Here is a 57671-nt window from a genome sequence, read left to right on the forward strand (position 1 = left end):
CAGGTCGCGACCCTCGTTGAGCACGGACAGGCTCATGACGTGCCAGCGGACGTCGAGGTCGCGGTGCGCGGCCACCTCGTCGATCCAGCGGGACGTCATCCAGGCCCACGGGCAGGCGGGGTCGAACCAGAAGTCGACGACAGGCGTGTCGCTCACAGGGTCTCCGTTCAGGGCAGGACGCTCGCGCGCGGTCGCCCTGCTCGTCGTGCAGCAGCGCGGGTCGACCGGCAGCGCTCGTGGACCGGCGGCACCGGTCGTCAGCCACAATCTCGCACGCCTCGCCGACATTCCCACCCGAGCCCGGGTGCCAGCCGGTCCACGCGGTCGCGTGCGGTGCGCGTGGGATGATCGAGAACGGCCCGACCCGGGCCGTGCCCAGCAGTGCACCCGAGCGAAGGAGCACCAGTGCCCGCCGAGAACCTCACGCGAGCCGAGGCGCGCGACCGCGCCGCGACCGTCACGACGCAGTCCTACGACGTGACGCTCGACCTGACGACCGGCCCGACGACGTTCTCGTCACGCACGGTCCTGCGGTTCACGGCGATCCCCGGCTCCAGCACGTTCGTCGACCTCATCGCGCCGGCGGTGCACGAGATCACGCTCAACGGGCAGTCGCTCGACCCGGCGCACGTGTTCGCGGACTCGCGGATCACGCTCGAGGGCCTCGCGGCGGACAACGAGCTCGTCGTCGTCGCCGACTGCGCGTACATGAACACGGGCGAGGGGCTGCACCGCTTCGTCGACCCGGTCGACGACGAGGTCTACCTGTACTCGCAGTTCGAGGTCGCCGACTCGCGCCGCGTCTTCGCGGTGTTCGAGCAGCCGGACCTCAAGGCGACGTTCACGTTCACCGTGACCGCACCTGCGCACTGGGTCGTCGTGTCGAACTACCCGCAGGTGGGCGAGCCCGTCCCGGTCGACGGCGGCGTGAACCGCAACGGCGGGCGCGACGAGGGCACCGCGACCTGGACGTTCGAGACCACCCCGCGCCTGTCGTCGTACGTGACGGCCGTCATCGCCGGTCCGTACCACCACGAGCACGGCTCGCTCACGAGCTCCGACGGCCGCGAGATCCCGCTCGGCGTGTACTGCCGCGGGTCGCTCGCGCAGTACCTCGACACCGACGAGATCCTCGACGTCACGCGCCGCGGGTTCGCGTTCTACGAGGAGAAGTTCGCCGCGCCGTACCCGTTCGCGAAGTACGACCAGCTCTTCGTCCCGGAGTTCAACGCGGGCGCGATGGAGAACGCCGGCGCCGTGACGTTCCTCGAGGGCTACGTGTTCCGCTCGAAGGTTCCCGAGGCGACCATCGAGCGCCGTGCGGTGACGATCCTGCACGAGCTCGCGCACATGTGGTTCGGCGACCTCGTGACGATGCGCTGGTGGGACGACCTGTGGCTCAACGAGTCGTTCGCCGAGTACGCCTCGACGCTCGCGACCGCCGAGGCGACGCGGTGGACGAACGCGTGGACCACGTTCTCGTCGCTCGAGAAGTCGTGGGCCTACCGCCAGGATCAGCTCCCGTCGACGCACCCGATCGTCGCGGACATGCGCGACCTCGAGGACGTCGAGGTCAACTTCGACGGCATCACGTACGCCAAGGGTGCGAGCGTGCTCAAGCAGCTCGTCGCGTGGGTGGGTCAGGACCAGTTCTTCGCGGGCGTGCAGGCGTACTTCGCCAAGCACGCGTGGGGCAACACCGAGCTGCGTGACCTGCTCACCGAGCTCGAGGCGACCTCGGGCCGCGACCTGTCGCCGTGGTCGGGCCTGTGGCTCGAGAAGGCGGGTGTCACGCTCCTGCGTCCGGAGGTCGAGGTCGACGCGCACGGCGTGGTCACCTCGTTCGCGGTCCTGCAGGAGGTGCCCGACGAGCACCCGGTGCAGCGCCCGCACCGCCTCGCGGTCGGCGGCTACGACCTGGTCGACGGCCGCCTGGTGCGCACGCAGCACGCCGAGCTCGACATCGACGGGCCGCGCACCGACGTCGCGGACTTCCTGGGGCGGCAGCGGCCGCTGCTGATCCTCGTGAACGACGACGACCTCGCGTACGCCAAGATCCGGCTCGACGAGCTGTCGCTGTCCGCCGCGATCGAGCACCTCTCGGCGTTCGACGACTCGCTGCCCCGCACGCTGATCTGGGCCGCGGCGTGGGACGCGACGCGCGACGGCGAGACGCCCGGCCGCGACTACGTCGACCTGATCCTGGGCAACATCGCGCACGAGACCGACTCGACCGTCGTGCTCGTGCTGCTGCGCCAGCTCACGACGACGCTCGACCTGTACGTCGCCCCCGAGCACCGCGACCAGACCGCACGAGCGGCGGCCGACCGGCTGCTCGAGCTCGCGCGCGGCGCGGCGGCCGGCTCCGACCTGCAGCTGCAGCTCGTCAAGGGCTTCGCCGCACGCGCGACGACGGCGGAGCAGCTCGACGCGGTGGCGGACCTGCTCGACGGCCGCGCGTCGCTCGAGGGGCTGACGATCGACACCGACCTGCGCTGGGAGCTGCTGACCGCCCTGGTCGCGGGCGGCCGGGCCGACGAGACGGCGATCGCCGCGCAGCTCGCCGAGGACGCGACCGCCACCGGCGAGCGCGCCGCGGCGACCGCGCGCGCCGCGATCCCGACGCCCGCCGCGAAGTCCGCGGCGTGGGCCGCGGCGGTCGAGGGCGAGCTGCCGAACGCCATCCAGGTCGCCACGATCGCGGGCCTGACCCGCGTGCACGACCGTGGCCTGCTGCTCCCGTTCGTCGGCCCGTACTTCGACGGGCTCGAGAAGGTCTGGGCGGACAAGACGAACGAGATCGCGCAGAACGTCGTCACGGGCCTGTACCCGACGACGCTGGCCGACGACGAGCGCGCCGACGTGCTCGCCGCGACCGACGCGTGGCTCGGGTCGCACACCGACGCCGCGCCCGCGCTGCGTCGCCTCGTGATCGAGGCCCGTGACGGCGTGCGCCGCGCGCTCGCCGCGCAGGAGGCCGACCGCCGCCGAGCCTGACCCGTGACCGGCGGGTCCCAGGCGTCAGGCCCGGGGACCCGCCGGTCGCGCGAGGGTCACCGCTGCGCGTCCAGGACCGCGGCGAGGCTGCGCAGGCGCGCGTTGGCGAACAGGTCGTCGACGAGCACGACCTGACCGACGGAGTCCGCGAGCGGGACCTTCCAGTTCGGGTACTCCTGGTCGGTGCCCGGCTGGTTCTGCGCGCGCCGCTCCCCCACCGCGTCCGCCAGCGCGACGCCGATCAGCACCGACGGCGTCGCCATGACGTACCGGTGCAGCGCCTCGACGACCTCGCGCTCGGACGGGTCCGCGCCGAGGAGACCGCGTGAGCGCAGCGCGGCGAGCATGCGGTCGCGCTCGGCGTCGGCCTGCGCGCGCACGACAGCGACGGGGTCGGTCAGCAGGCCGAGCCGCTCGCGGATCGCGACGTGCTCACCGGCGAGGTACCCGGCCGACGGCGGCAGGTCGTGCGTCGTGACCGTCGCGAGCACGAGCCGCCGGTAGTGCTCGGGCGGCAGCGGGTTGCCGTCGTCGCCGCTCTCGAACCACAGCACCGAGGTCCCGAGGATCCCGCGCTCCGACAGGTAGTCGCGCACCCACGGCTCGACCGTGCCCAGGTCCTCACCGATGACGATCGCACCGGCGCGGTGCGCCTCGAGCGCGAGGATGCCGACGAGCGCCTCGTGGTCGTAGCGCACGTAGGCGCCGTCCTTCGCGCTGTTGCCCTCGGGGACCCACCACAGCCGGAACAGGCCGATCACGTGGTCGATGCGGATCGCGCCCGCGTGCCGCAGCACGGTGCGCAGCATGTCGCGGTAGGGCGCGTAGCCCGCGCGGGCGAGCTCGTCGGGCCGCCACGGGGGCTGCGACCAGTCCTGGCCCTGCTGGTTGTACATGTCCGGCGGGGCGCCCACGGTCGCGCCGCGCGCGAGCACGTCGCCGAGCGACCACACGTCGGCACCGGCGGGGTGCACGCCGACCGCGAGGTCGTGCATGATCCCGATGCTCATCCCGCCCTCGCGCGCCGCGCGCTGCGCTGCCGCGAGCTGCTCGTCGGCGACCCACTGCAGCCAGACGAAGAAGTCGACGCGGTCCGCCAGCGCCTGCGCCTCGGCCGCGACCGCGGGCGAGGACGGGTCGGCGAGCTCGTCGGGGATGGTCTCGGCGCCGTACTTCTCGGCGAGCGCGCACCACAGCGCGAACGTGCGCAGGCCCGGCCCCTGCTCCTCGACGAACGCCGCGAGCTGCGCCTCGCGCGGCTGCGAACGCGGGTGCGCGTGGATCACGTCGAGCGCGGTGCGCTTCGCGGTCCAGGCCGCGTCGCGGTCGATCGGACCGGGCTCGAGGTCGAGCGGCAGCACCGACTCGGCGGCCCACTCGACGAGCGAGCGGTCGGCGGCGCTCAGGTACGCGGCCTCGGCGATCGCCTCGGGCCGGACGTAGATCGGGTTGACGAAACGACGCGTGCTCGGCAGGTACGGCGAGGGCGTGAGCGGCGCGACCGGCTCGGCCGCGTGCAGCGGGTTGATGAGCAGGAAGTCCGCGCCCGTCTCGTGCGCGGCGAGCCACCCGAGGTCGGCGAGGTCCGCGAGGTCCCCGACGCCCCACGAGCGCCGCGAGCGCACCGAGTAGAGCTGCGCCATGTACCCCCACGCGCGGCCCTCGGCCAGCTCTGCGGGCAGCTCGAGGCGGTCGGGCGTCACGACGACCACGCCGCGCGCCGCCGCGCTCGGGCCGGACGCGTGGATCGAGTGCCAGCCGAGCGGCAGGTCACCCGGGACGACGAAGGTCGCCCGACCGACGAGCCGACCGTCGACCGTGCGGGGCTCGACGTAGACGTCGGCCTGCGTCAGGTCGCGCCGCCCGCCGCCCGACTCGACGTCGAGCTCGAGCCATACGTGCACCGGGTCCCCGTGCGTGACGTGCACCGGGACGAGCTGCTCGCGCCCCGAGCGCACGACCGTCGTCGGCGGGACGACGCGCCGCCACGGCATGTCGTCGACGTGCGCGAGGGCGAGCTCGATCCGCTCGGGTGAGCTCGCGTCGACCCCGAGGGCTGCCAGGACGGCGCACAGCGTGTCCGCCGACGCGCGGCGCAGGTCGCCGTGGAACCCCCAGTGGTCGGGCACCACCCCGTGCGCGGCGGCGAGCCGCAGGAGCGCGTCGGAGGGTGCCGGGGAGTCGTCGACCACAGGACGATCCTGCCAGAGCACCCGGGCCACGGCGCGGGCCGATGGGCACGCACCCATGAGCCGGACCTGCATCGGCGTGCACGGCTGGTCGTCGTAACCTTGCGGACCATGACGCCTCCCGCGACGTACCCGGCCGCGCACCGCGACGAGCAGGCCGACGAGCTGCACGGCCGGACGGTGGCCGATCCCTACCGGTGGCTCGAGGACGCCGACGCCCCGGCGACCCACGACTGGTCCCGGGCGCAGGACGACCTGTACGCGGCGTACCGCGCGACGCAGGTGGCCCCCGGCTCGCCGTTCGCGACGCCGACCCTGACCGCACGGCTGCGCGACCTGCTGGGGGCCGGGTTCGTCGGCGCACCCGCGTGGCGCGGCGAGCGGCGCTTCTTCTCGCGGCGCGCGGGCGACCAGGAGCACGCGGTGGTCGTGGTCGTCGAGCCGACCCCGGCCGACGAGGCGGGCCCGCGGGCCGGCGGGGTGGCCGAGGTCGAGCGCGTGCTCGTCGACCCGATGGTCCTCGACCCGGCGGGCACGACGACGCTCGACGCGTGGCAGCCGTCGAAGGAGGGCACGCTGCTGGCGTACCAGACCTCGACGGGCGGCACCGAGGAGTCGGTGCTGCGCGTGCTCGACGTCGCGACGGGTGAGGTGGTCGACGGGCCGATCGACCGCGCGCGCTACTCCCCCGTCGCGTGGCTGCCGGGCGGCGAGGCGTTCTTCTACGTGCGCCGGCTCGCGCCCGAGCTGCTGCCCGACGACGAGCGCCAGTACCACCGCCGCGTGTGGCTGCACCGCGTCGGTACGCCCGCCGAGCAGGATGTCGAGGTGTTCGGCGCGGGTCTGGACCTCACGAACTACTACGGCGTCTCGGTCTCGCGCGACGGCCGGTGGCTCGTCGTCTCGGCGTCGGCGGGCACCGCCCCGCGCAACGACGTGTGGATCGCGGACCTGAGCGCCTCGCCGGTCGACGCGCCCGCGTTCGTCCAGGTCGCGGTCGGGCTCGACGCGCAGTCGGGGGTCTGGGTGGGCCGCGACGGCCGCCTGTACGTGCACACCGACCTGGACGCACCGCGCGGCCGGCTCGCCGTGACCGACCCGACGACGCCGGGCGTGGAGCACTGGCGCACGCTCGTCGCGCAGGACGAGACCGCGGTGCTCGAGGACGTCGCGTTCACCGATGCCGGCGGCGACGAGACGACGCCGCAGCTGCTGCTCGCGTCCTGGCGACGGCACGCCGTCTCCGAGATCACGGTGCACGACCCCGCGTCGGGTGAGCGGCTCGCGGGCGAGGCCGGGCGCGTGCCGCTGCCCGGTCTGGGCTCGGTCTCGGGGCTCGTGACGCGCCCCGACGGCGGGCCCGACGTGTGGTTCTCCTACACCGACCACACGACCGTGCCGGCCGTGCACCGGTTCGACGCGACGACGCGCGAGGTGACGCTGTGGGCCGCGGCACCCGGTGCCGTCGCCGACCTGCCCGACGTGCGCGTCCGCCAGGTCGCCACCACGTCCCCCGACGGCACGGTCGTGCGCGCGTTCGTCGTCGCCCGTGCCGACCTGCTGGACGACGAGGGTCGGCCGACGAGCCCGCGTCCGACGATCCTGTACGGCTACGGCGGGTTCCAGATCTCGCTCGACCCCGCGTACTCGGCGAGCACGCTCGCGTGGGTCGAGGCCGGGGGCGTGTACGTCGTGGCGAACCTGCGCGGCGGCGGCGAGGAGGGCGAGGACTGGCACCGCGCGGGCATGCGCGAGCACAAGCAGAACGTGTTCGACGACTTCCACGCGGTCGCCGACGCGCTCGTCGCCGAGGGCTGGACCACGCCCGCGCAGCTCGCGTGCTGGGGCGGCTCGAACGGCGGGCTGCTCGTCGGCGCGGCGCTCACGCAGCGTCCCGAGCTGTTCGCGGCGGTCGTCTGCTCGGCGCCCCTGCTCGACATGGTGCGCTACCAGCGGTTCGGTCTGGGCGTGACGTGGACCGAGGAGTACGGCGACGCCGACGACCCCGTCGAGCTCGGCTGGCTGCTGGGCTACTCGCCGTACCACCGCGTCGTCGAGGGCACCGCGTACCCCGCGACGCTGTTCACGGTGTTCGAGGGCGACACGCGCGTCGACCCGCTGCACGCGCGCAAGCTCGCCGCCGCGCTGCAGCACGCGACGACCGCGCCCGTCGAGGGCGCGCCCGTCCTGCTGCGGCGCGAGACGGGCGTCGGCCACGGCGGGCGTGCGCTGTCGCGCACGATCGCCCTCAGCGTCGAGCAGCTGCAGTTCGTCGCCCGGCAGACCGGCCTGGTCGCGGCCGACGAGCTCGTGCCCGACGCGCTCGTCGGGGCGGAGGCCCGATGACCCCCGCACACCTGCCGGACGTCGCGGCCCGCGCCGCCGGCCCCGCGCCGACCCCGGGCGAGACCACCGACCCGGTCGCACCGCCCGCCGAGCTCGCCCCCGGCGCGTGGTGGGACTGGCTCACCGGCGTCCCGCTGACGATCCTGCTGATCGTCGTCATCAGCTCGATCGTGCTCGTCGTGCTCCGCACGGTGATCGGGCGCGTCACCGAGCACATCGCCGAGGGCACGCCCGTCACGCAGCGGGGTGTGCTCAAGCCGCTCGGCGAGGTCGGTGTGGCGCAGACGCTGCTCAAGGTCGACCCCGTCGCGACGGCCCGGCGCGCGCAGCGCGCCCGCACGCTCGGATCGGTGCTGCGCTCGTCGGCCGCGGTGCTCGTCGGCGTGATCGCCGTCTTCCTCATCCTCGACACGCTCGGCGTCAACATCGCGCCGTTCGTCGCCTCGGCAGGCATCGTCGGCCTCGCGCTCGGCTTCGGTGCGCAGAGCCTGGTCAAGGACTTCCTCACGGGCATGTTCATGCTGCTCGAGGACCAGTACGGCGTGGGCGACGTGGTGGACGTGGGCCCGGCGACCGGGACGGTCGAGGCCGTCACGCTGCGCGTCACGAAGGTCCGCGACTCCGACGGCACGCTCTGGTACGTCCCCAACGGCACGATGGTCCGCGTCGGGAACAAGACCCAGGGCTGGTCGACCGCCGTCGTCGAGATCGACGTCGACTACTTCGCCGACCTCGACCACGTGCAGCGGCTGCTCGAGCAGGCCGCGCAGCAGGTCATGGCCGACCCCGAGGTGGGTCCGGCGGTGCAGGGCACCCCGACGATCACGGGCATCGAGCGGCTCACGTCCGAGGCCATCACGTTGCGCATGCGCCTGCGCACGACGCCCGCACGTCAGTGGGAGGTCGCGCGTGCGGTGCGCGTCGCGGCGCGCCAGGTGCTCGAGGAGGCCGACGTCCCGCTCGCGGGCCAGCGCGAGGCGCTCGCGAGCTACCACGCGGCGCGGACCGCCACACCCGCGCCGGGGACGGCGGACCGGGCCGCCGACGACGCACCGACGGACTCGACGGACTCGACGGACGACGAGCCCACGCCCGACGCGACGGCTGCCGACGACACGGCTGCCGACCAGACGGCGGCGCGACAGCCGGCGGCGGACGGGCCGGCACCGGTCGAGGACCCGCGCGACACGCCCGTGGACGACGCGCTGCGACCGCCGCGCCAGGACCCGCCCGCGCGCTGACCGCCCGCCGCTCGACGTCGGTGTGCCCGCGGTCGCTCGTCGTCAGTCGCTCAGGTGGCGCTCGCGGCCGACCATGGCCGTCGCCCGGTCACTGCCAGGTGAGCAGCGGGTCGCCCGCGCGCACGCGGTCGCCCGCGGACGCCTCGAGGCGGATCGCGGCGGGGTCGGCCTGCAGGGCGACCACCGGGCACATCGTCGACATGCCCGAGGCGGCGACGTCGACGGGCGAGAACGTGAGCATGCGCTGGCCCGCCGTCACGGCCTGACCGCGCTCGACGAGCAGCTGGAACCCGAGCCCGGCGAGGCTCACGGTGTCGATGCCCAGGTGCACGAGCACCGAGCGGTCACCGGCGACCTCGAGCGCGAACGCGTGCGGGTGCAGCGCACCGACGACGCCGTCGCACGGCGCGAGCACGTCGAGCCGTGCGACGTGGTCGGGCAGGATCGCGATGCCCGGGCCGACGATCTGCTCGGCGAACACCGGGTCGGGCACCTGCCCGATCGCGTGCACGACACCGGGCACGGGCGCGAGGATGCGCAGCTCGCTCATCGGCCGTGGTGGGCGGGGTCTCGTGGCGGGCCTGGGGCGGCTGCGGGGCGCGTCAGCGCAGCGAGTCGAGCTCGGCGGCGAGGTTGTCGGCCTCCGGGCCGACGATCACCTGCACGATGCGACCCGACCGCACGACCCCGAACGCACCCGACGCCTTGAGCGCCTGCTCGTCGACGAGCTGGGCGTCGCTGACCTCGACCCGCAGGCGCGTGATGCACGGCTCGAGGTCGACGACGTTCGCGTCGCCACCCAGTGCCGCGAGGATCTGCTCTGCCTTGCTCAAGTGCGACTCCCGCTCTGCTCTGCTCCCGGCTGCGCTCCCGACTCTCCGCCGGGGCTGCCGTGCGCGACCTGGCCGTCGCTGCGTGACCAGCCTAACGCGCAGCCGCCGCGACACCCCCGCGTGTCCGGGTAGCGGCAGCCGACGGCGGCGGTCCAGACTGCGAGGAACCGACACGGAGGTCGCCGCACGTGAGTTCCACCCCGCCCCCCACGGTGGTGCACGGACTGGGGGTGAGTCCCGGTCGAGTCGTCGCGCCCGCGGTGCTGATGCCCTCGCCCGTCACCGAGCCGCCCTCCGGCCGACGCCTGGCGCCGAACGCCGACCACGCCGCAGCGGCCGAGCGCATCTCGCAGGCGTCCGAGCGCGTGCGCGCCGCGCTCGACGAGGCCGCGGACTCCGCGACGGGCGACGCCGCCGACGTCCTGCACGCGACCGCCGCGATCGCCGCCGACCCGACGCTGGTCGCCGACGCGGTGCACCGCGTCATGGACGACCACCTGGTGCCCGAGCGCGCGGTCTGGGAGGCGGCCGAGGAGGTCGCCGCGCAGTTCGCGGCCCTCGGCGGGCTGTTCGCCGAGCGCACGCGCGACATCCACGACGTGCGCGACCGCCTCGTCGCCGACCTCACGGGCCGGCCCGCGCCCGGCGTCCCGCAGCGCGACGAGCCGTTCGTGCTCGTCGCGGTCGACCTCGCACCCGCGGTCGTCGCGACGCTCGACACCGACCGCGTGCTCGCGATCGCCACGTCCGCGGGCGGCCCGACCGCGCACACCGCGATCCTCGCCCGCGCACGCGGCATCCCCGCGGTCGTCGCGGCGCGCGGCCTCGACCAGCAGGTCACCGACGGAGACCTGCTGGTCGTCGACGGCGGTGCGGGCACCGTCACGCTGCACCCCGACGACGAGCAGGTCGCACGCGCCAAGGCGCTCGCGGCGGTCGAGCGCACGTTCGACGGCGACGGGCGGACCGCCGACGGCCGCCGCGTCGAGCTGCTCGCCAACGTGGGCGCGCCCGCCGACGCCGAGGCGGCCGCGGCCGCCCGCGCGCAGGGCGTGGGGCTGTTCCGGACCGAGTTCGAGTTCCTCGACCGCGACGAGGCGCCCGGCATCGACGAGCAGGTGAGCGCCTACCGGCAGGTGTTCGCGGCGTTCGCGGGCCGCAAGGTCGTCATCCGCACGCTCGACGCGGGCGCCGACAAGCCCATGCCGTTCCTCACGTCGGACGACGAGGCGAACCCCGCGCTCGGCGTGCGCGGCCTGCGGACCGCCACCGCGCACCCCGACGTGCTCGAGGACCAGCTCACGGCGATCGCACGCGCCGCCGAGGCGGAGACCGCCGACGTGTGGGTCATGGCGCCTATGGTCTCGACCGTCGCCGAGGCGGGGGACTTCGTCGCGCGCTGCGCGCGGCACGGCCTGTCGACCGCGGGTGTCATGGTCGAGGTGCCGAGCGCCGCGCTCGTCGCCGACCGGATCCTGGCGCACGCGGCCTTCGCGAGCATCGGCACCAACGACCTCACGCAGTACGCGATGGCCGCCGACCGTCTGCTCGGCGCGGTCGCGCACCTGTCGGACGCGTGGCACCCCGCGGTGCTGCGCCTCGTCGCCGAGACGTGCCGCGGGGGCGCCGCGCAGGGCCGACCCGTCGGCGTGTGCGGCGAGGCCGCCGCGGTGCCCGCGCTCGCCGTCGTGCTCGTCGGCCTCGGCGTCTCGTCGCTGTCGATGACACCGCGCGCGCTCGCCGACGTGGCGGCCGTGCTGCAGGCGACGACGTCGCAGGAGTGCGCGCGCCTGGCCGGGCTCGCCCTGGCGGCCGAGTCCGCCGAGGACGCCCGCGAGACCGTGCGCGCCGCGCTGCCCGTGCTCGCCGAGCTCGGCCTGTGAGCCGACCGGGTCGTCGGGCACACGCGGAGCACGTGTGAGGATGGTCCGGTGAGAACGGACTCCTTCTACGAGGCCGTGGGTGGCCACGAGACGTTCGCCGCGCTCGTCGCGAGGTTCTACGAGGGTGTGGCGACCGACCCGCTGCTCAAGCCGATGTACCCCGAGGAGGACCTGGGGCCCGCGCAGCAGCGCCTGACCGCGTTCCTCGAGCAGTACTGGGGCGGGCCCACGACGTACTCGCAGGAGCGCGGCCACCCGCGGCTGCGGATGCGGCACGCGCCCTACAAGGTCAACCCCGCCGCACGCGACCGGTGGCTCGCACACATGCGCGCCGCCGTCGACTCGCTCGACCTCGCGCCGCTGCACCGCGCCGAGCTGTGGGACTACCTCGAGCGGGCCGCGCACTCGCTGATCAACACGTTCGATGAGTGACCCGCGTGAGAGTCTGCGGGGCATGACCACGCACGACCTCGCCGCACCCGAGCCTGCCGAGCCTGCACCGGCCGAGTCCGTCCCTGCCGGCCCCGAGCCGGCCGTCGCCGGCCCCACCGGTGTGGTGCTCGCGGCCCTGCGCCTGCAGCCGGACCCGGGCGACCCGGACCAGTTCACCGGGACGAGCCTGCCGCAGCCGCACGGGCGCGTGTTCGGCGGCCAGGTGCTCGCGCAGGCGCTGCTCGCGGCGGGCGCCACGGTCGACGACGGCCGTCTCCCCCACTCGCTGCACGGGTACTTCCTGCGGGCGGGCGTGATCGACGAGCCGATCACGTTCGCGGTCGAGCGCCTGCGCGACGGCCGGTCGTTCACCGCCCGCCGCACGCACGCGCTGCAGCAGGGCGTGCCGATCCTGTCGATGATCGCCTCGTTCCAGGTCGAGCAGGAGGGCGTCGAGTACGCCGAGGAGATGCCCCGGGGCGTCCCCGACCCGGAGGACGTGCGCTCGGTGTTCGACGTGCTCGGGCCCATCGACCACCCGGTCGCGCGGTTCTGGTCGCACGAGTCCGCGTTCGACGTGCGGCACGTGGAGGGCGCGCTCTACCTCGGCCCAGCGCCCGAGCGCACGGGCCGGCAGATGGCCTGGATCCGCGCGCGCTCGCCGCTGCCCGACGACCAGCTCCTGCACCGCGCGCTGCTCGCGTTCGCGTGCGACCAGGTGATGCTCGAGCCCGTGCTGCGCCGCGCCGGCCGCTCGTGGGTCACGCCCGGCATGGCCATCGCGAGCCTCGACCACGCGATGTGGTGGCACCGCGATGTACGAGTGGACGACTGGCTCCTGTACGTCCAGTCGACGCCGAGCGCCCAGGGCGGGCGCGGGCTGGGCGCCGCACGGGTGTTCACGCGCGACGGCACCCTCGTCGCGTCGATCGCCCAGGAGGGCATGGTCCGGCTGCCCTGACGGCTACCTGACGGGTGCCCCGACAACCGCCATGACGAGGTGCCCCCGGAGCACCCGCCCGGACAGCGCCGGTGCAGGTGAGGGTGACGTTCCGGACGTCCCGTGCGTTCGGCGAGCGCGGCGCGCGCGCATGCCGCATGCTGCCGTCCATGCCCTCGCTGCGACCATCCGTGACCCGCGCCCTGCTGATCCTCGTGGCGCTCGTCGCCTGGCTCGCGATCGGGTCATTGGGCGGGGTCGCGCAGGGCAAGCTCTCGCAGGTCCAGACCAACGACGCCGCGGCGTTCCTGCCGTCGTCGGCCGAGTCGACGCTCGCGGCCGAGGCGAGCCGCGAGTTCGTCGAGACCCCGGCGCTGCCCGCGCTCGTCGTGCTGACCCCGCAGGACGGCGGTCAGGTGACCGACGAGCAGGTGGCGGCCGTGACCGAGGTCGCGCAGGCGTTCCCGCAGGAGCCTGTCCCCGGGACCGACGCGACGTGGTCGTCGTACCTCACGGCCGACCCCGTCGTCACGCCGTCTCAGGACGGCGAGGCGCTCCTGGTCATCTACTCGCTCGACGCGGACAGCGCCGAGGAGCTCGTCGGTGACGAGGAGTCGGTGACGAACGCCTTCGTGACCGACCTGCGCGCGACCCTGCTGGAGGACCTCGGTGCGAGCGCCGACTCCGCGGGCGAGCTCGGCCTGAACGCCTGGGTCACGGGTCCGGCGGGCTTCGTGGCCGACCTGGTCACCGCGTTCGGCGGGATCGACGGCGTGCTGCTGCTCGTCGCGCTCGCCGCGGTGCTGCTCATCCTCGTCGTCGTGTACCGCTCCCCGCTGCTGCCGCTCGTCGTGATCCTCACCGCGGTGTTCGGGCTGTGCCTCGCGGGGTACGTCGTCTACGAGCTCGCCGACGCGGGCACGATCGTGCTGAACGGCCAGGCGCAGGGCATCCTGTCGATCCTCGTCGTCGGGGCGAGCGTGGACTACGCGTTGCTGCTCGTCGCTCGCTACCGCGAGGAGCTGCGCCACGCGGAGCACCCGGCCGACGCGATGCGTCGCGCGTGGCGGGCGTGCCTCGAGCCGATCGCGGCGTCCGCCGGGACGGTCGTCGCCGGCGTGCTCTGCCTGCTGCTGTCCGACCTCGGCTCGAACCGGTCGCTCGGCCCGGTCGCGGCGATCGGCATCGCGTCCGCGCTGCTCGCGGCTCTCACGCTGCTGCCCGCGATCCTGCTCGTCGCCGGCAAGCGCTCGCGCGTCTTCTTCTGGCCGCGCATCCCGCGGGCGACGCCCGAGGCGCAGGCCGAGCCCGACGCCACGGTCGAGGGCGTCGGCGGGCTGTGGGGCCGTCTGGCCCGCTGGGTCGCGCGCCGCGCGCGTGTCGTGTGGGTGGTGACCGCGGCCGTGCTGGTCGGCTTCGCCGCGTTCCTGCCGACGTTCGACGCGTCCGGCACGAGCGAGTCCGACGTGTTCCGCACCGAGGTCGACGCCGTCACCGGTGAGGAGGTGCTCGCCGAGCACTTCCCCGCGGGCGCGGTCCAGCCCATCACCGTGATCGTCCCGCAGGACGACGCGCAGGAGGTCGCCCAGGCCGTCGCGGACGTCGACGGCGTCGACGCGGTGACGCCCTACACGGGCATGCCGGCGGGCGCTCCCGGCAGCGGGGACGCCGAGCCGGTCGTCGTCGACGGCACGGTCCGGCTCGACGTCACGACGACCGCGCCGTCGGACACCGTCGAGGCGACCGAGGCGGTGCGCGACGTGCGGACGGTGGTGCACGAGCTGTCGCCCGACGCGCTCGTCGGCGGCGCCGCGGCCGAGAAGGTCGACACGATCGACGCCGCGCAGCGCGACCTGCGGGTGATCGTGCCGGTCGTCCTGACCGTCATCATGCTCATCCTCATGCTGCTGCTGCGCTCGGTCGTGGCCGCGCTCGTCCTGCTCGTCGCGAACGTGCTCTCGTTCGCCGCGACCCTCGGCGTCGGAGCCATCCTGTTCGAGCACGTCTTCGACTTCCCGGGCGCCGACCCGACCGTCCCGCTCTTCGCGTTCGTGTTCCTGGTGGCGCTCGGCGTCGACTACTCGATCTTCCTCATGACGCGCGTGCGCGAGGAGTCGGTGCGGCACGGCACGCGCGTGGGCGTCGTGCGCGGGCTGGCCGTGACGGGTGGCGTCATCACGTCGGCCGGGGTCGTGCTCGCGACGACGTTCGCCGCGCTCGCCGTGATCCCGCTGCTCTTCCTCGTGCAGCTCGCGTTCCTGGTCGCGTTCGGCGTCCTGCTCGACACGTTCGTCGTGCGCTCGCTGCTCGTCCCCGCGCTCGTGCACGACCTCGACGACCGCACGTGGTGGCCCGCGCGGATCGGCGCGCGTCGCCGCGGCGCCCACCCGGCGGGCGGTTCACCGGCGGTCGCCGCTGCCGCGGGCGCCCCGACGCGCACCGACCCCACGGCCGGGTGAGGCGGCCCGCATGGTGCGACTGCGCCGCGTCCGGATCGACGCGCCCGGCTGGACGCGTCGGCGCGCCGGGTCGGGGTTTGTCTACCTCGACACGGACCGCGTGCGGATCACCGACGAGGAGCACCTGACGCGCATCGTCGCGCTCGCGATCCCGCCCGCGTGGCAGGACGTGTGGATCTGCCCGCTGCCCCACGGCCACATCCAGGCCGCGGGGCTGGACGACGCGCGTCGGCGGCAGTACCTGTACCACGCGCAGTGGCGTGCCCGGCGGGACCGCCTCAAGCACGACCACGTCCTCGAGGTCGCGGCACGTCTGCCGGCCGCGCGCCGACGCGTGCGCCGCGACCTGCAGCTCGACGGCTTCCCCCGCGACAAGGCGCTGGCGCTCGCGTTCCGGCTGCTCGACCTCGCGTACCTGCGCGTCGGCGGCGAGGGGTACGCCGCGCGGCACGGGTCGTACGGGCTCGCGACCCTGCGCAAGGACCACGTGCGCGTGCTCCCCCCGGCGTCCGAGGACGACCCGGGCCGCGTGCACCTGCACTTCCCCGCCAAGTCCGGGCAGATCCGCGACACCGTCGTCGAGGACGACGACGTGGCGAGCCTGGTGCGCACGCTCGTGCGGCGCCGCGACGAGAGCGACGAGCTGCTCGCGTGGCACGACGACGCCGGCTGGCACGACGTGACGAGCGCCGACGTCGCCTCGTACGTCAAGGACCGGCTCGGCCAGGACGCGACGCCCAAGGACTTCCGCACGTGGCACGCCACGGTCCTGGCCGCGCGCGGCCTCGCGGCCGCGGGTGCACCCCCGTCGTCGGACCGGGCGCGGCGCCGCGTGGTGACGCAGGTGGTCAAGGACGTCGCCGAGGAGCTCGGCAACACCCCGGCCGTGTGCCGGGCGTCGTACATCGACCCGCGCGTCGTCGACCTGTGGGAACGGGGCACGACGATCCGCCCGACCCGCTCGCAGGCCGTCGCCGAGCGCGAGACCCTCGCCCTGCTGACCTGACGCGCCCGGGTGCGCCACGGACGCCGGGTCCGGTGGTCACGGTGCGGGTGCCCAGGGTCTCCGGGTGCGGCGCACGCGGCGCACCCGCACACTGCGACGATGACCACACCGCTGCCCGACCTCACGCCGCAGCCCGTCGCGGACACGCTCGTCGGCCTGGTCCCGGGGACCGACGACGCGGGGCGTCCGCGGCCCGACGCCCCCCTGGCCGTCGTGACCGGTGTGACGGGCTACGTGGGCGGGCGGCTCGTGCCCGAGCTGCTCGCCGCGGGCTACCGCGTGCGAGCGCTCGCACGCAGCCCCGAGCGGCTGCGTGGCCGGCCGTGGTACGCCGACGTCGAGGTGGTCCGCGCCGACGCGTCCGTCCCCGAGGAGATCGAGCCGGCGCTGCGCGGCGCCGACGTCGCGTACTACCTCGTGCACGCGCTCGGCACGGGCCGGGAGTTCGCGCAGCGCGACCGCGCCACGGCGAGCACGTTCGCGCACGCAGCCCGGGCGGCGGGCGTCGGGCGGCTCGTGTACCTGGGTGGGCTCACGCCGGACGACGAGGAGTTGTCGGCACACCTCGCGTCGCGGACCGAGGTCGGCGAGATCCTCCTCGCGAGCGGTGTCCCGACGACCGTGCTGCGCGCCGCGGTGATCCTCGGCTCGGGGTCGGCGTCGTTCGAGATGATGCGGTACCTGACCGAGCGGCTGCCCGCGATGACCGTGCCACGCTGGGTCGACAACCGGATCCAGCCGATCGCGATCCGCGACGTGCTGCGCTACCTCGTCGGCGCCGCGGCGATGCCCCCGGACGTCAGCCGCGCGTTCGACATCGGCGGGCCCGACGTGCTCACCTACCGCGACATGATGCAGCGCTACGCGCGCGTCGCCGGGCTGCGTCAGCGGGTCATCGTCGGCGTCGGGGTGCTCACGCCCCGCCTGTCGAGCCTGTGGGTCTCGCTCGTCACGCCCGTGCCCGGCGGGCTCGCCCGGCCGCTCGTCGACTCGCTCGTGCACGAGGTCGTGTGCCAGGAGCACGACATCGCCGCGTACGTGCCCGACCCGCCCGGCGGGCTGATCGGGTTCGAGCGCGCGGTGCGGCTCGCGCTGTCGCGCGTGCAGGAGGCGGCGGTCGCGACCCGCTGGTCGTCGGCGTCCGTGCCCGGCGCGCCGTCGGACCCGCTGCCCAGCGACCCCGACTGGGCGGGCGGCTCGCTGTACGTCGACGAGCGGCGCGTGCAGGTCGACGCGTCACCGGCCGCCCTGTGGCGGGTCATCGAGGCCGTCGGCGGCGAGCGCGGCTGGTACTCCTGGCCGCTTGCGTGGCGCGTGCGCGGGCTGCTCGACCGGCTCGCGGGCGGGCCGGGGCTGCGGCGCGGTCGACGCGACCCCGGGCACCTGCTGGTCGACGACGCCGTCGACTGGTGGCGGGTCGAGGCGCTCGAGCCCGGCCGGCTCCTGCGGCTGCGGGCCGAGATGCGCGTGCCGGGTCTCGCGTGGCTCGAGCTGCGGGTCGAGCCCGTCTCCGACGACGAGCGTGCGTCCGACGACGAGCGCGTGCCCGACGACGAGCGCGTGTCCGACGACGAGCGCGTGTCCGACGACAGGGCCGGCTCCGGCGTCGCATCCGAGGCCTGGACGCGAGCGCCCGTGACGTTCTCGCAGCGCGCGCTGTTCCACCCGACCGGCCTCGGCGGTCAGCTCTACTGGTGGGCGGTCGCGCCGTTCCACGGCATCGTGTTCGGCGGCATGCAACGCAACATCGCGGCGGCCGCGGAGCGCGCGCACCGCGCCATGCGGCGCAGCGACGAGCGCACCGACGAACCTCGCGTCGCGAGCGAACCCGTCAGCGGCGGCGACGCCACCACCGACGATCGCGCTGGTGGGGCTCGAGCGTCGTGACGATCCGCTCGACGGCCGCGCGCCCCTCGTCGTCGCCCGCGGCCGCCGCCGCGAGCACCACGTCGTGCCCGCTGCTGAGCGCCGCGGCCACCCGCCAGCTCGCGCCGTCCGCCCACCGCGCACCGGCACGCAGCGCGGTCGGCCGCTCGTCGCCGTGCAGCGGGAGCAGCGGCACGTCGTCGGGCGCGCCGCACGAGCGTGCGTACGCGCGGACGGTCTCGCGCGCGTCCGGCGCGGCCGCCTCGCCGTGGTGCACCGAGACGTCGACCGACGCGTCGAGGCCAGCGCTGCGCAGCCGGTACCGGTGACCCTCGAGACCGGTCGCCGTCCAGTCCTGCGGCACCCGGAGCCGGAACACGCCCTCGCGGACGAGCACCTGGCCGGTGACGGGGACCTCGTCGCTCATCGCGCCCCTCGACGCCGGATCGCGACGGGCTCCTCGACGTACGGCGCCCACGCCGCGCGCTCGTCGGGCCCGATGCGCGTGGGCGAGCCGGTCGCCGAGTCGACGAGCACGAGCGTCGTGACGGCGCGCGCGTACACGACCGACGCGGGGTCGGCCGCGGGCAGGTCGCGCACCTGGTAGCAGACGTCGAGGCTCGCCCCGCCCAGGTGGCCGATCCAGAGCTCGACGACCACGGGTGAGCGCCGGTAGCCGAGCGGCTTGACGTACTGGATCTCCTGGTGCGCGATGAACGTCGAGACGTGCGCGCCGGGGCCGGCGTCGATCACCGCCGTCGGCCGCGTCTCGGGCCGCTCGCCGTCCGGGCCCACGGGGTGCTGCCAGAACACCTCGATGCGCGCCTCCTCCAGGAGCCGGAGCATCTCGACGTTGTTGACGTGCGCGTACGCGTCCATGTCCGACCAGCGCAGCTGCACCGGGATCTCGAGCCTGGCCATCCACGTCCTTCCTCACCGCGGCGGGCACTCACCTCGCCACCCGGCATCCTCCCGCGAGGACCGCGACGACGACCAACCGATGGTCCTGACAGCCGGCGCCGACCCGCTGCGCCCTCGTCCCGCCGTCACCGCGCCGGGCCGTCACCGCGCCGCGGCCCGTGCGGCCTCGCGTCGACAGCGTTCGAGCGCGTCGCTCTGCACGGCGAGCGGGTCGACGACGAGCCGTCGGGCGACGTCGCGCACCGCCGCGCGCAGCCGTCGTCCGGCGGCCCGCGCACGCCGACGCGCCCCCAGCCGCCCCGCGAGCGCTCCCAGGCCCGCGAGCAGCACGCCGGCGAGCACCCCACCGACCAGCAGCACCGTGGGTGCGGGCGCCGGGCCCCAGACCGGCGTGCCGGGCCCGTCGAGCTGCAGGTACGCGGCCAGCGCGAGCCCCCCGAGCCACAGCGCGCCCACGAGCGCCGCGGCGAGCAGCACCCACTGCAGCGCCGCGAGCACGCGCCACCACCAGACCGGCCGTTCCGGGAGCAGGGGCGTCCCCGCGACGGCCCGGTCGAGCGCCTCGGGCAGCGCGGCCAGGTCGAGCTGGTCGCGCGCGGCGAGCACCCACGCGTCCGGCGCGCCCGCGAGCGCACCGCGCACGTGCTCGCGCACCGCGGTGGCGACGCGGGCCCGCTGCCCGGGACCGGCCTGCGGCAGGGACGTGCGCGTCAGCTCGGCCTGCCGTGCGTCGCGCGGGGCGAGCTCGCGCGACGCGAGGTGCAACCGGCGCAGCGGGTCGGGACGCAGGCGCGCGAGCCACCGGACGGGTGGCCAGCCCGTGCGCGCCCGGGCGCGGCGGGCGGCCGAGCGCCGGACGGCCTCGACGACCGTCGGCACGCCCGCGGCGTCCTCGAGCGCGTCGACCAGCTCGTCGGCGGCCGCGCGCACCCGTCCGGGCGCGGGCCGGCCGCACGCGCGGACCACCTCGTCGGCCACCGCGCGCAGGTCCGCGCCGAACCGCTGCGTGGTGGCCTCGCGCCGCTCGACCGCGAGCGCGACGAGCCCCCGCAGCTCGGCGATCCCCTCCCCCGTGCGGGCCGAGACGGCGAGCGTCCGCGCGCGGGACAGCCCGTCGAGCGCGGCCAGCCGGCGCAGGTCGGCGAGCACCGCGTCGGTCTCGGCCGGGCTCAGGCGGTCGGCCTGGTTGAGCGCGAGCACCACGACGTCGTCGTGCCCGACGAGCGTGCGCAGGTAGCGCTCGTGCAGGGCCGCGTCTGCGTACTTCTGCGGGTCGACGACCCACACGAGCAGGTCGGCGCGCTCGACGAGCCGCTCGGCGCGGACCCGGTGCTCGACGACGACCGAGTCGTGGTCCGGCAGGTCGAGCAGCACGAGGTCCGGCGGCACGAGGTCGGCGTGGACCGCGTGCGCGCGTCGGCCCGGACGGCGCCGGGGCCTCACGGCGGCCTCGTCGCTCGCGACGAGCGTGTGGCGACGGCCGACCTCGAGCCAGTCGAGCAGGAGCGCGGCCCCGCCGTCCGGCGCGTCGTGCCGCACGTCGCGCCGTCCGTCGACGCGCGTGCCCGGCCGCCCGGGCTGCTCGTCGTGCGGCCCGCCCGCTGCGCGCCCGGCGCCGCCGGTCGTCGCCGCGGAGCCGGGGTCGGTCGGGGACGTGACGACCACCGCGAGCGCGTGGGCCGTCGTCGGCCGCTGCACGCCGGTCTCGGCGAGGTCCGCTCCGACGAGCGCGTTGAGCACCGAGGACTTGCCCGAGCCCGTCGCCCCCGCGAGCGCCACGACGGTGTGCCGCGACGACAGCCCGACCCGCTCCCGCACGCGGACCACGAGCTCACGTGCGTGCTCCACGAGCTCGGGCGGCAGACGGCCGTCGCCTGCGTCGAGCGCGGCCTCGAGCGCGGCCGAGCGTTCCTCGAGGAGAAGGCTCACGCGCGCTCCTCGCCGTGGCGCCCGAACAGGCGCCGCCACAGCCCCACCCGGACCTCGTCGGGCGTGTCAGTGGGCTCGTCGTCGGTCGTCCCCGCACCGCGCAGCAGCCGCCCGCCGCCCGCGGGGACGGGTGCGGCCGCCTGCGCCGGGCGGGTCGCCCGCTCGGCCCGGGACGCGCGCGTCACGTCGCGGGCGGCCTCGCGCAGCGCGTCGCCACGGGCGTCCGCCGCGCCGAGCGCGTCGAGCTGGGCGGTGAAGCGCGCGGCCTCCCGCTCGAGCAGCCCCTCGACGCGGGAGTCGAGCAGCTCACGGGCCTGGCCGGTCAGCCGGCGGACCGCGTCGTCCCCGAACACCGCCTCGAGCAGGCGCTGCGCGACGATCGCCGTGCCTCCCGCGATCCCGACCTCGACGCCGGTCACGCCGCCCGTCGAGGCGAACGCCGCGATCATGAGGCTGACCCCGAGCGCGTTGACGCCGAGCGACAGCCCGCGCGCGGTCCCGCGCCGCGCCGCGCCCTGGTCCGTGACGAGCGCGAGCACGTCCTGCTGCCAGCCGCGGATCTGCGCGTCGACCTCGCCGCGCAGGCCCAGCGACCCGCGCGCGAGGTCCAGCCCCGTGAGCAGCGCGGCACCAGCGGGGTCGGCGCGCCACGCCGCGTGCGCGCGCTCGGCGGCCTCGTCGGCGGCGTCGAGCACGACGGCTGCGAGGCCGACGGCGATCGCCTGCTCGACGGGCGGCACCGGCGTGGGACGCCCGCGGAAGAACCGCCCGAGCGCGTCACGCAGCCGCCCGACGCCCTCCTCGACCGACCGCAGCAGGTCGCCGGTCCCGACGAGGTCCTGCCAGCGCGCGAGCACCTCGCCACGCAGCATCGCGCCGTCCGACGTCGCCTCGCGCACGCGCTCGGACGCCTCCGCGTAGGCCGCCTCGACCGCGCCGCGCAGGCGCGCGTCAGCCTCGACCTGGACGTCGCCCGCGGCCGCGATGGTCTCCGCGCGCCGGACCAGGTCGTCGACCACCCCGTCGCGCGTGGCGCGCGCGACGGCCTCGCGCGCGGGCGCGTCGGCACCGAGCGCGGTCAGCCAGGTCGCGACGTCGTGCACGGCCGGCGCAGGCAGCAGTCCGTCGACGAGCGTGGTCTCCCCCACCACGAACAGCGGCGCCTGCGTCAGCCCGTTCTCGTCCATCATGCGGCGTAGGTCGTCACCTGCGGCCCGCGCGCCGGCATCGACCCGGTCGACGACCAGCGCGACCTGCGCGTGCCGGTCGACCGCGCGGTGCAGGAGCTCCCACGGGACCGCGTCGGCGTACCGAGCGGCCGTCGTGACGAACAGCCACAGGTCCGCTGCGTCCAGGAGCTGGACCGCGAGCCGGCGGTTGGCGACCTCGACGGAGTCGACGTCCGGCGCGTCGAGCAGCGCGAGCCCGGGTGGGAGCGCGTCGGAGGCGACGAGCCGCAGCGCCCGCGCGTCGTCGCCCGGGGTGCGGTCCGGGCCCGACGGTGGCCCCGACGGGTCGCCCGCCGGGCGTCCGGACGACGTCACGCGCGCCAGGCCGGGCAGGATGCGGGCGGTCGAGAACCAGCGCTCGTCGAGCGGGTGGTGCACGAGAACCGGCGCGCGCGTCGTCGGGCGCAGGACGCCGGGCGCGGAGACCTGCTCGCCGAGCAGCGAGTTCACCAGCGTGGACTTGCCCGCACCCGTCGAGCCGCCCACGACGACCAGCAGCGGCGCCGCGTGCGCGCGCAGGCGCGGCAGCAGGTAGTCGTCGAGCTGGTCGAGCGCGGCCGCCCGGTCGGAGCGCGCCCGCCGGACGTCGGTCACGTCGAGCGGCAGCTCGAGCGCGACGAGGCGGCTGCGCAGCCGTTCGAGCGCGTCGACGAGCGCGACCACACCGTCGGTGGGGTCGAGCGAGCCCGCGACCAGCCGTTCCGGCACGTGGCCAGTCTGCCCGAGCACGGGTGCCCCGGCCCGAGGAGCGGACCGGGGCACCCGGACGTGCGCGCGGGGCGGACCCGACGACGACCACGTCGTCGGGTCCGCGATGGCGTCAGTCGCGACGCAGCTTGCGGTACGTCACGCGGTGCGGACGCGCGGCGTCGGCACCCAGTCGCGCGACCTTGTTCTCCTCGTAGGAGGCGAAGTTGCCCTCGAACCAGTACCAGTTCGCGGGGTCCTCCTCGGTGCCCTCGTAGGCCAGGATGTGCGTCGCGACCCGGTCGAGGAACCACCGGTCGTGCGAGACGACCACGGCGCAGCCGGGGAACTCGAGCAGCGCGTTCTCGAGCGAGCCGAGCGTCTCGACGTCCAGGTCGTTGGTCGGCTCGTCGAGCAGGAGCAGGTTGCCGCCCTGCTTGAGCGTGAGCGCGAGGTTGAGGCGGTTGCGCTCACCACCCGACAGGACGCCCGCGGGCTTCTGCTGGTCCGGACCCTTGAACCCGAACGACGCGACGTACGCACGCGACGGGATCTCGACGTTGCCGACCTTGAGGAAGTCGAGGCCGTCGGACACGACCTCCCACAGCGTCTTCTTGGGGTCGATGCCGCCGCGTGACTGGTCGACGTACGAGATCGAGACCGTCTCACCGATCTTGAGCTCGCCGCCGTCGAGCGGCTCGAGGCCGACGATCGTCTTGAACAGCGTCGTCTTGCCGACGCCGTTCGGCCCGATCACGCCGACGATGCCGTTGCGCGGCAGCGTGAAGCTGAGGCCGTCGATGAGCTGACGCCCGTCGAAGCCCTTCTGCAGGTCGGTCGCCTCGAGGACGACGTTGCCCAGGCGCGGGCCCGGCGGGATCTGGATCTCCTCGAAGTCGAGCTTGCGCGTCCGCTCGGCCTCGGCCGCCATCTCCTCGTACCGCGCGAGACGCGACTTCGACTTGGTCTGCCGGCCCTTGGCGTTGGACCGCACCCACTCGAGCTCGTCCTTGAGGCGCTTGGCGAGCTTGGCGTCCTTCTTGCCCTGGACCTGGAGGCGCTCCTGCTTCTTCTCCAGGTACGTCGAGTAGTTGCCCTCGTACGGGTAGAGGCGACCGCGGTCGACCTCGCAGATCCACTCGGCGATGTTGTCGAGGAAGTACCGGTCGTGCGTGACGGCCAGGATGGCGCCCGCGTACGACTTGAGGTGCTGCTCGAGCCACTGCACCGACTCGGCGTCGAGGTGGTTGGTGGGCTCGTCGAGGAGCAGCAGGTCGGGCTTCTCGAGCAGGAGCTTGCACAGCGCGACGCGGCGCCGCTCACCACCCGAGAGCACCTTCACGTCCGCGTCGGCCGGCGGGCAGCGCAGCGCGTCCATCGCCTGCTCGAGCTGGGCGTCGAGGTCCCACGCGTCCGCCGCGTCGATGGCCTCCTGGAGCTGGCCCATCTCGGCGAGCAGCGCGTCGAAGTCCGCGTCGGGCTCGGCCATGAGCGCCGAGATCTCGTTGTAGCGGTCGAGCTTGCCCTTGATCTCGGCGACGCCCTCCTCGACGTTGCCCAGGACGGTCTTCTCGTCGTTCAGGGGCGGCTCCTGCTGCAGGATGCCGACCGTGAAGCCGGGGCTCAGCCGCGCCTCGCCGTTGGAGGGCTGGTCGAGCCCCGCCATGATCTTGAGGATCGTGGACTTGCCCGCGCCGTTCGGGCCGACGACGCCGATCTTGGCGCCCGGAAGGAAGTTCAGCGAGACGTCGTCGAGGATGACCTTGTCTCCGTGCGCCTTGCGCGCCTTGTACATGCTGTAGATGAACTCAGCCACTGGCTCGGTTCTCCGCCTCGGTGCTCGGGATGCTGGGGATCGCGCCCTCGCGGGGCGATCGGCGACCACCCGCCGACGCCGGCCCCCGCACGTGCGCACACGTGTGGGCCGGTCGTCGTCGGGATCGCGGTGCCCCAGCCTAGACGCTCACCGCCCGGCGAGCCCTCCTGCCGCGAGAGCGGCGTCGATCGCGGCGCGCTCGTCCTCGTCGTCCCCGTCGTCGTAGGCGGCGTCGAGGTCGCGCTCGTCGAGGTCGTGCCCGTCGAGGTCCTGCTCGTCGAGGTCCTGCAGGACGTCGCTCTCGTCGACGAGCCGCTCGTCGCGCGCGGCGGAGTCCGCCGACGCGTCCGACCCGGGCCCCGACGCCGGTGGCGAGCCAGCGTCCCCGCGACCGCCCGACGCGTCGTCGACCACCTCGACGAACCGCGTGAGGTCCACGGGGCGCTCGGCGCGGACCTCGTCGGGCGACTGCACGGCAGGACCGGACAGCGTCCGCTGGAACGGACCGACCGTGCCGAAGCTGAGGTCGACCCCGATCGCCGTCGCCTCGAGGACGAGCGACGTGCGCAGCGCGCCGCCGGCGTCCTGCCACTCGCGCGTGGACAGCCGCCCCTGCACGACGACGGGCACACCCTTGCGCAGCGACAGCCCGGTGTTGACCGCGAGCGCGCGCCAGGCCTTGACCTGGAACCACTCCGTCTGCGAGTCCTGCCACTGCCCGGTCTGCCGGTTCCACCAGCGTCGCGTGCTGCCGAGGCGGAACGTCGTGTACGCCGCCCGACCGTCCTGCGCGGGCAGCGTCGTGATCTCGCTGCCCACCCACCCCGTGACCGTGAGGTCGAGGGTCCCGTTGCTCATGCTGCCTCCCTGCGCGGTGGCTCCGTGGGATCGGAGCGCGTGCCCGCAGCCTCGCGGCGGGGCGCGCCATCGGGAGGGTGGCAGAGACGATCTGGGGACGGATCCGGCGATGACGAGGGCTGGGGTCGGGTCGCGGGTCAGCCGCGCGCGGCCTCGAGCAGCCCGCGCACCTTACGGTGCTCGCCCACGACCTCGGCCGCGGGCTGCACGAGGTCGCGGCGCGCGACCGCCTCGATCGCCGCGCGGCCCTCGTCCCGCACCCGCTGGCTGCTGCGCTGCGCCGCCCGGTTGCGCACGACGCGCGACACGACGAAGCACACGGCCGCCACGATCGCGCAGCCGATCCCGACCTCGAGCGCGACGCCCACTCCCCTGCCGCCCACGAGCTCGCCCATGCCGATACCGCCGACGACGAGCGCCGCGAGTCCGAGCACGCCCGCGACGACGCCCAGCACCGCGGCTGCGCGCGAGCGCCGCACGGTCACCGTGACGTCGCCGAGCGCCTCGCCCAGGTGACGCCCCAGGTCCTGGGCGCCCGCCACCCGCTCGCGCACCGCGCCGGCCCACCGCGCCGGCAGGTCCGCGGTCGCTCCCGCGAGCCACGAGTCGCGCGCGAGCCGCACGGCGTCGGGGTGCACCGGCACGATCTGCGGGACCCGCACACCACGTCCGCGCACGGCCGCCGCGACCGCGTCGGTGACGGCGTCCATGCCCGAGGCCTCGGCGAGCGAGGCGACGATCGGGCCGGTCGCGAGGGCGGCCGGGGCGGGCTCGCGAGGGGCGACGCCCTCGGTGAGCCGCCGTGCGGTCGCGGTGACCTCCTGCTCGGCGCGCCGTGCCGCGAGCGACCGCTCCGCGACCACGGCCGCGAGACCCGCGCGCAGCTCGCGGATGCCCTCGTCGGTCACCGCGGAGGCCGCGACCACCGGCACGTCGGGCAGTCCGTCGTCGGCGAGCAGACGCGCCACGTCCGCCAGCAGGGGCTCGCGCTCCTGCGGCCGCACGGTGTCGACCTGGTTGAGCACGACGAGCATCGAGGTGTCCTGGCCCGCGAGCGCACGCAGGTAGCCCGCGTGCAGGGCCTCGTCGGCGTACTTCTGCGGGTCGACCACCCACACCAGGAGGTCCGCCTGCGGCAGCAGCCGGTCGACGACCGCACGGTGCGCCGGCTCGACCGAGTCGTGGTCGGGCAGGTCCAGCAGCACGAGCCCGCGCAGCGGCGCCTCGGTCTCGCCGTCCAGCAGGCTCTCGCGCTGGATGCGCAGGTCGGGGTGCACGCCGAGCCAGTCGAGCACGTCGGCACCGCCCGGCCCCCAGACGCACGCGGTGACCTGCGAGCTCGTCGGACGACGCACCCCGACCTCGGCGAACTGCAGCCCGGACACGCGGTTGAACAGGCTGGACTTGCCCGAGCCCGTGCCGCCGGCGAGCGCCACGACCGTGTGGTCGACGCCGAGCGCGAGCCGCTCGCGCAGCCGCGCGATCGCCGCGCGGGCCTCGTCGGCGCCGTCCGGGTCGAGCCGCGTCCCGCCCAGCTCGAGCGCGTCCTCGAGCGCGCTCACGCGCGCCTGCAGCGCACGCGTCTCCTCACCGACCGTCACGCTCGTCGTCGACGCGCTCATGTGAGCCCCTTGATCACGGCCAGCCGCAGGCGCAGGCGCGACGCGGCGTCGGACGCGAGGTCCGGATCGGCGAGCGGCGCGGCGGCGTCGTCCCGCACGAGAGTCACGCGCGCACGCGCACGCCGCTCCAGGTCGTCGCGCAGGTCGTCCACCACGCCCGGCGCTGCGGGTCCGACGAGCGTGCCGAGAGTCGCGCTCGCATCGTCCAGGCCGGCGGCGGCGGCCAGCGCGACGGTCGCGAGCGACTCCTCGCCGAGCGCCTTGACGGCCTTGTCGCGCCGCTTGCGGGTCGCGGCGTCCACCGCGTCGTCCGCGAGCGCGGCGCGCACCGCCCGGATGCCCTGCCCGACCCACGCGCGCGCGGCCTGCTCGGACGCACCGTCGGGCCCGGTCGGGCGCGCGGCCCACCGCTCGAGCACGGCGACCGCCCCGGGCGGCCCGTCCGCGAGCGCCGCCCGCAGGTCACGGTCGGCGTCCTGCGCGGACGCCGTCAGGACGGCGGTCGCTGCGTGCGTCACCTCGGTGCGCAGCGCGCCGACCGCGCTCTCGCGCTCGGCGCGTCCGCGACCCGAGCCGCGCACCTTCCCGCCGCGCACGACGGACCCGAGCGCACCGCGCGGGGACGTCAGCTCGGCCCAGCGCACGCCCACGGCACCGCGGGCCACGTCGCCGCGCGCCACCGCCGCGCTCGCGCGCTCGAGCGGCTCGGCGACCGCGGCGTCGAGCAGCGCACCGACCTGCGCGGCGGCGTCCGCCTGGTCCTGCACGGCCTCGGCCAGCTCGTCGACCCACGCCCGCAGGGCCGTCAGCGACCCACGCAGCGTGCGTCCGATCACGGTCCGCGCGCGGTCCGGGCCCGCGAGCATGAGCAGCCAGCGCCGCACGGGCGCGACGACACGCGGCTCGAGCGGACCCTCGTGCGGTCCCTGGTCGGGCACGACGAACAACGCGGATCCCGCCAGGCCGTGCTCACGGAGCCGCGCGAGCAGGTCGCCGCGCACCGCGGGCAGCGACGACGACGGGACGCGGTTGAGCACCATCGCGATCGACGCGCCGCGCGAGACCGCGTCCTGCAGCACACGCCACGGCAGCGCGTCGCCGTAGCGTGCGGCCGTCGTGACGAACAGCCACAGGTCGGCCGCCTCGAGCAGCCGGTGGGCCGCGTCGCGGTTGGCGTCGAGCACGGAGTCGAGGTCGGGCGCGTCGAGCAGCGCGATGCCGCGGGGCACGGCCTCGTCGGCGATCGCCCGCGCCGTCCCGACGAGCGGGTGCGCGGCGAGCAGGTCGGCGTCGCCCGGGTGGTGCACGAGCACGGGTTCGCGCGTCGTCGGGCGCAGCACGCCCGCGGTCGTCACCTCGCGGCCGACGAGCGAGTTCACGAGCGTGGACTTGCCCGCACCCGTCGACCCGGCGACGACGACCACCGCGGGCGCCGACAGCTCGGTCAGGCGCGGCACGAGGTGCTCGCGGAGCTGGTCGACCAGCCGTGCACGCGACGCGCGCGCCGCGGCGGTGCCCGGCAGGTCGAGCGGGAACGTCGTCTCCTCGACGTCCCGGCGCAGGTCACGCACCGCGTCCAGCAGCGAGCCCGCGGCCAGCGGGCGGGCGAGGATCTCGCGCGGGTCGTCGGCGGTGTGGCGGCCGGCGTGCCGCTCGGCCTCGTCGACCTCGGGAAGCGCGTGGCGCGCACCCCCGCCGACGGGACCGCCCCCAGGCTCTCCCGTCGACCCGCCCGCCGGGCCGTCCGTCAGCAGGCTCGCGGCCGCGCCCGCCGGGGCGTCTCCCGCGGGCTCTGCTGCCGTGGTGCCGGGCTGGACGCTCACGGCGCCCATTCTCGCGGCCAGGGATGACCTGCACAAACGCGCCACGCGGTCGACCGGGTTCCGATTCGTCCGGAACCGGACGAGCAGCCCGACGCGCGTCGACGACCTGGCGGCCGTACGGGTGCAGCGTGACGGCCGCGCGGACCCGGCCCGGGAACCGCAACCACACCGGCGGTGGGCGCCCAGACGGTGGGCGCCCCCGGCAGGACTCGAACCTGCGACCGACCGCTTAGAAGGCGGCTGCTCTGTCCACTGAGCTACGGGGGCCTAGGTGCCGCAGGTTACCGGGCCTGGTGCGTGCCGTTCTCCCACGGTCGGCGCGGGACGCCGCCCTGCGGCCCCTGACCGGACCGCGCCCCACGTGCGCGCCCCACGTGCGCCCCACGCAGGTCCGCGCAGAAATGAGCGTGACCCACGTATCTGGCTCGTGGTCCAGTGGTCCTGCTCAGTCGTCGCACCGGGGCCCCACGGGACCTCGGCGGACGGCTCGTCCGCGGCTCGACCGCAACCCCACCCCACCCCGTCAGGAGTTCCTCATGCATGCCTTCTTGTCCTTCGACCTCTTCCAGGTCCAGCAGCGTGAGCTGCAGGCCCGGTCCGAGCTGGCTCGCCGCCGGGCTCGGCAACACGAGAAGCACGCCTCGAGTCATCCACCGGAACGCCGTGCGGCACACCGTGCCGCGCACGCCGCGCCGCGACCCGTGCGTGCCAGCGCCGCCTTCTGATCATGGCGACGCGCAACCAGCCCCAGGAACGGGCGTGGTCCTCCTTCGGGCCACGCCCGTTCTCGCGTTCCGGGGCAGGTCCGTCCCCCGCCTGAGGGCGTGTCGCGCGCCTGGCGGGTCGGGTCGCGCCGCACGTGCCACGATGGCGCCATGCACGCAGGTCAGGCCCGCTTCGACGGCCCGCGAGGCCGGGCCCGCTGATGGGTCGCCACGCCGGGTCCGCACCACCGGTCGACCCCCGCTCGCGGGTCACGGTGTGGCTCGAGCGCCTGCTCGTCGGCATCCTGGCGGGCGGTGTCATCGCCGTCGTCCTGCGGTGGGCGGGCACCGCCTCGAGCACGTCCGTGACGGTCGGGCTGGGCGTGCTGCTGCTCGTCCCGGTGGCGGCCTGGGTGGCCTCGACGGTCCCCTCTCCCCCTCCCGACGACGGGTCCGACGACCGGTCGTCCCAGCCGTCCGACGAGCCGCACGACGGCCGCCGCGGCTGACCACCGAGCCGCTGCGCCGCGTGCGCCGGAGGACCCGACGGGCGTCGCCGAGCCCCGCGGCCGGAGAGCCGGTGACGGCGTGACGACGCCGCTCGCCCTAGGCTGGGCCGCGTGACGAGCACGACGAGCCAGCAGACCAACGGCCACGAGAGCGCCGACCGCATCGTGTGGATCGACTGCGAGATGACGGGGCTCGACCTGAGCGCCGACGCGTTGGTGGAGGTCGCGGTCGTCGTCACCGACTCCGAGCTCAACGTGCTCGGCGAGGGCGTCGACGTGCTGATCGCACCGCCGCCGGAGGCGCTCGAGCAGATGGGCGACTTCGTCCGCACCATGCACACCACCTCGGGCCTGCTCGACGCGCTGCCCACGGGCACGACGCTCGAGGACGCACAGCGCCAGGTGCTGGACTACGTCCGCACGTGGGTGCCCGACGCGGGCAGGGCCCCGCTGGCCGGCAACTCGGTCGGCACCGACAAGGCGTTCCTCGAGCGCGACATGCCGGAGCTCGTCGCGCACCTGCACTACCGGATCGTCGACGTGTCCTCGATCAAGGAGCTCGCGCGCCGCTGGTACCCGCGCGTGTACTTCGCGTCGCCGCCCAAGAACGGCGGGCACCGCGCGCTGGCCGACATCCTCGAGAGCATCGACGAGCTGCGCTACTACCGCGCCGCGCTCTTCCCGGCTGCCCCCGGCCCGGACTCGAACGCCGCGCGCCGCATCGCCGCGCAGATCGTCGCGACGTCGGTCGCCAAGCCCTGACGACGTCGCGAACAGCCGGGACGACGAAGGGCGCCGACGATGTGTCGGCGCCCTTCGTCGTGCTGGGGTGGCTAACGGGACTTGAACCCGCGACCCCCTGGACCACAACCAGGTGCTCTACCTGCTGAGCTATAGCCACCATGCCTCGGCGGAACCGAGCCGTGGACGAGTGTAACGGCTCCGCACCGCCACTTCGCACACGGATACGCCGGTCACGCTGTGACGCGCGCGACCACCGCGTCGACGAACCGGTCCAGCGCACCGTCGGCGTGCTGGAAGAACAGGCTCGGCTCCGTGAGCTCGAGCTCGAGCAGGACCGGGTTGCCCTCGTCGTCGGGGATCAGGTCGACGCGTGCGTACAGCAGCGGCTCGGACGCCCCCAGGACGTCGGGCAGCACGCCGACGACCCTGCGCGCCAGCTCGAGCTCGGCCTCGCTCGGCTCGGCGGGCGACATGGTCTCCTCGTGGTACAGGTGGCCCTCGTCTGAGCCCTCCTTGTACGGGCCCTGCAGCAGAGCGCCCTTGCGCACCGCGTGCGAGAACTCGCCGTCGAAGAAGACCAGCGCGGTCTCGCCGACGGTGTCGACCTGCCGCAGGTACCGCTGGATCATCACCCAGCGGCCGACGCCGAGCAGGTTCTTGGCGTGCATGATCGCCTGCGACCGCTGCGGGGTCTCGTCGGCGCGGTACCGGCCGGTGTCGCGCGAGCCGGCGCTCACGGTGGGCTTCACGACGAAGTCGCCGAACGCGGGGAACCGCGTGTGGATCGCGCGCGAGTCGAAGTTGCGCGCGGGGTCCAGCCAGATCGTCGGCACGGTCGGGACGTCACGCGCCTCGAGGTCGCGCAGGTACGTCTTGTCGACGTTCCACTGCACGACGGCCGCGGGGTTGAGCAGCGTGCTCGACGCCTCGACGCGGCGCGTCCAGTCGACGAACTGCACGGGACGCTGCGTGTAGTCCCACGTGGAGCGGATCAGCACGTGGTGGTACGTCCCCCAGTCGACCGTCGGGTCGTCCCAGACGACGACGTCGGTGGCGACGCCGCGCGCCTCGAGGGCCTCGCGCAACGGGACGTCGTCGGGATCCAGCTCCGGCAGCTCGGCACAGGTCGCCAGGGCCAGTCGGGCGGGCTGCGTACGCGATGGCGTGGTCACGCTCGAAGAGTACCCAGCGGCGCAGGCGGCGGACGCGCGTGATGCTCGTCACTCGCGCCGGCGCGGGGCGACGGCAGGCGCCCGACATGCCAGAAGGCCCCCGACGCGTGGACGTCGAGGGCCTTCCGAGTTGGTACGGCACCAGGGACTCGAACCCTGAACCCGCTGATTAAGAGTCAGCTGCTCTGCCAGTTGAGCTAGTGCCGCGCGGGAAAGAACGTTAGCAGGCACCGGGCCTCGGGAGCGAACCGGTGGGCCTGCCCGTGACGAGGGTCACGAGCCCGAGCCGGCCGCGCCGCGCATCCGGACCGGCGCCTGCTCGCACGTACCGGCTCACAGGTACAGGCCGGTCCCCTGGCCCGTCGAGCGCGGCGCGGCCACGGCGTGCACGTCCTTCTCACGCAGCAGCAGGTACGTCTGGCCCTCGAGCTCGACCTCCGCGCGCTCGTCGGGGTCGAACAGGACGCGGTCGCCCACCTCGACCTGCCGCACGTGCTGCCCGACCGCCCGTACGTGCGCCCACGCGAGCCGCTTGCCCACCGTGGCCGTCGCGGGGATGACGATGCCCGCCGCCGAACGACGCTCGGCGCCGGCCGAGTCGAGCTCGACCAGGAGGCGGTCGTTGAGCATGCGGATCGGCAGCGCGCCCGCCTCGGACGCCCGGGCTGCCGGGCTCGTCGACGTGGGGTGCTCGGCACGAGGATCGGGTGTGGCGCTCACGCGAGGACGGTACCTCGCGCACCTGGCCCCACCCGCCTCGGACCGCGTGGGCACCCTAGGCTGACGCCGACCGCACCCGTCCTCGAAGGAGCCCTCCATGCCCCGCCTCGCCGTCGGCGACACCGCACCCGACTTCACGCTCCCGACGGCTGACGGCGGCACGCTGACGCTCTCCGACCTGCGCGGCTCGCGCGTGATCGTGTACTTCTACCCGGCGGCTGGCACGCCGGGGTGCACCAAGCAGGCGTGCGACTTCCGGGACTCGCTCGCGGCGCTGCAGGGCGCCGGGTTCGCGGTCGTCGGCGTCTCCCCCGACCCGGTGGCCAGGCTCGCGACGTTCGCGCAGGCCGAGGGCCTCACGTTCCCGCTCGTGTCCGACGAGTCGCGGGGCGTCCTGGAGGCGTGGGGCGCGTACGGCGAGAAGCAGCTCTACGGCCGGACGGTCACGGGCGTCATCCGCTCGACGGTCGTGCTCGACGCCGAGGGCACCGTCGAGCTCGCCCAGTACAACGTGCGGGCCACGGGCCACGTCGCCAAGCTCCGGCGCGACCTCGGCCTCGACTGACGTCCCGTCCCGCCGAGGTCCCGGCGGCCGAGGACCCGGCCGACCAGGTGCGGGCCGTGCTCGCGGCCGCTGTGGGAGGATCGGCGGGCCGGCGGGAGTGGTGAAACGGCAGCCACGCCAGGTTTAGGTCCTGGTGCCCTCACGGGCGTGCGGGTTCAAGTCCCGCCTCCCGCACCCGGAGTGCGACGACCAGTGCGACGACGAGGGCTCCCGCGCGCCCCTGAACGCCTGACCTTCACCCGACCGGGTGAAGCGATTGAGTGCTTCCCGCCCGACCGCCGCCGGGAGCACCCTGCGTCGAGGGCACACGGCCCGCGTCGCCGCGTGCTCGCCGACGCCGGGCCCCGACGAGGGGACGCATCACCATGCACCGTAGGACGAGACGCTGGCGCACGGCTCTGGCGGCGGCCGCGACCGCTGCCGCGGTCGTCGGGACGACGCTCGCGGGGGTCGTCGTCGGCGGCGCGGCGCACGCGGCGGGGAGCTGTCAGGTGGCCTGGAGCACGAGCTCGTGGCCGGGCGGCTTCACCGCGGACGTGCGCGTGACGCCGGGTGAGGCCACCCACGGGTGGCGGCTGACGTGGACGTGGCCGTCCGGTCAGCAGGTCACGCAGGCGTGGAGCTCGACGGTCACGCAGTCGGGCTCGCGGGTCACGGTGACCAACGCGCCGTGGAACGGCGAGCTGCGTGCGAACGAGACCGCGTCGTTCGGCTTCCAGGGCACGTGGAGCGGCACGAACACCGCGCCGACGGACTTCGTGCTCGACGGCGTCGCGTGCAACGGCGGCACGACCCCGACCCAGGCGCCGACGCAGGAGCCGACCGAGGAACCGACTCAGGAGCCCACTGTCGAGCCCACGCAGGAACCGACCGAGGAACCGACCCAGGAGCCCACCGACGAGCCGACCCAGGAGCCGACCGAGCAGCCGACCGGGGACTGCAGCACCGCGGTGTTCTGCGACGGCCTGGAGACGCAGACATCCGCGACGCCGTCGGGCGCATGGACCGTGACGTACCCCGACTGCTCCGGCTCGGGCCGGGCGGTCGTCGACAGCGCCGTCGCGCGCACGGGCTCGCGGTCGCTGCGCGTGGACGGCGCCGTGGGGTACTGCAACCACGTGTTCGTCCAGGCCACCACGCCGCTCACGAGCCTGACGAGCAGCACGTACGTGAGGTTCTGGGTGCGGCACAGCACCGCGCTGCCCGTCTCGCACACGACGTTCCTCGCGATGAAGGACGCCGCCGACGGCAACCGTGACCTGCGCATGGGCGGGCAGAACGCCGCTCTCCAGTGGAACCGCTCGTCTGACGACGCGACCCTGCCCGAGCAGAGCCCCGCGGGCGTCGCGCTCAGCAGGCCGCTGCCCACGGGGTCGTGGCACTGCGTCGAGGCGCTCGTGCAGAGCGCCGGTCGGGTGACGACGTGGCTCGACGGCGAGGTCGTCACCGGGCTCGTCGCCGACGGCACGCCGACGCACGACATCGACGGGCAGTGGCTCAACAAGGCCTGGTCACCGCGGCTCACCGACCTGCGGCTCGGCTGGGAGTCCTACGGCGACGGTGCCGACACGCTCTGGTTCGACGACGTCGTCGTCGCCGGGACCCGCACGGGCTGCTGACGGCCTCGACGACCGCTCAGCCGGCCGGTGCTCTCCCCGGCGCGCGCTCGTCGGGGAGGTGAGACGCGACGGAGCCCACCTCGCGGGGAGGTGGGCTCCGTCGTGCTGCGTGCTGGGTGCTGGGTGCCGGCGCGTCAGGCCTGGCCGTCGGAGGCCGCGGCGATCTTCGCGCGGACCTCGTCCATGTCCAGGTCCTTGACGGCCTGGACGACCTGCTCGAGCGCCGGGCCGGGCAGCGCGCCGGCCTGGTTGAAGACGAGGATCCCGTCGCGGAACGCCATGAGCGTGGGGATCGAGAAGATCTGCAGCTCCGCGGCGAGCTGCTGCTCGGCCTCGGTGTCGACCTTCGCGTGCACCACGTCGGGGTGCGTGTCCGACGAGGCCTCGAAGACGGGTCCGAACCGCTTGCACGGCCCGCACCACTCGGCCCAGAAGTCGACGAGCACGATCTCGTTCTCGCTGATGGTCTGACCGATCGTCTCGGCGGTCAGTGTCGTGGTGGCCATCCGGCCCTCCTTGAGTCGTGGGGTCCGCCTCCTGCAAGCGTGTGCGCCCCCGCACTATTCCCGCCACTCGAGCCCGGCGGCTGCCGCGGGCACCCGAGCCCACCGCGCCTGACCGACGCGCCCGACGAACGGGACCGACGAACGAGCCCGACGACGAGGCGCCGCGCGACGGGTGTGCCTCAGGTCATCCCCTCCTCCCCTGCGCGCCTGTGGCGGCCTGGCGCCGCCGGGCGGTAGAACGGCACGGTGACCGAGACGGCCGACTACCCCCCGACCCCCGAGCGCCCCTCCGGATGGCTCCCGTCCGAGGAGATCGCCCGCATCCGCGCACTGATGCCGTTGGTGTACGTCGACGCGGTGCCCGTGCGGGTCGACGACTCGGGTGACGTGGTCGCCGTCGGGCTGCTGCTGCGCGTGACGCGTGAGGGCGTCATGTCGCGTGCGCTCGTCTCGGGCCGCGTGATGTTCCACGAGCGCGTGCGGGACGCGCTGGTCCGGCACATCGAGAAGGACCTGGGCCCGGTCGCGCTCCCCCAGATCCCCGCCGCGCCGCAGCCGTTCACGGTCGCGGAGTACTTCCCGACGCCCGGCATCACCTCCTACCACGACCCGCGTCAGCACGCGGTGTCGCTCGCGTACGTCGTGCCGGTGCTCGGCGACTGCCGACCGCAGCAGGACGCGATCGACCTCGCGTGGCTCACGCCCGAGGAGGCGTGCGCCGAGCAGGTCCAGGTCGAGATGAACGGCGGCCAGGGTGTGCTGCTGCGCCAGGCGATGGCGCACGTCGGCCGCCTGCCCTGACGCGCTCCGCCCGTCGCCCCGGCCCGCTGATCGGCTCGGCCCGCTCGTCGGCTCGGCCAGGTCGTCGGCTCGGCCAGGTCGTCGGCTCCGCCAGGTCGTCACCCCGGGCGAGCTGTCACGACAGGTCGAGCACCGGCCAGTCCGCGAGGTCGGCGCGCATGCGCCGGTCGTGCGTCGCGACGACGACCGCGGCGGACGTCGTGCGCAGCGCCGCGGTGAGCTCGTCGACGAGCCCGACCGACAGGTGGTTGGTCGGCTCGTCGAGGACGAGCACGTGCGGGGCGGCGAGCAGTGCGCACGCGAGGTCGAACCGCCGGCGCTGACCGACCGAGAGCTCGCGCACGGGTCGCTCGAGGTCCTCCTCGGTGAGCAGCCCGAGCGCCGCGACGGGCACGAGCTGGTCCGGGTCGAGCAGCCCGCCCTCGAGCAGGTCGAGCGCGTGCCGCGCGTACGCCTCGAACGCCGTCGGCCCGACCCCGGGAGCGCCCTCGACGTCGGCGTGCTCGGTCGGCCCCTCCTGCGCGAGGACGCCGAGCCGGACCCCGGGAGCGAGCGTCCGTGCGCCGCGGTCGAGCCCGACGCGTCCGGCGAGGACCCCGAGCAGGGTCGACTTGCCGGAGCCGTTGGGCCCGACGACGAGCAGGCGCGACGCGGGCAGCACCTCGAGACGCCGGCCCGGCAGGTCGAGCCGAGGACCGTGCGATCCGACGACGCGCGGCGCGCGGAGCTCGAGCAGCGGCCCCTCGTGCGCCGCGGCGCGGTCGGCGTCGGGGTCGAGCGGCCGGTCCGGGTCGGCGCCCGTCGACGCGCGTCGCGGCAGGCTCGGCAGGTCGGGGAACACCAGCGACGGCGGCGGGACGGGCACGGCGACGGCCTGCGCCTCGAGCCGCTGCACGAGGCGGTCGGCCGCCTTGACGTGGATGCGCGCACCGGTGGCCCGGCGGTGCTTGTTCGAGCCCTTGGGTGGCCGCCACTCGTCGGACAGGCCCTCGTAGGACGCGTCGAGCCGCTGCGCGAGCTGCACCGCGCGCTTGCGCTCCTGGCGGTACCGCGCACGCCACCGCCGCAGCATCTGGTCCTTGGCGAACCGGTAGTCGGCGTAGCGCGTCGCGCCGTACAGCGCGGGGCGGCCGTCCATCGCGGGATCGAGGTCGAGGATCGCGGTCATCACGTCGTCGAGGAGCTGGCGGTCGTGCGTGACGATCACGACCGCTCCCGCCCACTCGCGCAGCAGCCCGGTGAGGTAGTCGATCCCGGCCGCGTCCAGGTGGTTCGTCGGCTCGTCGAGCAGCAGCACGTCCGCGCGCTCGGCGATCCGGCACGCGAGCCGCACGCGGTAGCGCTCGCCGACGCTCAGGGTGTCGAGCGGGCGCTCGGGGTCGCGCGGGGCGCCGAACCGGGTCAGCGCCTCGTCGACGCGCCGGTCGGTGTCCCACGCCGCGAGCTGCTCGTAGCGGGTCATCGCCGCGGTCAGCGCACCCAGGTCGCCGCTCTCGTGGTCGAACCGCGCGATCGTCTCCTCGAGGCGGGCGGCCACGGCACGCACGGTCGCGCCCGTCGCGGCGACGAGCGTCCCGACGGTGTCCCGGGCCGCGACCACGAGCTCCTGGTCGACGACCGCGAGCGAGCCTGTGCGGCGCACCGTGCCCGAGGTCGGCACGAGGTCGCCGGCCAGGACCCGCAGCAGCGTCGTCTTGCCCGCACCGTTCTCGCCGACCAGCCCGACGCGCTCACCCGCGGAGACGGTCAGGTCGAGCCGGTCCAGCACGGGCCGACCGGGGTACCCGAACGACACGGCGTCGGCGACGAGCTGCACCGCACCTGCCGAGCCGCCCGACGACCCGCGACCCGCGTCGTCACCCGTCGGCATCAGCCACCGGGTCGGGCGTCGCGGAGCCCGTCAGCACGCGCGCGACGACCGGGGCGAGCGCGCGGAACGCCTGACCGCGGTGGCTGATCGCGTTCTTCTCCTCGGGCGACAGCTGCGCGCACGTGCGGGTCTCGCCGAGCGGCACGAGCGCGGGGTCGTACCCGAACCCGCCGTCACCGCGCGGCTCGTGCGCGAGGGTCCCGACGAGCGCACCGGTCTCGACGTGCTCGAACCCGTCGGGCGTGACGAGCGCCGCCGCGCACACGAAGCGCGCGCCGCGGTGCGGGTCGGCGATGTCGGCGAGCTGCGCGAGCAGGAGCGCGAGGTTGGCGGCGTCGTCCCCGTGGCGACCCGCCCAGCGCGCCGAGAAGATCCCCGGCGCCCCTCCGAGCACGTCGACCGCGAGCCCGGAGTCGTCGGCGACCGCCGGCAGGCCGGTGAGCTGCGCGAGCGCGCGGGCCTTGAGCAGCGCGTTCTCGGCGAACGTCACGCCGTCCTCGACGGGCTCGGGCGCGTCGACGTCGCGCGCGCCGACGATCGCCCCGGACGGCAGGTCCGGCAGCACGGGCGCGAGGATCGCGCGCAGCTCGCCGACCTTGTGCGCGTTGTGAGTCGCCAGGACGAGCCGTGCGCCGGCGGGCACGGTCACTGCTGCGTCGCCGTCGAGTCGGCCGTCGTGGCGCCCGGCACCGCGCCCGCCGGCGTGGCGGCGCGCGTCGCGGAGCCGTCCGAGGCGGGCTGCGCGAGCGCGTCGGCCTGCAGCGCGGCCAGGCGGGAGGTCCCGGTCAGCGCGAGGTCCAGCAGCGCGTCGAGCTCGGCGCGCACGAACGGCGCGTGCTCGGCCGTCCCCTGCACCTCGACGAACGCACCCGAGCCGGTGACGACCACGTTCATGTCGGTGTCGGCGCGCACGTCCTCGACGTACGGCAGGTCGAGCACCGGGACGCCGTCGACGATGCCCACGCTCACCGCGGACACCGAGTCGCGCAGCACCGTGCGGCCCTTCGCGACGATCCCGCGCTCCTTCGCCCACGCGACCGCGTCGGCGAGCGCGACGTACGCGCCCGTGATCGCGGCGGTGCGCGTGCCGCCGTCGGCCTGCAGCACGTCGCAGTCGAGCACGATCGTGTTCTCACCCAGCGCGCCGACGTCGATGATCGCGCGCAGCGAGCGGCCGATCAGGCGCGAGATCTCGTGCGTGCGGCCGCCGATCTTGCCGCGCACGGACTCGCGGTCCGAGCGGCTGTCGGTCGCGCGCGGCAGCATCGAGTACTCGGCGGTGACCCAGCCCTGCCCCGAGCCCTTGCGCCAGCGCGGCACACCCTCGGTGAACGACGCGACGCACAGCACCTTGGTGCCGCCGAACTCGACGAGGACCGAGCCCTCGCCGGCGGTCAGGAACCGCCGCGTGAGGGTGACGGGGCGCAGCTCGTCGGGGGCGCGGCCGTCCGGGCGCGCAGAGGTCACGGCAGAAGCAGACATGCCCCGAGCCTAACGACCCGAGCCTCGTCGTCCCGGTCGCGCCCGCCGTGCGACCACCACGACGCGCGCCGTGCGGCTACACGCGGAACGTCGCGCCGGGTGTCGCCAGGTCGATCGGGCCGGCGTACGACGCGGCCGCGTGCGCCACGACCTGCGCGGGCTCCTCCCACGCCGTCAGGTGCGTCAGGACGAGGCGTCCGGCGCCCGCGCGCTGCGCGACCGACCCGGCGCGGCCACCGGTCAGGTGGATGCCGCGCACGTCGTCGTCGAGCTCGTCGCGGAAGCCCGCCTCGCACAGCAGCAGGTCGGTCGACGCGAGCACGTCCAGGCCCGGGCACTCGTCGGTGTCGCCCGTGTACCCGAGCGTGACCGTGCGCCCGGGGTCGTCCTCGGCCGGACCCGTCACGAGGATGCCGAACGCCGGGACGGGGTGCTCGACCGGCACCGGGGTGAGCGTGAGCGGACCGACCGTGACCGGCGCGGCCGGGTCCCAGGTCCGGAAGCGGAACTGGCCGTCGAGGCCCGTCGCCGGGTCCTTGCCCGCCATCTCCGCGAGGCGCTCCGCGGTGCCCTCGGGACCCCAGACGTCGACCGCGGGCAGCGGGCCGTCCGGGCGGTAGCGGCGCAGCACGTTGAGCACGACGAGGTCCGCGACGTGGTCGGAGTGCAGGTGCGAGACCCCGATCGCGTCCAGCGCGGTGGGGTCGCCGAACTGCTGCAAGGGGCTGAGCGCACCGTTGCCCAGGTCGAGCAGCACGGTCCACGTGCGGCCCGCGGCGTCGTCGGCCTGCACCAGGTACGCCGAGGCGGCGGCGTCCACCGACGGGTACGAGCCGGCGCACCCGAGGACGACGAGCCTCACCGCAGCGCCCCGACGGGCTCGACCGCGTCGACCTCCGGACCCAGGAACCGGCGCGCGAGCGTCCGGAACGAGTCGGGATCGCCCGTGGCGAGGAACCGGTGCTGCGGCGGACCCTCGTCGGCCGTGCGCTCCAGACCGTGCGCGACGAGCGTGCGGTAGACGTCCTTGGCGGTCTCCTCGGCGCTCGACACGAGCGTGACCTCGTCGCCCATGACGTACGAGATCGCGCCGGTCAGCAGCGGGTAGTGCGTGCAGCCGAGCACGAGCGTGTCGACGCCCGCCTCGCGCACCGGGTCCAGGTACTCGTGCGCGACGGCCAGCACCTCGGGGCCGGACGTGACGCCCGCCTCGACGAGCTCGACGAAGCGCGGGCACGCCTGCGTCACGAGCGAGACACCCGGCGCGACCGCGAACGCGTCGTCGTACGCGAGCGACTCGACGGTCGCGCGCGTCGCGATCACGCCGATCTTTCCGGTGCGCGTCGCGGCGACCGCGCGGCGTGCCGCGGGCAGGATCACCTCGACCACGGGGATGCCGCGGCGCAGCGTGTAGCGCTCACGCGCGTCGCGCAGCATCGCGGCCGACGCGGTGTTGCACGCGATGACGAGGACCTTGACACCCGCGTCGACGAGGTCGTCCATGACCTCGAGCGCGAACGCCCGGACGGCCGCGAGCGGCTTGGTGCCGTACGGCGTGTTCTGGGTGTCGCCGATGTAGAGCGTCGACTCGTTCGGGAGCTGGTCGAGGATCGCTCGCGCGACCGTCAGGCCCCCGACGCCTGAGTCGAAGATCCCGATGGGCGCGTCGTTCACGCGGACGAGCCTAGCCCGCGATGCCGCGACCGCCCTCCGCGCCACCCTGTGACGTCCGCCGCGCACGCGCCTGGGCGAGCATCGCGCCCACGAGCGTCTCCTGGAGCTCGGAGAGCATCGCGTACACGCCGACGAACGCGCGGCGCACCGCCATCGCCTCGGCGGCGTCCGAGCCGTCGGGCGCGGCCGGCGCCGGCTGGGCGAGCTCCTGGTAGATCCGCTCGCCGTCCTCGTCGGTCCGGATGCCGAGGCGGTCGGCCAGCACCAGGCGGACGTCCGTCATCGCGGCGGCGACGGCGGGGGCCTCGGCGGCCGTGACCGCGACCGCGTCGCCCTGCGGGCCACCGGGGGTGCGCAGCGCCTGCCACCAGGTGCGCAGGCCGGTGATCTTGCGCTCGCGCAGGTCCGCGTCGGTCAGGCGGCGGAACTCCGCGGCCTGCTCGGGGTCGTCGCTCGCGTCGGGCAGGAGCCGGCGCACCGCGGGGTCGGTCGGGCGTTCGACGGGTCGCTGCCAGGCCCAGCCGAGCGCGGACAGCGGCGGTCCGTCGTCCAGCAGGTCGCCCGGGACGTCGTCCTCGTCGTCGCCCTCGTCGACCTGGCCTCCCGCCGCCCCCGTCGGCGTCGGCGCAGCCGACGCGGCGGCGTCCGCCTGACGCGCGGTCTTGCGGAACGGGACCGCGCCGAGCAGCACGCCGACCTCCGAGGCGATCCCCGCGAGCACCGCACGCTCGTCGGCGTCGAGCCGGGCGACGTACTCCTGCTGCCGCGCGACGAACCCGCGCATCACCGGCCGCTGCTCTGCAGCGTCGCCCACAGGCCGTACCCGTGCATCGCCTGCACGTCGACCTCCATCGCCTCGAGCGTGCCGCGCGAGACGATCGCGCGACCCTCGGTGTGCACGCGCCGCATGAGGTGCTCGGCGACCTGGCGCGGATGGCCGAAGTACGTCTCGAACACGTACGTCACGTAGGTCATGAGGTTCACCGGGTCGTTCCACACGACGGTCACCCACGGGGCGTCCAGCGAGGCCTGGGCGTCGGAGGCGACGACCTCGTCGAGATGGGGTGCGGAGCTCACGGGTCCACTCTAGGCAGGGCGCGCCGGACGCGCTTCGGCCTACCGTGTCGCCATGACGACGCTGCCGAGCCCGGCGCTCCTGACGGACCGCTACGAGCTGACGATGCTGCAGGCCGCGCTGCGCGACGGCACGGCCGGGCGCCGCTGCGTGTTCGAGGTCTTCACCCGCCGCCTGCCGCCCGGGCGGCGCTACGGCGTGGTCGCCGGGACGGGTCGCGTGCTCGAGGAGCTCACCCGGTTCCGGTTCGGCACCCCCGAGCTCGACTGGCTCGCCGACGAGCGCGTCGTCGACGACGCGACGCTGACCTACCTGGCGGACTACCGGTTCGGCGGCTCGGTCGTCGGCTACGCTGAGGGTGAGGCGTTCTTCCCGCACTCCCCCGTGCTCGTCGTCGAGGGCACGTTCGCCGAGGCCGTGCTGCTCGAGACGATGGTGCTGTCGGTGCTCAACTACGACTCCGCGGTCGCGTCCGCCGCGTCGCGCATGACGAGCGCCGCGGTGGACCGGCCGTGCCTCGAGATGGGCTCGCGCCGCGCGCACGAGTGGGCGGGCGTCGCGGCCGCGCGCGCGGCGGTGGTCGCGGGGTTCGCGGGGACGTCGAACCTCGAGGCGGGGCGGCGCTACGACATCGCGACGATCGGCACGGCGGCGCACGCGTTCACGCTCCTGCACGACGACGAGGCCTCGGCGTTCGCCTCGCAGGTCGACGCGCTCGGCGCGGGCACCACGCTGCTCGTCGACACGTACGACGTGAAGGAGGGCGTCGCGCGTGCGCTCGCCGCCGCAGGCCCCGGCCTGGGCGCCGTCCGGCTCGACTCGGGCGACCTGGCCGTGCTCGCGCACGAGGTCCGCGCGCAGCTCGACGCCGCCGGCGCGCACTCCGTGAAGATCACCGTGACGTCCGACCTCGACGAGCACGCGATCGCGGCCCTCGCGGTCGCGCCGGTCGACTCCTACGGCGTCGGCACGTCGGTGGTCACGGGCTCGGGCGCACCGACGTGCGGCATGGTCTACAAGCTCGTCGCGCGCGAGGACGCCGACGGCGTGCTGCAGCCCGTCGCCAAGGCGTCGACGGCCAAGACGAGCGTCGGGGGGCGCAAGTCCGCCGCGCGGCGGGTCGTCGGCGGACGCGACGCGGAAGAGGTGCTCGTGACGGGTCCCGACGAGCGCGTGCGTGCGGCCTCGTCGTCCGCCGACGCCGCGCGCGAGGCGTTCGACGCCCTGGAGCAGGCGGAGCGCGGGCCCGGCGAGCTGCGCCCGCTGCACGTCCCGCTCGTCGTCGACGGGCAGGTCGACGAGCGCTGGACCGGTCCGCAGGGCGTGCGTGCTGCCGCCGAGCGGCACCGCACCTCCCGCGCCACGCTCCCCCGCGGCGCACGCCGGCTCTCGGCCGACGAGGCCGCGCTCCCCACGGTGACGCTCACGCTCCCGCGGTCCTGACCGCACCGCAGCATCACTGCCCGACCACTGCCCGGACCCGACCACTGCCCGGGGAACGAGCTCGCGTCCGGGCGGGGTGGTGCGGGCGGTCCTCGGAACGCTGGGCGTGACCGCCCGGAGATGCCGGACGCCGACCCGCTCATCGCAAGCGGGCCGGCGTCCGGCGCTCTGGGGTGCCGGAGGGGGAAGTCCGGCGACGTTCGTCGTGCTACACGCGGCGACGACCGCCTGCGAGGGCCAGGATCAGGCTGATCACGAGGACGGCGATACCGATCCACAGCAGGAACGTGCCGACTCCGCTGAAGCCCAGGATCACGAGGACGACGCCGATGATGACGAGGATGAGCCACGAGGGCATCTCGTACTCCTTTCGTCGGCCGGCACGCGTGCTGCCGGCGAGGGACGAGGCGCGGTGTTCCGGGCCTCGAAGCACCTCAACGGTCCCGCGCCCGGGCCTGGTCGGCACGTCGAACGGATGACTTGCGCGAGCGGCGGGCGGTGCTATGGCACGCGCTCCCACACCTGTGACCTGCGGCTTCTCACGCAAACCGGCCCGTCCGACCTGTCCATATCGCGAGACGGGGATTGCTTCCCAGGTCGCGCCGGAGAAACGTAGAGAGTTAGGCCTACCGGTCCGGGGCGGGTGACGCGCCAGCGCCGATGCGCCGCCTCACGCTCCCCCCAGTGCACCTAGCGCTTGCCGACGAACCAGCCGCGGAGCATCGCGACACGCGACTCGAGCTGGTCCGGGTCCGCGAGCGCGACCTCGGGCCCCCCGCACCGCCGCCGCAGCTCGGTGTGCACCGCGCCGTGCGGCTGGCCGCTGCGCCGCGACCACGCGCCCACGAGCTGCGCGAGCTCCTTGCGCAGCTCCGCCTGGCGCCGGTGGTCCATCGCCTCGAGCTCGGCCGCCGGGTCCCGCGGTGCACGACGACCCTTGAGCTGGTCGGCCTGCCGCTGGCGCAGCAGAGCGGACACCTGGTCGGCGTCGAGCAGGCCCGGCAGGCCGAGGAAGTCGAGCTCCTCGTCGGAGCCCACCTCGGCGCCCGTGCCGAACTCGCCGCCGTCGAACAGCACACGGTCGAACGACGCCTGCGCCTCGAGCGCCTCGAACGACCCCTGGACGCCGTCCGGCCCGACCGCGTCCGGGCCGTTGCGCTCGGAGTTGGCGGCCGCGAGCAGGGCGTCCTCCGGGTTGAACCCGGCGCCCTCCTCCTCGGCGGTCTTCGGGCGGTCGAGCGCGTGGTCGCGCTCGAGCTCGAGCGCGTTGGCGAGCGCGAGCAGCTGCGGCACCGACGGGAGGAACACCGACGCGGTCTCGCCGCGCTTGCGGGCGCGGACGAACCGGCCGACGGCCTGCGCGAAGAACAGCGGCGTCGCGGTGCTCGTCGCGTACACGCCCACCGCGAGCCGCGGGACGTCGACGCCCTCGGAGACCATGCGCACGGCGACGAGCCAGCGCGAGTCGCTGCGCGAGAACTCGTCGATCTTGTCGCTCGCGGTCGGGTCGTCGGACAGCACGACGGTCGGCGACTCGCCCGTGAGGCGCGCGAGGTGCCCCGCGTACGCCCGCGCGTCGGTCTGGTCGGTCGCGATGATCATCGCGCCCGCGTCCGGGACCGTGCGCCGCACCTCGGTCAGCCGGCGGTCGGCACCCGCGAGCACCGCGGGGATCCACTCGCCGCCCGGGTCGAGCGCGGTGCGCCACGCCTGCGCGGTCATGTCCTTGGTGAGCGCCTCACCGAGCCGCGCGCTGATCTCGTCGCCCGTCTTGGTGCGCCAGCGCATGCTGCCCGAGTACGACAGGAAGATCACGGGGCGCACGACGTGGTCGCGCAGCGCGTCGCCGTAGTTGTAGCTGTAGTCGGCGACCGAGCGCCGGATGCCCTGCGCATCGCGGTCGTAGCGGACGAACGGGATCGCCGCGGTGTCGGAGCGGAACGGCGTCCCCGTGAGCGCGAGCCGTCGCGTCGCGCCCTCGAACGCCTCCCGGACTCCGTCGCCCCACGACAGCGCGTCGCCACCGTGGTGCACCTCGTCGAGGATGACGAGCGTGGGGGCCGCGCCCGTGCGCGCCGCGTGCAGCGCGGGCTTGTTGGCGACCTGCGCGTACGTGACCGCGACGCCGTCGAAGCCGTGCCCGTGCCGGCCCTGCGCGTTGCTGAAGTTGGGGTCGAGCCGGATCCCCACACGTGCGGCGGCGTCCGCCCACTGCCGCTTGAGGTGGTCGGTCGGCGCGACGACCGTCACGCGGCGCACGACGCGCGCCTCGAGCAGCTCGGTCGCGATCCGCAGGGCGAACGTCGTCTTGCCCGCGCCGGGGGTCGCCACCGCGAGGAAGTCACGCGGTGCGCGCGCCCGGTACAGCTCGAGGGCCTCCGCCTGCCACGCACGCAGCTTGCCTGCCGTCCCCCACGGCGCACGCGACGGGAAGGCCGGCGGCAGGTGGGATGCCGCCGACGACGACGCGTGAGTGGTGGACGGTTCGAACGACGCGCTCAACGTCCGGACGAGCCGCGGCCGAAGCCCCAGCGGCGTCCGCCGCCCGAGCCGCCCGACGACCCTCCGCCCGGGCCGCCGTCGCCGTCCTGCGGCGGCCGGAGCCCGTCGTAGATCTCCTTGCACACCGGGCAGACCGGGAACTTGTTCGGGTCGCGACCCGGCACCCAGACCTTGCCGCACAGCGCGACGACGGGCCTGCCCGTCACGGCCGACTCGGTGATCTTCTCCTTGCGCACGTAGTGCGCGAAGCGCTCGTGATCGCCCGGCTCGACCTGCTCGGTCGCCTCGGTGCGCTCGAGGACGCTCGTCCCCGTCGCCTGGTCCGGACCGAACGGGTCGTCGGGGCCGGCGGGCGAGGACAGCGGTTCACTCATGCGCGGAAGTCTACGTCGGGAGTCCGACATGCCTCACGCACCGCCCACCCCCCGAGCGTCCCTCAGAGCCCCTGCCACGCGGGCTTGGCGGCGTAGGTCTCGCGGTAGTAGTCCGCGAGCTGCAGCCGGCTCGCCGCGGCGTCGTCGACCAGCACCGTGACGTGCGGGTGGTGCTGCAGCACGGTCGCGGGCCACAGCGCGCTGACCGGGCCCTCGACGAGCTGGTGCACCGCCTCGGCCTTGCCCCGCCCCTGCGCGAGCAGCACCAGGTGGCGGGCCGACATGATCGTCGCGAGCCCCTGGGTCAGGCAGTGCGTCGGCACCTGGGACACGTCGTCGTCGAAGAACCGCGCGTTGTCCTCGCGCGTCTGGCGCGTGAGCGTCTTGATGCGCGTGCGGGACGCGAGCGACGAGCCCGGCTCGTTGAACGCGACGTGCCCGTCGGTGCCGATGCCCAGGAGCTGCAGGTCCACGCCGCCCACGTCCGCGATCGCGCGCTCGTAGGCCGCGCAGGCCTCGACCAGGTCGTCGGCCAGGCCGTCCGGACCCTGCACGGCGCCCTCGGCGAAGTCGACGCGCGAGGCGATCTCCGCCTCGATGACGTTGCGGTAGCGCTCCGGGTGGTCGGCCGGCAGGCCCACGTACTCGTCGAGCATGAACGCGCGTGCCCGCGCGAACGACAGCCCGTCCTGCGTGTGCCGCCGGGCGAGCTCGTCGTACACCGCGAGCGGGCTCGACCCGGTCGCCAGACCCAGCACGGTCTGCGGGCGGGCCCGCAGCAGCCGCTCGATCGCGTCGGCCGCCAGGCGGGCCAGCTCCGGACCCGGGGCGATGACGACCTCCATCAGCTTCCTCCTCGTGCGACCAGAGCGGCGCCGACGGCGCCGAGCGGCACCCCCGCGGGGGCGAGCCGCACGCGGCCGGGCAGGTCCGCGGCGGCCAGGAACGGCGAGGCCGCCGCCTGGCGGTCGAGCTCGGCGACGAGACCGCGCAGCAGCGGCTCACCGAGCTGGCTCACGCCACCGCCGATGACGACCCGGCCGACGTCGCACGTCAGCACGAGCACGCGCACCGCGCCCGCGACCGCCGTCAGGAACTCGTCCCGCACGGCGACCGCACGCTCGTCGCCCGCATCCGCCGCCTCGAACACCTCGACGGGTGCGGGACGCCCGGACCGCGACGGCCACGCCGCGTCGAGGGCCGAGCCCGACGCGTACCGCTCGAGACAGCCCGTCTGGCCGCACTTGCACGGCAGGCCGTCGGGCACGAACCGCAGGTGGCCGATCTCGCCGGCCGCGCGGTGCGGACCGCGCCGCAGGCGGCCGTCGAGCATGAGCCCTGCCGCCAGACCGGTGCCGAGCGCGATGAACGCGAGGTCGTCGACCGGTCCCTCACCGGCGGCCGTCAGGTGCCGGGCCGTGCCGAGCACCGCCGCGTTGAGGTCGTTCTCCAGGTGCACGGTCACGCCGTCGAGCTCGCGCGAGACGAGTCCGGCGAGCGGTGCGCTTCCGTCGATCCCGAGGTTGACCGCGTTCGTGACCGTGCCCGCGTCGGCGTCGACCACGCCCGGGACGCCCACGCCCACGCCGACGAGGTCGGCCGGCGTGAGGCCCGCGTCCGCCACGACACGGCGCACCGCGTCGGCGACGTCGGCGGCGATCCGCTGCGCGCCGCTGCCGGTCGGCCGCACGTCGCGCGCCAGGACCCGGCCCGCGTCGTCGAGCACGATCGTCACGGTAGTGCTGCCGCCGACGTCGACGCCGACGGCGGGTCGTCGGTCGCCGGCAGCGCTCGCGCGGCCGTCGGTGCTGAGCTCGGACATGCGCTCAGCCCTTGACCGCGCCGGACACGAGGCCCGAGGTCATCCGGCCCTGCACGAACAGGAAGAAGATGATCACCGGGATCGCGATGAGCGTGGACGCCGCCATGACCTGCCCCCAGTCGACGCCACGGTTGGCGGACGCCGACAGGAAGTTGCGCAGCCACAGGGGCAGCGTCTGGCTGGACTGCGACGGCAGCGCGACGAGCGCGACCGTGAACTCGTTCCACGCCTGCAGGAACGCGTACACGCCCGAGGCCACGAGACCCGGCGCGAGCAGCGGGAACGTGATCCGCAGGAACGCCTGCGTGCGCGAGAGCCCGTCGACCATCGCGGCCTCCTCGAGCTCGGCGGGCACACCCGCGACGAACCCGCGCAGCATCCAGATGGTGAACGGGATCACCGCGGCCGTGTAGAGCACGGTCACGCCGATCACGGAGTCGAGCAGGTGGACCGACGAGAGCATCTTGTACTGCGCGATGAACAGGCCCTCGGCCGGCAGCATCTGGATGAACAGCACCGCGAGGACGAACGACGTGCGGCCGCGGAACTTCCAGCGGCTGATCGCGAGCGCACCGAGGAACGCGAAGACCAGCACGGCGAGCACCGTCAGGAGCGTGATCGCGGTGCTCATCTTGAGCGCGGTCGCGAAGTCGCCGCCCTCGAGCACGCGCGAGAAGTTGGTCGTCGTGGCGTGCAGCGGCAGGAACTGCGGCGTCGTCGCCCGCAGGTACGCGGCGGGCGTGAACGCGGACAGGACCATCCAGTAGACGGGGAAGACCCAGATCAGCGCGGCGAGGATGCCGAGGGCACCCAGGGCCACGGCGCGCACCCGGCGGCGGTTCGCGCGCGGTGCGTGCTTCCTGGTCGCGAGGTCGCGGGCCTTGCCCTGCGACGGGCGCGCGGGCGCGATGGCGCTCATGCGTCCTCCTTCATGAGGCTGCGGACGTACGGCCAGCTCAGCAGGACGGTGAGCGCCAGCACGAAGATCGAGACGGCTGCGGCCCCGCCGAAGTCCTGGCGGCTCATGCCGAGCTCGTAGATGAAGTTGCCGAGCAGGTTGGTCTCGGACACCGGGGCGCCTGCGTCCTGCAGGAGCCGGATCTGCGCGAACACCCGCAGGTCCCAGATGATCTGCAGCAGCAGGACGATCGACAGGACCGGGCGGACCATCGGCAGCAGGATGTGCCACAGCTGCTGCCGGCCGCTCGCGCCGTCGATGCGCGCGGCCTCGAGCACCTCCTCGGGCACCGACGTCAGGCCCGCGTACAGCGACAGCGCGACGAACGGCACCGACATCCAGACGATGATCATGGTCGCGACGAAGAAGAACGTCATGGGCTGCGAGAGCCACGAGTAGCCGGCCATGCCGTCGAAGCCGACCTTGACGAGCAGCCAGTTGACGACGCCCGTGCGGTAGTCGAACAGCCACTTGAAGACCGTGACGCCCGCGACCATCGGCATCGCCCACGCGAGCAGCAGGCAGACCTGCAGGGTGAGCCGGACGGGCGTCGTGACCGCGCGCATCAGCAGCGCGAGCGCGAGGCCGACCACGACCGTGAGCAGCGCGTTGACCATGCAGAACACGACCGAGCGCGCGACCACGGCCCACAGCGCGTCGTCGGTGAAGATGCGCACGAAGTTGTCGAGCCCGACGAACTCGGGCGGCTGCCCGAACTGCTGCTCGAGGCCGTACTTCTGCACCGACATGACGACCTGCTTGCCGACCGGGTAGGCCAGACCGGCGAGCAGCGCGACGACGGCGGGGACGAGGAGCAGGTAGGGCGCCGAGGGCGGGCGGCGCCGGCGCGGGGCGGGCGGCTCGCCCGTCGGCGCGGTGCCGGTCGCCGCAGGGCCGGTCGCAGCGGGGCCGGCCGGGCCGCTGTGCGCGGGCACGCCGAGGGCAGCGTCGTGGGACATGAGTGGTCTCCTGTGTGCCGAGGCGGGGCCTCGGGGCCGTCTGCGGGGCCCCGTGCTGCGGGGCCCCGCGGACAGCGGGGTCGGTCCGTCGGGTGGCCGGGCAGGGTCCCGCCCGGCCACCCGTGATCGGGCGTCAGCCCGCGGCGCCACCGTTGAGCATCGGCGTCAGCTTGGCGTCGTACTCGGTCGCCAGCGCGGCGACGTCGCCGCCGTCGGCGATCTTCTGGAACAGCTCCTCGTAGACGAACGCGCCCTCGATGGCGGCCCAGCCCGGCGCGGCCGGGGTGAGCTTGGAGGCCGCGGCGGTCTCGATCATCGTCGTGGCGAACTTGTCGTCACCGAGCGAGGACACGAAGTCGGAGTTGCCCGGGCCGAGGCCCGCACCGCCGAGCTTCGTCTGGTACTCCTCCGAGAAGATGATCCGCAGGAGGTTCTCGGCGAGCTCCGGGTGCTGCGACTTCGCCGAGACGGCGATGTTCGAGCCACCGGCGAAGACCGGCGCGATGCCGCCGTCGACACCCGGCAGCGCGAAGATGTCGAACGTGGTGTCGTCGGCCATGCCGTCGCGCACCTCGTCGCCCGCGTCGTTCGTCGTGATGTCACCGATCGACCAGCGCGCCCAACCCGGCGCCATGATCGTCGCCGCCGCCGGCGCGGACCCGTCCGTGCCGTCGTTCAGGAAGTCCCAGTACGCGACGTCACGCTCGGTCGAGGGCAGGTTCGAGGCGGTCCGGTAGACCTCCTGCCACTGCGTGAGGCCCTCGATCGTCTTGGGGTCCGAGAGCGTCGAGGTCCACGTGGTGCCGTCCACCGTCGCGAGCTCGCCGCCGTTGGCGAACACCCACGAGATGCCGTTGCGCCAGTCCTGGCCACCCATCGCGAAGCCCGACTGCGTGTCGGTCTTGAGCTTGGCGACCGACTCGCTGAACTCCGAGAGCGTCTTCGGCACCTCGAGGCCCGCGGCCGTCCAGATGTCCTTGCGGTAGAACATGTAGCGCGAACCGAAGTAGTACGGCAGCGCGTAGTTCTTGCCGTCGACCGAGCCCACGTCGACGAACGACTGCAGCAGCTTGTCGCCGCCCAGCTCGTCGTAGATCGGGGTCAGGTCGCGGAACGCGCCCACGGTCGTGAACGTCGGCGACTGCGTGTTGCCGATCTCGACGACGTCGGGCGTGTTCGCCTCGTCGGGCAGCGCGGTCGTGAGCTTGGTGACGAGGTCGGGCCACGCGACCTCCTCGATGGTCAGCGTCGAGCCCGGGTTCTCGGCGGCGAACGTGTCCTTGAGGTACTGGCGCAGCTCGTCGTTGGTGTCACCGCCCGCGAGCCAGAGCGTGATCTCGGCAGCCTCTGCCGTCTTCTCGCCGCCGGCGGTCGTCGCGTCGTCCGACGGCGTGTCGCTGGAGCTGCAGGCGGTCAGCGCGAGCGTCGCCGCCACGCCGAGGGCCGCGAACCGTAGCATCTTCACGTTGGGGTTCCTCCCGTGTGCGAGGCGAGCGCCGGGGCGGCGGTCGCCGGGGTGGTGCCTTGACCTGCAAGGGGGCGGCTCGGGGTCGTCACGTGACCCCGAGCTGCCCCGACAGGACGAGCACTGCCGCACCGGCCAGCGCCCCGTCCTCGTCGAGCGATCCCATCCGCACGGTCAGCCCGCGCCCGATGACGGGCATGGTCCGGGTGCGGATGGCGGTGAGCGCCGCCTCGCGCAGGGGACCGTCCAGCAGCTCCGTGGGGCCGGAGAGCAGGACCTCCGCGAGGTCGAGCGCACTGACGACGGGTGCCAGGGCGATGCCCAGCATCCGTCCCGCCGACGCCAGCGCGGCGTCGGAGTCCTCGGGGTCGAGACCCGCGATGCGCCGGCGCAGGGCCGGCACGCTCAGCACGGTCTCCAGGCAGCCGGCGCGGCCGCACGCGCACGCGAGCGGCACCTCGCCGGGCGTGCTCGCGTCGACGACGGTCACGTGGCCGATCTCGCCGGCGGCGTTGTTGCGGCCCAGGACGAGCGCGCCGTCGACGACGAGGCCCGCGCCGACGCCCTCGCCGACCGTCACGACCATCGAGCCGCGGCCCGAGGCCTTGCCGAACGTGAACTCGCCGAGCGCGCGCGAGTTGGCGTCATTGGCCACGTGCACCGGGACGTCGAGCCGTCCGTGCAGCAGTGTGGCGAGCGGCAGGTCGTACCAGCCCCGGTTGGGCGCCTGCACGACGTGCCCGTCGGTGGTGATGACACCCGGCGAGGCGATGCCGATGCCGATCACGGGGCGGTCGGCCGCGGCGATCAGCGCGCGGCACACGGCCTCGAGCGCGTCCACCGCGGCGTCGCCGGTGCGGCCGTCGAGCGGCGTCTCGTGCCGGGTGATGACGTCGCCGGTGAGCGTGAGCACCGCACCGTGGATCGTCGCGTCGTCGGTGAGGTCGACCGCGACCACCTGGAACGCGTGCGTGCGCATCCCGACGAGCGTCGCGGGCTTGCCGACCTTGCCCTCGGCGCGCACGCCGAGCTCCTCGACCAGCCCCTCCTCGATGAGGTCGCCGACGAGCGTCGAGACCGTCACCCGCGTCAGGCCGGTGCTGCGCGCGATGTCGGCGCGCGACGAGGGTCCGGTGTGGAACAGGTGCGCCAGGACGAGCGACCGGTTGTGCACGCGCGCGTGGCCCGGGAGCACCTTGGCGGTGGGCCGCAGGGCGCGCCCGGCTCGCGCGCCGGTCGTCGGGGTGGTCGCTGGCATGTTTGTTAGTAGACCTTCCTTATTAATCGCCGTCAAGGCCTGCCGGTGACCGTGATCACATCGTGACCGGCAGTTCACCCGCCCGTAGCGCGGGCAGCGCGAGACACCCGAGCAGGGCGGGGGCTGCGCACCGCGCCGGTCCCGTCTGGCGCGGGAGCAGGTCTCGTGCAGGACCCGGTCCCGCGCGGGGTCTCGCGTGCTGCTGCCCCGCGGGCGTCAGTGCCGGCGGTCGACCAGCACCCACGTCACCGCGCCGAGCGCGGCCGCGACGAGCAGGACCGACGGCCACGGGCCCAGCGGGGTGCGCGCGAGGAGGTGGGACGCGACGAAGCCGATCGCCCCGAGCAGCACGACGACGAGCACGCGCAGCGCCCCCGCGGTCCGCCACGACCGCCCCACGCACCAGGCCGCCCCTGCCGCCAGCACCGCTCCCCCGAGCGCGCGCACGTCCGTCGCCTGCGCGACCGCGAAGCCCGCGACGAGGCTCAGGGCGGCGATCAGGGCGGTGGGCACGCGACGGTTCACGGCGTCACTGTAGGTGGACGGCGCAGGCGGGCGGCGCCCACCGCCCGACGCAGGTCCCGTGCAGGCGCGCTCGCGCGCGCACTAGGTTGGGGTCGTCCGCGCGCACCGGGCCCGCACCGGCCCGACGTCGCCGCGCGGCGCGGCAGCCACTGCCCAGCCACCTCGGAGGGAACCCCATCGTGACCAGCCCCATCGACGCCACGACGACGAGCGCGTGGCAGGACCTGTCCGCGCACGAGTCCACGCTGACCCCGGACCTGCGCGGGTGGTTCGCGGCCGACCCGCAGCGGGCGCAGCGGCTCACGTTCCGCCTCGCAGACCTGCACGTCGACCTGTCGAAGAACCTCGTCACCGACGAGACCCTCGCGCTCCTGGTCCGCCTGGCGCAGGAGACCGGCGTCCCCGAGCGTCTGCAGGCCATGCTGCGCGGCGAGCACATCAACGTGACCGAGGACCGCGCCGTGCTGCACACCGCGCTGCGTCGCCCCGCGGGCGCGACCCCGGCGCTCGTCGTCGACGGTCAGGACGTGGACGGCGACGTGCAGGCCGAGCTCGCCACGATGTACGCGTTCGCGGACAAGGTGCGTTCGGGCGAGTGGACGGGCGTCACGGGCGAGCGCGTGAAGACGGTCGTCAACATCGGCATCGGCGGCTCCGACCTCGGGCCCGTCATGGTCTACGAGGCGCTGAAGCCGTACGTGCAGGAGGGCCTCGAGGTCCGCTTCGTCTCCAACATCGACCCCACGGACCTCGCGGAGAAGGTCAAGGGCCTGGACCCCGCGACGACGCTGTTCATCGTCGCGTCCAAGACGTTCGGCACGCTCGAGACGCTGACGAACGCGCGGCTCGCGCGCCGCTGGCTGTGGGACCAGCTCCTCGCAGCCGGTCACATCGAGGACACCGACGAGGCGCGCACGGCCGCGGTCGCGCAGCACTTCGTCGCGGTCTCGACCGCGCTGGACAAGGTCGCGGCGTTCGGCATCGACCCCGCCAACGCGTTCGGCTTCTGGGACTGGGTCGGCGGGCGCTACTCGGTCGACTCCACGATCGGCACGTCCGTCGCGATCGCGATCGGCCCGCAGGCGTTCGGTGAGCTGCTCGCGGGCTTCCACGCGGTCGACGAGCACGTCGCGACGACTCCGCTGGCGAGCAACGTGCCCGTCCTCATGGGCCTGCTCAACGTCTGGTACGTCAACTTCCTGGGCGCGCACACGCACGCCGTGCTGCCCTACGCGCAGTACCTGCACCGGTTCCCGGCGTACCTCCAGCAGCTCACGATGGAGTCGAACGGCAAGTCGGTCCGCTGGGACGGCACGCCGGTCACGACCGACACGGGCGAGGTGTTCTGGGGCGAGCCCGGCACGAACGGCCAGCACGCGTTCTACCAGCTGATCCACCAGGGCACGCGCCTCATCCCGGCGGACTTCATCGCGGTGGCCAACCCGGCGCACCCGCTCAAGGACGGCGACGCCGACGTGCACGGCCTGTTCCTGGCGAACTTCTTCGCGCAGACCAAGGCGCTCGCGTTCGGCAAGACGGCCGACGAGGTGCGCGCCGAGGGCACCGACGAGGCGATCGTCCCCGCACGCGTGTTCTCGGGGAACCGTCCGACGACGTCGATCCTCGCGCCCGCCCTGACGCCGTCGGTCGTCGGTCAGCTCATCGCGCTGTACGAGCACATCACGTTCGTGCAGGGCGCGGTCTGGGGCATCGACTCGTTCGACCAGTGGGGTGTCGAGCTGGGCAAGAAGCTCGCGCTCGAGATCGCCCCGGCGGTCGAGGGCGACACCGCGGCGCTCGAGGCCCAGGACCCGTCGACCAAGTCCCTGATCTCGACGTACCTCTCCCTGCGCGACTGACCTGCGCCACGCGAACGGGTGGAGAAACGCTCCCTGACCGAGCGCTTCTCCACCCGTCGTCGTACGGGCGCCCTACGGCGTGACCACCACGCGACCCGTGGCGCCCTTCTCCGCGTCGGACATGACGTGCGACACGAACGGGTACGTGCCCGCCTCCGGGAACGTCACCTCGACGAACCCGCCCTCGGCGGGCTGCAGCGCGAGCACCTGCGACCCTCCCGTGCCGGTCGAGCCGCCGTCACGCAGCGTGTACTCGCCCTCGCGGAAGACCGTGTGGAACTGCCCGCCGACGACGTGGAACGCGCTCGGCCGGTTCGGGCCGGCGTCGAGCACCCAGAACCGCACGCTCTGGCCGGCGGACGCCGTGAGCGGCCGGTCGCGGTACTGGTTCGCGTACCCGTTGAAGACGACGAGGTCGGGCACCTGGGTGGCGACCTTCGCGGCGTCGACCTCGCCGCCCTGCTCGCCCAGGTACAGCTCGTGCTGGACGACGACGTACTGCCGGTCGACCGGCGCGAGCCCGTCGGGCTCGATGACCACCGCGCCCAGCATCCCGTTGGCGAGGTGGGTCGACATCGGCATCGTCGAGCAGTGGTACATCCAGATGCCCGAGCGCGTGGCCGTGAACGTGTAGGTCAGCTCCTCGCCCGGCTGGATCGTCCGCATCACGTCGTCGGGCGCGAGCGCACCGGCGTGGAAGTCGATCGAGTGCCCGATCGAGCCGTCGTTGACGAGCGTCACGACGAACCTGTCCCCCACCCGCCCGTGCAGCACCGGCCCCGGCGCGGTGCCGCCGAACGTCCACAGCCGCTGCGTCACCCCGGGCGCGACCTCGCGCACGACCTCCTGCACGACGAGCCGCACGCGCCGCGTGACCGGCCCCTCGTCGGGCCCGAGCGGCTCGAGCGCGGCGTCGCGCGCGACGACGTCCTCGCCGGGTGCGGCCATGAGGTCGAGCAGGTCGGCCGCAGGTCCGGTCTGCGACGGGCCGTTCTGCGACGAGCCGGTCTGCGACGAGCCGGTGCCGCCGTGGTCGTGGTGCGCGCCTCCTGACGCGCCCGGGCCCGCGTGCGCGTCACCGGCCTCCCCCGCGTCGGCCGGCTGTTCGCCGTCCGGCGGGGCGGCCACCTGCGGGGTGCCCGTCGCGACGATCGTGAGCGTCATCCCCATGAGCCGGTGACCGGCCACCGAGCACCACGCGTCGAGGTCGCCGCCGACGACACCCACGTCGACGCTCGCGCTGCTCCCGGGCGCGAGCCGCCCGGTCGTCGCCCCGTTGGCGACGACGAGGTCGTGCACGTCGTCGTCGACGTTCGTCACCTCGAGCACCAGACGGTCACCCGCGGGGACCTCGATGCGCGACGGCGAGAACCGCATGTCGCGCGCCTCGACCCGCACGGTCGTGGTCCGCCCGGTCGCGACGACGTCGCCCGAGCCGTCGCCCGACGTCCCGGCCGTCGCGATCCCCGCCGCGGGCGGGTCCATCGCGACACCCACGACGAGCGCGAGCGCGAGCGCGCCCACCCCCACCGCGAGCGCCCCCGACCGGTGCGCGGACCGCGCCGCGAGAGCCGGCGCCGGACCGGCCGGAGCGCCGCCGGCCGCATCCGCGGGCCGGGTCTCGGCGCCGGGGCCGGAGGCGGCCGGCTGCGGTCGCCGCGCGTGGCGCACGACGAGCAGCGCACGCAGCGCGAGCACGACGAACGCGACGAGCGCGCCGAGCACGACGAACGAGACCACGACGCGCACGGTGCTCGGCACGGGCGCGCAGAACAGCAGCAGGCCTCCGTTGACCAGGACGAGCCGGACCACGGCGCCTCGCTCGAGCTCGGCCGCGGTGCGGCGCGCGACCGCAGGACCGCCGCCGAGCACGACGGGCAGCAGGTGCGACAGCGCGCCGATGAGCACCTGCGCCGCGAACCCGACGACGAACGGCGCCACGAGCCCGCGCACGCGGTCGACCGCGACGTCCCACCCGGGCGCCGCGA

The 57671-nt window shown here is 74.6% G+C and carries 49 protein-coding genes and 4 tRNA genes (2 of these 53 cut by a window edge); 17 read left to right on the forward strand and 36 right to left on the reverse strand.

Annotated features, from left to right (window positions below):
* Nucleotides 1-156, reverse strand: the 5' portion of a protein-coding gene (locus tag CPE01_RS00540) for a mycothiol-dependent nitroreductase Rv2466c family protein (protein ID WP_281285084.1). Its footprint begins 450 nt before the window's first position; 156 of the gene's 606 nt are visible here — the first part of the coding sequence; its start codon is at nt 154-156; its stop codon lies beyond the left edge, outside the window.
* A gap of 249 nt (nt 157-405) precedes the next feature.
* Here CPE01_RS00540 and pepN point away from each other — a divergent pair, with 249 nt between their 5' ends.
* Nucleotides 406-2997, forward strand: a complete 2592-nt coding sequence (gene pepN / locus CPE01_RS00545) for an aminopeptidase N (protein WP_146804696.1) — start codon at nt 406-408, stop codon at nt 2995-2997.
* A 56-nt stretch (nt 2998-3053) separates the two neighbouring features.
* On the opposite strand, the gene malQ is transcribed toward pepN, so the two are convergent.
* Nucleotides 3054-5189 carry a 4-alpha-glucanotransferase gene (gene malQ, locus CPE01_RS00550; RefSeq protein WP_146804697.1) on the reverse strand — a complete coding sequence of 712 codons (2136 nt, stop codon included), beginning with the start codon at nt 5187-5189 and terminating at the stop codon, nt 3054-3056.
* A 108-nt stretch (nt 5190-5297) separates the two neighbouring features.
* Between malQ and CPE01_RS00555 the strand changes: the two genes are divergently transcribed.
* Nucleotides 5298-7532, forward strand: coding sequence for a prolyl oligopeptidase family serine peptidase (locus CPE01_RS00555; RefSeq protein WP_146804698.1), 2235 nt, complete (start codon nt 5298-5300; stop codon nt 7530-7532).
* Complete coding sequence (locus CPE01_RS00560; protein WP_146804699.1) at nt 7529-8773, forward strand: mechanosensitive ion channel family protein; 1245 nt, start codon at nt 7529-7531, stop codon at nt 8771-8773. Before CPE01_RS00555 ends, CPE01_RS00560 begins: the two co-directional genes overlap by 4 nt.
* 88 nt (nt 8774-8861) lie before the next feature.
* Here CPE01_RS00560 and CPE01_RS00565 read toward each other — a convergent pair whose 3' ends face one another.
* Both CPE01_RS00565 and CPE01_RS00570 read right to left on the reverse strand, forming a co-directional pair.
* Nucleotides 8862-9323 (reverse strand): PTS sugar transporter subunit IIA, encoded by a 462-nt coding sequence (locus CPE01_RS00565; RefSeq protein ID WP_146804700.1) that lies wholly within the window; start codon nt 9321-9323, stop codon nt 8862-8864.
* Nucleotides 9324-9375: 52 nt separating this feature from the next.
* Nucleotides 9376-9780, reverse strand: a complete 405-nt coding sequence (locus CPE01_RS00570) for a PTS sugar transporter subunit IIB (protein ID WP_307723661.1) — start codon at nt 9778-9780, stop codon at nt 9376-9378.
* A gap of 56 nt (nt 9781-9836) precedes the next feature.
* Between CPE01_RS00570 and ptsP the strand changes: the two genes are divergently transcribed.
* The 6 genes from ptsP (at nt 9837) to CPE01_RS00600 (ending at nt 18213) form a co-directional block, all read left to right on the forward strand.
* Nucleotides 9837-11489: a phosphoenolpyruvate--protein phosphotransferase gene (gene ptsP / locus CPE01_RS00575; RefSeq protein WP_281285086.1), complete on the forward strand. Its 1653-nt coding sequence runs from the start codon at nt 9837-9839 to the stop codon at nt 11487-11489.
* 48 nt (nt 11490-11537) lie between these two features.
* A complete protein-coding gene (locus CPE01_RS00580; protein WP_146804702.1) occupies nt 11538-11921 on the forward strand; it encodes a globin in 384 nt (127 codons plus the stop codon).
* Nucleotides 11922-11943: 22 nt separating this feature from the next.
* On the forward strand, nt 11944-12882 hold the full coding sequence (locus tag CPE01_RS00585) for an acyl-CoA thioesterase (protein ID WP_146804703.1): 939 nt from the start codon (nt 11944-11946) through the stop codon (nt 12880-12882).
* A 149-nt stretch (nt 12883-13031) separates the two neighbouring features.
* On the forward strand, nt 13032-15320 hold the full coding sequence (locus tag CPE01_RS00590) for an MMPL family transporter (RefSeq protein ID WP_246783639.1): 2289 nt from the start codon (nt 13032-13034) through the stop codon (nt 15318-15320).
* 10 nt (nt 15321-15330) lie between these two features.
* Nucleotides 15331-16326 (forward strand): DNA topoisomerase IB, encoded by a 996-nt coding sequence (locus CPE01_RS00595; protein WP_146804705.1) that lies wholly within the window; start codon nt 15331-15333, stop codon nt 16324-16326.
* A 99-nt stretch (nt 16327-16425) separates the two neighbouring features.
* Nucleotides 16426-18213, forward strand: a complete 1788-nt coding sequence (locus CPE01_RS00600) for an SDR family oxidoreductase (RefSeq protein ID WP_146804706.1) — start codon at nt 16426-16428, stop codon at nt 18211-18213.
* On the opposite strand, the gene CPE01_RS00605 is transcribed toward CPE01_RS00600, so the two are convergent.
* From CPE01_RS00605 to CPE01_RS00645, 9 genes are all read right to left on the reverse strand, one after another.
* Nucleotides 18158-18619 carry a hypothetical protein gene (locus CPE01_RS00605; RefSeq protein WP_146804707.1) on the reverse strand — a complete coding sequence of 154 codons (462 nt, stop codon included), beginning with the start codon at nt 18617-18619 and terminating at the stop codon, nt 18158-18160. The genes CPE01_RS00600 and CPE01_RS00605 overlap by 56 nt on opposite strands.
* Entirely contained in the window at nt 18616-19113 is a 498-nt protein-coding gene (locus tag CPE01_RS00610) for an acyl-CoA thioesterase (RefSeq protein ID WP_146804708.1), read from the reverse strand. Before CPE01_RS00610 ends, CPE01_RS00605 begins: the two co-directional genes overlap by 4 nt.
* A gap of 141 nt (nt 19114-19254) precedes the next feature.
* Nucleotides 19255-21042, reverse strand: coding sequence for a P-loop NTPase family protein (locus tag CPE01_RS00615; protein ID WP_146804709.1), 1788 nt, complete (start codon nt 21040-21042; stop codon nt 19255-19257).
* Entirely contained in the window at nt 21039-22979 is a 1941-nt protein-coding gene (locus tag CPE01_RS00620; RefSeq protein WP_246783640.1) for a dynamin family protein, read from the reverse strand. The genes CPE01_RS00615 and CPE01_RS00620 overlap by 4 nt, the downstream gene beginning before the upstream one ends.
* Before the next feature lie 112 nt (nt 22980-23091).
* The gene (ettA, locus tag CPE01_RS00625) at nt 23092-24774 is read right to left on the reverse strand and encodes an energy-dependent translational throttle protein EttA (RefSeq protein WP_146804711.1); all 1683 of its coding nucleotides are present in this window, start codon (nt 24772-24774) and stop codon (nt 23092-23094) included.
* 147 nt (nt 24775-24921) lie between these two features.
* Nucleotides 24922-25632: a single-stranded DNA-binding protein gene (locus tag CPE01_RS00630; protein ID WP_146804712.1), complete on the reverse strand. Its 711-nt coding sequence runs from the start codon at nt 25630-25632 to the stop codon at nt 24922-24924.
* A gap of 137 nt (nt 25633-25769) precedes the next feature.
* Entirely contained in the window at nt 25770-27254 is a 1485-nt protein-coding gene (locus CPE01_RS00635; protein ID WP_146804713.1) for a GTPase, read from the reverse strand.
* Complete coding sequence (locus CPE01_RS00640; protein WP_246783641.1) at nt 27251-29077, reverse strand: dynamin family protein; 1827 nt, start codon at nt 29075-29077, stop codon at nt 27251-27253. Before CPE01_RS00640 ends, CPE01_RS00635 begins: the two co-directional genes overlap by 4 nt.
* Nucleotides 29078-29271: 194 nt before the next feature.
* Nucleotides 29272-29344: transfer RNA gene (locus tag CPE01_RS00645), tRNA-Arg, on the reverse strand.
* Nucleotides 29345-30002: 658 nt separating this feature from the next.
* On the opposite strand from CPE01_RS00645, the gene CPE01_RS00650 reads away from it, so the two are divergent.
* Together CPE01_RS00650 and orn are read left to right on the forward strand one after the other, a co-directional pair.
* Nucleotides 30003-30290, forward strand: coding sequence for a hypothetical protein (locus CPE01_RS00650; RefSeq protein ID WP_146804715.1), 288 nt, complete (start codon nt 30003-30005; stop codon nt 30288-30290).
* A gap of 111 nt (nt 30291-30401) precedes the next feature.
* The gene (orn, locus tag CPE01_RS00655; RefSeq protein ID WP_146804716.1) at nt 30402-31052 is read left to right on the forward strand and encodes an oligoribonuclease; all 651 of its coding nucleotides are present in this window, start codon (nt 30402-30404) and stop codon (nt 31050-31052) included.
* Nucleotides 31053-31115: 63 nt separating this feature from the next.
* Here the strand turns inward: orn and CPE01_RS00660 are convergent.
* The 4 genes from CPE01_RS00660 to CPE01_RS00675 all read right to left on the reverse strand — a co-directional run bounded on the left by CPE01_RS00660 (nt 31116) and on the right by CPE01_RS00675 (nt 32836).
* Nucleotides 31116-31191 (reverse strand) — tRNA-His (locus CPE01_RS00660).
* 73 nt (nt 31192-31264) lie between these two features.
* Complete coding sequence (locus CPE01_RS00665; RefSeq protein ID WP_146804717.1) at nt 31265-32206, reverse strand: ATP-grasp domain-containing protein; 942 nt, start codon at nt 32204-32206, stop codon at nt 31265-31267.
* 131 nt (nt 32207-32337) lie between these two features.
* Nucleotides 32338-32413 (reverse strand) — tRNA-Lys (locus tag CPE01_RS00670).
* A 126-nt stretch (nt 32414-32539) separates the two neighbouring features.
* Entirely contained in the window at nt 32540-32836 is a 297-nt protein-coding gene (locus CPE01_RS00675) for a GroES family chaperonin (RefSeq protein ID WP_146804922.1), read from the reverse strand.
* A 187-nt stretch (nt 32837-33023) separates the two neighbouring features.
* On the opposite strand from CPE01_RS00675, the gene CPE01_RS00680 reads away from it, so the two are divergent.
* The 3 genes from CPE01_RS00680 (at nt 33024) to CPE01_RS00690 (ending at nt 35110) form a co-directional block, all read left to right on the forward strand.
* On the forward strand, nt 33024-33491 hold the full coding sequence (locus CPE01_RS00680) for a peroxiredoxin (RefSeq protein ID WP_146804718.1): 468 nt from the start codon (nt 33024-33026) through the stop codon (nt 33489-33491).
* Nucleotides 33492-33582: 91 nt separating this feature from the next.
* A tRNA-Leu gene (locus tag CPE01_RS00685) sits at nt 33583-33665 on the forward strand.
* Nucleotides 33666-33856: 191 nt separating this feature from the next.
* A complete protein-coding gene (locus CPE01_RS00690) occupies nt 33857-35110 on the forward strand; it encodes a cellulose binding domain-containing protein (protein WP_146804719.1) in 1254 nt (417 codons plus the stop codon).
* 134 nt (nt 35111-35244) lie between these two features.
* Here the strand turns inward: CPE01_RS00690 and trxA are convergent, their stop codons facing one another.
* Complete coding sequence (gene trxA / locus CPE01_RS00695; protein ID WP_146804720.1) at nt 35245-35616, reverse strand: thioredoxin; 372 nt, start codon at nt 35614-35616, stop codon at nt 35245-35247.
* A 246-nt stretch (nt 35617-35862) separates the two neighbouring features.
* Between trxA and CPE01_RS00700 the strand changes: the two genes are divergently transcribed.
* The gene (locus tag CPE01_RS00700; RefSeq protein WP_146804721.1) at nt 35863-36417 is read left to right on the forward strand and encodes an NUDIX hydrolase family protein; all 555 of its coding nucleotides are present in this window, start codon (nt 35863-35865) and stop codon (nt 36415-36417) included.
* A 115-nt stretch (nt 36418-36532) separates the two neighbouring features.
* On the opposite strand, the gene CPE01_RS00705 is transcribed toward CPE01_RS00700, so the two are convergent.
* From CPE01_RS00705 to clpS, 7 genes are all read right to left on the reverse strand, one after another.
* Nucleotides 36533-38287 carry an ABC-F family ATP-binding cassette domain-containing protein gene (locus tag CPE01_RS00705; RefSeq protein ID WP_146804722.1) on the reverse strand — a complete coding sequence of 585 codons (1755 nt, stop codon included), beginning with the start codon at nt 38285-38287 and terminating at the stop codon, nt 36533-36535.
* Nucleotides 38274-38936 carry an RdgB/HAM1 family non-canonical purine NTP pyrophosphatase gene (gene rdgB / locus CPE01_RS00710; protein WP_146804723.1) on the reverse strand — a complete coding sequence of 221 codons (663 nt, stop codon included), beginning with the start codon at nt 38934-38936 and terminating at the stop codon, nt 38274-38276. The genes CPE01_RS00705 and rdgB overlap by 14 nt, the downstream gene beginning before the upstream one ends.
* Entirely contained in the window at nt 38933-39769 is an 837-nt protein-coding gene (gene rph, locus CPE01_RS00715; protein WP_146804724.1) for a ribonuclease PH, read from the reverse strand. Before rph ends, rdgB begins: the two co-directional genes overlap by 4 nt.
* A 76-nt stretch (nt 39770-39845) precedes the next feature.
* The gene (locus CPE01_RS00720) at nt 39846-40631 is read right to left on the reverse strand and encodes an MBL fold metallo-hydrolase (protein WP_146804725.1); all 786 of its coding nucleotides are present in this window, start codon (nt 40629-40631) and stop codon (nt 39846-39848) included.
* Nucleotides 40628-41443, reverse strand: coding sequence for a glutamate racemase (gene murI / locus CPE01_RS00725; protein WP_146804726.1), 816 nt, complete (start codon nt 41441-41443; stop codon nt 40628-40630). The genes CPE01_RS00720 and murI overlap by 4 nt, the downstream gene beginning before the upstream one ends.
* Nucleotides 41444-41453: 10 nt before the next feature.
* Nucleotides 41454-42257 carry a DUF2017 family protein gene (locus tag CPE01_RS00730; RefSeq protein ID WP_246783642.1) on the reverse strand — a complete coding sequence of 268 codons (804 nt, stop codon included), beginning with the start codon at nt 42255-42257 and terminating at the stop codon, nt 41454-41456.
* Entirely contained in the window at nt 42227-42520 is a 294-nt protein-coding gene (gene clpS / locus CPE01_RS00735; RefSeq protein WP_146804728.1) for an ATP-dependent Clp protease adapter ClpS, read from the reverse strand. The genes CPE01_RS00730 and clpS overlap by 31 nt, the downstream gene beginning before the upstream one ends.
* A 52-nt stretch (nt 42521-42572) precedes the next feature.
* On the opposite strand from clpS, the gene CPE01_RS00740 reads away from it, so the two are divergent.
* On the forward strand, nt 42573-43961 hold the full coding sequence (locus CPE01_RS00740; protein ID WP_146804729.1) for a nicotinate phosphoribosyltransferase: 1389 nt from the start codon (nt 42573-42575) through the stop codon (nt 43959-43961).
* Nucleotides 43962-44169: 208 nt separating this feature from the next.
* On the opposite strand, the gene CPE01_RS16260 is transcribed toward CPE01_RS00740, so the two are convergent.
* The 10 genes from CPE01_RS16260 to CPE01_RS00785 form a co-directional block, all read right to left on the reverse strand.
* Entirely contained in the window at nt 44170-44319 is a 150-nt protein-coding gene (locus CPE01_RS16260; protein WP_186811346.1) for a hypothetical protein, read from the reverse strand.
* Between the two features lie 332 nt (nt 44320-44651).
* A complete protein-coding gene (locus CPE01_RS00745; protein WP_146804730.1) occupies nt 44652-46463 on the reverse strand; it encodes a DEAD/DEAH box helicase in 1812 nt (603 codons plus the stop codon).
* The gene (locus tag CPE01_RS00750; RefSeq protein WP_146804731.1) at nt 46460-46837 is read right to left on the reverse strand and encodes a DUF3039 domain-containing protein; all 378 of its coding nucleotides are present in this window, start codon (nt 46835-46837) and stop codon (nt 46460-46462) included. Before CPE01_RS00750 ends, CPE01_RS00745 begins: the two co-directional genes overlap by 4 nt.
* A 62-nt stretch (nt 46838-46899) precedes the next feature.
* The gene (gene nagB, locus CPE01_RS00755; RefSeq protein ID WP_146804732.1) at nt 46900-47682 is read right to left on the reverse strand and encodes a glucosamine-6-phosphate deaminase; all 783 of its coding nucleotides are present in this window, start codon (nt 47680-47682) and stop codon (nt 46900-46902) included.
* A complete protein-coding gene (locus CPE01_RS00760) occupies nt 47682-48659 on the reverse strand; it encodes an ROK family protein (protein WP_146804733.1) in 978 nt (325 codons plus the stop codon). Before CPE01_RS00760 ends, nagB begins: the two co-directional genes overlap by 1 nt.
* A gap of 4 nt (nt 48660-48663) precedes the next feature.
* Entirely contained in the window at nt 48664-49578 is a 915-nt protein-coding gene (locus CPE01_RS00765) for a carbohydrate ABC transporter permease (RefSeq protein ID WP_146804734.1), read from the reverse strand.
* Entirely contained in the window at nt 49575-50576 is a 1002-nt protein-coding gene (locus tag CPE01_RS00770; protein ID WP_146804735.1) for a carbohydrate ABC transporter permease, read from the reverse strand. Before CPE01_RS00770 ends, CPE01_RS00765 begins: the two co-directional genes overlap by 4 nt.
* Nucleotides 50577-50709: 133 nt before the next feature.
* Nucleotides 50710-52035, reverse strand: a complete 1326-nt coding sequence (locus CPE01_RS00775; RefSeq protein ID WP_146804923.1) for an extracellular solute-binding protein — start codon at nt 52033-52035, stop codon at nt 50710-50712.
* 94 nt (nt 52036-52129) lie between these two features.
* Entirely contained in the window at nt 52130-53299 is a 1170-nt protein-coding gene (locus CPE01_RS00780; protein ID WP_146804736.1) for an ROK family transcriptional regulator, read from the reverse strand.
* 216 nt (nt 53300-53515) lie between these two features.
* On the reverse strand, nt 53516-53824 hold the full coding sequence (locus tag CPE01_RS00785; protein ID WP_146804737.1) for a hypothetical protein: 309 nt from the start codon (nt 53822-53824) through the stop codon (nt 53516-53518).
* Nucleotides 53825-54000: 176 nt separating this feature from the next.
* Here CPE01_RS00785 and pgi point away from each other — a divergent pair, with 176 nt between their 5' ends.
* On the forward strand, nt 54001-55683 hold the full coding sequence (gene pgi / locus CPE01_RS00790) for a glucose-6-phosphate isomerase (protein WP_146804924.1): 1683 nt from the start codon (nt 54001-54003) through the stop codon (nt 55681-55683).
* 72 nt (nt 55684-55755) lie between these two features.
* Here the strand turns inward: pgi and CPE01_RS00795 are convergent, their stop codons facing one another.
* Nucleotides 55756-57671, reverse strand: the 3' portion of a protein-coding gene (locus CPE01_RS00795) for a multicopper oxidase domain-containing protein (protein ID WP_146804738.1). Its footprint extends 922 nt past the window's final position; only the last 1916 of its 2838 coding nucleotides appear in the window; its start codon lies beyond the right edge, outside the window; the stop codon is at nt 55756-55758.

The organism is Cellulomonas persica (assembly GCF_007989825.1).
Classification (GTDB): domain Bacteria; phylum Actinomycetota; class Actinomycetes; order Actinomycetales; family Cellulomonadaceae; genus Cellulomonas; species Cellulomonas persica.

Bases quoted from the DNA above. Each gene is read 5' to 3' on its own strand.
- CPE01_RS00555 (WP_146804698.1), top strand. From the start codon at position 5,298: ATGACGCCTCCCGCGACGTACCCGGCCGCGCACCGCGACGAGCAGGCC.
- CPE01_RS00560 (WP_146804699.1), top strand. From the start codon at position 7,529: ATGACCCCCGCACACCTGCCGGACGTCGCGGCCCGCGCCGCCGGCCCC.
- CPE01_RS00565 (WP_146804700.1), bottom strand. From the start codon at position 9,323: ATGAGCGAGCTGCGCATCCTCGCGCCCGTGCCCGGTGTCGTGCACGCG.
- CPE01_RS00585 (WP_146804703.1), top strand. From the start codon at position 11,944: ATGACCACGCACGACCTCGCCGCACCCGAGCCTGCCGAGCCTGCACCG.
- CPE01_RS00590 (WP_246783639.1), top strand. From the start codon at position 13,032: ATGCCCTCGCTGCGACCATCCGTGACCCGCGCCCTGCTGATCCTCGTG.
- CPE01_RS00595 (WP_146804705.1), top strand. From the start codon at position 15,331: ATGGTGCGACTGCGCCGCGTCCGGATCGACGCGCCCGGCTGGACGCGT.
- CPE01_RS00600 (WP_146804706.1), top strand. From the start codon at position 16,426: ATGACCACACCGCTGCCCGACCTCACGCCGCAGCCCGTCGCGGACACG.
- CPE01_RS00605 (WP_146804707.1), bottom strand. From the start codon at position 18,619: ATGAGCGACGAGGTCCCCGTCACCGGCCAGGTGCTCGTCCGCGAGGGC.
- CPE01_RS00610 (WP_146804708.1), bottom strand. From the start codon at position 19,113: ATGGCCAGGCTCGAGATCCCGGTGCAGCTGCGCTGGTCGGACATGGAC.
- CPE01_RS00630 (WP_146804712.1), bottom strand. From the start codon at position 25,632: ATGAGCAACGGGACCCTCGACCTCACGGTCACGGGGTGGGTGGGCAGC.
- CPE01_RS00635 (WP_146804713.1), bottom strand. From the start codon at position 27,254: ATGAGCGCGTCGACGACGAGCGTGACGGTCGGTGAGGAGACGCGTGCG.
- CPE01_RS00650 (WP_146804715.1), top strand. From the start codon at position 30,003: ATGGGTCGCCACGCCGGGTCCGCACCACCGGTCGACCCCCGCTCGCGG.
- CPE01_RS00675 (WP_146804922.1), bottom strand. From the start codon at position 32,836: ATGCTCAACGACCGCCTCCTGGTCGAGCTCGACTCGGCCGGCGCCGAG.
- CPE01_RS00680 (WP_146804718.1), top strand. From the start codon at position 33,024: ATGCCCCGCCTCGCCGTCGGCGACACCGCACCCGACTTCACGCTCCCG.
- CPE01_RS00690 (WP_146804719.1), top strand. From the start codon at position 33,857: ATGCACCGTAGGACGAGACGCTGGCGCACGGCTCTGGCGGCGGCCGCG.
- trxA (WP_146804720.1), bottom strand. From the start codon at position 35,616: ATGGCCACCACGACACTGACCGCCGAGACGATCGGTCAGACCATCAGC.
- CPE01_RS00705 (WP_146804722.1), bottom strand. From the start codon at position 38,287: ATGCCGACGGGTGACGACGCGGGTCGCGGGTCGTCGGGCGGCTCGGCA.
- rph (WP_146804724.1), bottom strand. From the start codon at position 39,769: ATGTCTGCTTCTGCCGTGACCTCTGCGCGCCCGGACGGCCGCGCCCCC.
- CPE01_RS00740 (WP_146804729.1), top strand. From the start codon at position 42,573: ATGACGACGCTGCCGAGCCCGGCGCTCCTGACGGACCGCTACGAGCTG.
- CPE01_RS16260 (WP_186811346.1), bottom strand. From the start codon at position 44,319: ATGCCCTCGTGGCTCATCCTCGTCATCATCGGCGTCGTCCTCGTGATC.
- CPE01_RS00750 (WP_146804731.1), bottom strand. From the start codon at position 46,837: ATGAGTGAACCGCTGTCCTCGCCCGCCGGCCCCGACGACCCGTTCGGT.
- nagB (WP_146804732.1), bottom strand. From the start codon at position 47,682: ATGGAGGTCGTCATCGCCCCGGGTCCGGAGCTGGCCCGCCTGGCGGCC.
- CPE01_RS00760 (WP_146804733.1), bottom strand. From the start codon at position 48,659: ATGTCCGAGCTCAGCACCGACGGCCGCGCGAGCGCTGCCGGCGACCGA.
- CPE01_RS00765 (WP_146804734.1), bottom strand. From the start codon at position 49,578: ATGAGCGCCATCGCGCCCGCGCGCCCGTCGCAGGGCAAGGCCCGCGAC.
- CPE01_RS00770 (WP_146804735.1), bottom strand. From the start codon at position 50,576: ATGTCCCACGACGCTGCCCTCGGCGTGCCCGCGCACAGCGGCCCGGCC.
- CPE01_RS00775 (WP_146804923.1), bottom strand. From the start codon at position 52,035: ATGCTACGGTTCGCGGCCCTCGGCGTGGCGGCGACGCTCGCGCTGACC.
- CPE01_RS00780 (WP_146804736.1), bottom strand. From the start codon at position 53,299: ATGCCAGCGACCACCCCGACGACCGGCGCGCGAGCCGGGCGCGCCCTG.